Genomic DNA, 57,044 nt, shown 5'->3' on the forward strand with positions numbered 1-57,044 from the left:
TGAAGGAGCACGCCTGGAAAGTGTGTATACGGCAACGTATCGAGGGTTCGAATCCCTCCCTCACCGCCAAATTGCAAAGCCCTGATGGAAACATCAGGGCTTTTTGCTTTCTGGCTAAATCCCGAGCGGTTGTCAGCATAGGACTGCAAATCCTCATTGTTGATAGCCCAGCATCTGGTTGAGCCGATTGGCCAATTGGAGTGAACAGCCGCAGTGATCTTGCTGCCGAACCCAAGCCTGATCCTGTCAAACTTTCCGTCAAATTCAGTACAAGGGCCTCTCACAAGAGAGGCCCTTTTCATTGCTCGCTGATTTGCCCTGCTCGGCACTTGAAAGGCATTCCGTGGTGATACCGATTAATGCTCCACAGTCCGCGGATCTGGGGGCAGGTTCAGATGCTTGGTGATGGCCTGATAGAGCTGGGGGTAGTTATCGTCAAAATGGTGTCCTCCCGGCAGGGTGACGGTGGTGACGTTGGGTTGGTTGAGACGGGGGCAGAGGCGGTCGCCGTCATCGTCATCGGCTCCTTGCAGGCAGAGCATCGGCAGATCCCGGATGGTCTTCACCTGCGGCTCGGTCGGGTAGCTGCGGGCCTTGTGGGTCAGCATGTCGCTGACATGGATCTCGAAGTCCGAGCTGGTGGAGGGGGAGAGCATCACGGCACCGATCAGCCCCTGACGATAGTGCTCCGGCAACCGGTTGATGACGAAGGGGACAATCTCGGCACCAAACGAGAAGCCGACCAGCAGCCAGCGGGGGCGCGGCCAGCGAGTCTGGTAATCATCGAGGATCCGCTCCAGATCGGCGGTCACCTGCTCCGGGGTTTTCTTCTTCCAGTAGTAGGTGAGGGAGCTCCAGCCCACGACCGGCAAGCCGTGCAGCTGAAACTGGGCGCTCAACCCCTTGTCAAGGGCCGCCCAGCCGCCATCGCCGCTGAGAAACACCACCATGGGGGCGTCGGAAGGCTGCTTGACCGGCAGCTCAATCAGGCTCAGGTCATCCTTGACCGGGGCGGCGTGCGCCGCAAACGATGAAACGGGCAGTACGAGACTGAGTAACAGCAATATCAAGGCTCTCATTGGCCATGCTCCTATTTCTTGATCAGCCCCAGCGGGCCGCGGCTAATCAGGGTGATCAGGTGAGTCAGGGTTCTGGGCAGTACCAGCTTGCTGCTGCAGAGCAGGTAGCGGGGTTCCCAGCGGGGCGAAAATTTTTCCTTGTAGCGTCTGAGCCCCTGAAAGTTGTAAAAACGGCTGCCACGGACGAACAGGGTATTGCCAAGGCGGGCCCAGTAGCTGTTGAGCGGGTGATCGTTGAAGCCGGACATGGGGGCCATCCCCAGATTGAAGCTGGCGTACCCTTGCGCCTTGCCCCACAGCAGCAGCTCGACAAAGAGAAAATCCATGATGGGGGCAGTACCGGTATCCAGGCTGTAGCGCATCAGATCGATGGAGAGCATCTCCTTGTTGTCGCTCACCCAGAGGTTGGCAAAGCCGACGATCTGCCCCTCGTGCCACACCAGTGCAGCAGGGCTCAAGGTCAGGTAGTCAGGCTCGAAGCGGCCGACCGAGAAGCCCTTCTCCTTGCCCATCTTGCTCTGCAGCCAAGTATCGGAGACGGTCTGCAATCTGGGCAGCAGGGGGGCCACGGCGCTTGCCTCGACCACCTCGAAGGTCAACCCTTCCCGTTTGCCCTTGGCGTGGCTCTGGCGCAGGTTGCGCAGGCGGCTGCCCGCCAGATCGAAGGTAGCCAGATCGACCATCGCCTCTTCACCGAGCTTGAAGGGGATCAGCCCCAGCTCCAGATAGAGCGGCAGATAGCGGGCCGACACCTGATAAAAGACCGGGTTGGCGTCGTGCTCGTCGCAGCGCTCGCGAAATTGCCAGAGCAGCTCTTCGATCTGCTCGGGGCGACCGACGGGATCCCCCATCACAATCCAGCTGTTGCCCTCGATTCCATGCATCAGGAAGGCGTCGCCGGCGGGGTGGAACAGCAGGGACTTGTCCTGAAGCTGGGCCAGATAACCGTGGATCCCCCCTTCGCGCACCACCAGCTCGTGAGCGCGCGCCAGCGTCTCCTTGTCCGGCTTTTCACCGACTACCCGCAGCGGTGCAAGCAGCTGGGCAACCCCGGCAACGGCCAGCACGGCCACCACGCTCCCCATGGCGCGCAGGCCGCGGGCAGCCCCGCCGTGGGGCGAGAAGTGGAACCAGAGGGCGTGGTCATACTCCACCTGACGGTAGGAGAAGAGCAGCAGCCACAGGGCTCCCAGCAGCACGGCGCCGACCGAGATGAGCCAGCCCGGGGTGTACTGGGGATAGAGCAGCGACCCCTTGCGATAGAAGAGAGAGCGGCAGGGAGTCATGATCAGCAGGAAGCTGCCGAGCAGCAGGGCTGACTCCCAGTCTCCCCCCTTGAGCAGGGAGAAGGCGATACCCAGAGCCAGCAGCAGCTGGGTGATGCGAAACGCGGCGTCGTGACGGCGATAGAGGCTGCGAGCCAGCAGGATCAGGAGGATACCGCTCACGCTGCCGAGCACGTGGGAGAGCTCGAGCAGATGGAGCGGTAACACCTGCAGCCACACCTTGATGTGGCTGCGCATGGTCGGGATCATCCCCGAGCAGAGCAGCAGGCTACCGGCGGCGAAGGTGCCCATGCTGATAAGGGCGGGCAGAAATTCGCGCACTGCGCTCATCAGCCCCTGTAGCCGCTGCCAGCGTGCTTTTTGTTGCAGCATCTCCTGGCTGGTAAAGAGCAGCAGGGCACAGAGAAAGGGGAGCAGGTAGTAGATGCAGCGATAGAGCAGCAGCGAGGCGAGCAGCTTGTCGGTTGGCAGGTAGTGAGCCAACAGCAGGCTCATGCTTGCTTCGAACACGCCGATCCCACCCGGCACGTGGGCCAGTACCCCGAGGAAGCTGGCCAGCACGAAGGCACTGAGCAGCACGGGGTAGGGGATGCTATCTGCAGGCAACAACACAAACAACACGGCGGCGGCGGCAATCCAGTCGGCCAGCGCGACCAACAGCTGCAACAGACGAACCTTGAAGCCGGGCAGGATCAGGCTGTGTGTTCGCCAGGATAGACGGTGTGTGGGCCAGCAGAGGTAGCAGGCCACCAACAGCAGCGCCATCATGCCCGCCAGCTTGAGCAGGGTATCTGCCCATTGCGGCCAGTCAGGCAGCAGCTGTGATACATCGCAGGTCAGTAGGGCGCCACCTCCCCACGCCAACAGGCCGAGGAAGAAGGTGATGGAGCAGAACAGCACCACGCGGGCTACCTCACCGGTCGCCAGACCGAGGGCTGAGTAGAGGCGATAGCGTACCGAGGTGCCGGTCAGCAGGGCAAATCCCAGGGTATTGGAGAAGGTGTAGGCGATAAAGGAGGTGATGCTGACCTGTTGCCAGGGAAGGCGCTTGCCCAGCGCATGGAGTGCCAGCATGTCATAGCTGCAGAGGCAACCATAACTGAGCAGGGTCAGCAACAGGGCGCCCGCCAGTCGCGGCAGGGGTTGGGACCAGATGGCCACACGAATATCGTGCCAGTGCCATGCCTGAGTCAGGTGATACAGCACGGTCAGTGCGGTGCCGAGCAGCAGCAAGCTGCACAAGGGGCCTAGCCATTTAAGCAGATGACGCCACATGCCATGTTCCTGTGGTCATTGACCGTTTCCCGCAAAGGGGGAGCCGGGTCGTGGATCCGGTTTGGACGAGGGAGGCGCTCGTCAGGAAAATTTCGGGAAGAGATGGAAAGGGAGGCGTCAGCCTCCCTCTGTGTTATCCAGTGACCGGTTGGATCACTTGGTTTTCGGCGCGACTTTGACGGCAGGAGTCTTGGCGTGGGTGGTTTTATGGTGTTTTTTCACCACCTTGGTCTGGGTCGCCTGCGGTGTGGCTGTCTTGGTCGGGGTGGCCGCCATGGTGAAACCGGAAGTGAGGGCGAAGACGGCTGCCAGGGTCAGAGGAATGATCTTTTTCATGTTCAATTTCCTTATTCGGGTTGATGTTATGGAGCGTTCTCCATGACAGTCATCCTATGACGGTTGCGGCGGCCCTTCAGTGAGCGGTTGGTGACGGTTTGTATCCAAATGTACAGGCAGGGTCAGGCAGAAGTGGGCGCCGTGGTCACTGGCCAGCAACGCCACATCACCCCCGTGATGACGGGCAATGCTGCGTACGATGGCCAGACCTAGGCCGGTGCCACCAGTGCGGCGATCCCGACTCTGATCAAGGCGCACGAATGGCTCGAAGATCTGGGGGGCCAGTGCCGGATCGATCCCCGGCCCGTCGTCACTCACCTCCAGCAGATAGTGATCCTGCAACCGGGAGAGAGAGAGGGTGACCCGACTCTCGGCGTAGCGCAGGGCGTTGCCGATCAGGTTTTCCACGGCGCGCGTCAACAGCCGTTGATCGCCGCACCAGGGCATCTGGATGAGTGGCAGTTGCAAAGCCAGGGCTTTCTCTGGGCGCAGTGCCTGCCAGTCACCGAGATGTTGTCTGGCCCACTCCGCCAGCTCCAGCGCATCGAGCTTGAGTGGCAGCTCGGGCCGGTCCAGCCTGGCGTAGGTGAGCATCTCTTCGATCAGGGCGTCCAGCGCCCCCAGATCCCGCTCCAACGCTTGCTGTTCTGACTCCGAGGGTTGGGGATCGAGCATGGCGAGTCGATAGCGCAACCGGACCAGTGGTGAGCGCAACTCGTGGGCGATGGCATCGGTGAGCTGCTTGCGGCTGGCGAGCATTGCTTGCAACTGGGCGGTCATCTGATCGAAGGTGCGCCCGACCCGGGCCAGGCTGCTGCCTTGCGGCAGATCAGTGCGGCAGGAGAGATCCCCATCTCCCACGCGGCGCGCGGTTTGCTCGAGCTGGAGCAAGCCGCGCCAGTGGGGACGCAGCCAAAGCAGGAGCGGAAGCCCGAGGGATAGGCCGATCACCAGCAGCAGCCCCACATCGACCCAGTGCAATTCGTGCAGGTAGGAGAGATAGGGCACCGGGCCCACAATTAGCACCCGGTCGGTATCGGGGATACGCTGCAGGAAGGTGTCGTCCTCTTCGACGATGACGATGTTCCCTGCGGCCAGAAAGGCCTGATCCTCGCTGGCCAGGGGTTGGCGTGCCAGCTCGCCGACCTTGAGAGGGAGGGTAAACTGGCTGCTCTGCTCGGCCAGCCGCTCTGGCCAGCGCTCTGGCGGGGTTCTTGCCAACTCGCCGGTCAACAGGCCAAGGGAGCCCTGCATCATCCGCTCGAGATAGCGGTCACCCGCTCGTTCGGCGGTGACCTGATAGACCACGCCAACCAGCAGGATGGCCAGGGTAAAGCAGCCGATCAGCAACAGATAGAACTGGATAAAGAGACGGCGCATGGTTGTGCTCCCGAAAGAGGGTTATTCCCAGGCGTGGGGAACGAAGAGATAGCCCTTCTGGCGGACCGTCTTGATCCGGGTCGGGTTGTCAGGGTTATCACCCAGTTTTCGGCGCAGGCGGGAGATGGCCACATCCATGCTGCGATCCTGACCGTCATACTCCCGCCCGCGTAGACTGCGAAAGAGGGTGTCCCGTCCCAAGATCTGGCCAGCGTGACAGGCAAGCTCCCACAACAGATCAAAATCGGCGGTCGAGAGGGCAATGCTCTCGCCATCGAGCCGCACATCACGACCCGGACCATCGACGTGCAACCGGCCAAATTGCAGTTGCTGGGGAACGCTGCTGGTGGCGACGGGTTGGGTTGACGTTTGCGGGTGCTGGCGAAACTGCACCCGCAACCGGGCCAGCAGCACCGGCGGTGGCGTCGTTTTGAGGATGTAGTCGTTGGCGCCAAGCTCCAGACTCAGGATCTGGTTCATGTCGCTGTCCAGCGAGGTGAGCATCACGATGGGGCCGTCGAAGCGTGGCCGCAGATCCCGGCAGAGGGACATGCCATCCTGCCCCGGCAGCATGATATCGAGCAGCACCAGATCGGGCTGTTCGGCTTCGACCCGGGCCAGCGCCATGTCCCCTCTGGGTTCGAGGATCACCTCCATATCGTGGCGACCAAGCCAACTGCTGATGAGCTGGCTAATCTCGGGATCATCTTCGACAAAAAGAATGCGTTGCATAGAAAAGCTCCAACGGGAAGCAGGAGAGAAGAAGAGCGATCAGCATATCAATGGTGCTTGGGAAATACAGAAAAAGAACCGGGCAGGCTGATGTGCGGTGGCGTGTGGCAGTGTGCATCGATGGGGCGCGGTGCATCGTGACGGAGCAGCAGCACCGCGTTTATGGATAAGGGATAAAGGGGGAATGGCCTGCGCAGATAAGGCATGGCACAGTCGAGCGCAAAACAAAAAACCGGCCAAGGCCGGTTTTTCGCGGAGCATACCAGAAGGTCACTGCACCAAGTCGATGGACATCACCTTACGGCGATTATCGACAGAATAATGGGGTGGCTGATGGGGCTCGAACCCACGACAACCGGAATCACAATCCGGGACTCTACCAACTGAGCTACAGCCACCACTGAAATTTTCATCAACGCTCGCCAATCCAGAAGAATTGGGGAATATCAATGGCGCGCCCTGCAGGATTCGAACCTGCGACCCACGGCTTAGAAGGCCGTTGCTCTATCCAACTGAGCTAAGGGCGCTTTGTATCAACACGTCTTAAGGACGAGTCGATGAACATGGTCGGTGATAAAGGATTCGAACCTTTGACCCTCTGGTCCCAAACCAGATGCGCTACCGGACTGCGCTAATCACCGAAAATCCCTGACCAGCATATCGACATGAGTCGTACTGGGCAACGGGCGGGCATCATAGCCAAGCGTAAGGGCCAGCGTCAACGACTTTTTCCCCCAGTAAATTCAAGTGCCTACTTATTGCCCGCTACAGGTATGGCGTGCGTCTGCCGCTAACATCCCGGCTAAAAAAATGCGACAATGCGCGGCAGTTGAACACATGGTGAGTGGAGAACGATGTCTGCCAAAATCATAGATGGAAAACAGGTTGCGCAAACGATTCGCAGCCAGGTCGCGGCGCAAGTCCAACAGCGGTTGGCGGCAGGGAAACGGGCTCCTGGGCTGGCAGTCATTCTGGTGGGGGCGGATCCAGCCTCTCAGGTCTATGTCGGCAGCAAACGCCGGGCATGTGAGGAGGTGGGGTTTCTCTCCCGATCCTATGACCTGAGTGCCACTGCCAGTCAGGAAGAGCTGCTGGCGCTGATCGACCAGTTGAATGCGGATAGCCACGTAGATGGCATTCTGGTTCAGTTGCCCTTGCCGGATCACTTCGATACCACTCAGGTGCTGGAGCGGATCCAGCCTGACAAGGATGTAGATGGATTCCACCCGTATAACGTCGGCCGTCTGGCCCAACGTATTCCGGCGCTGCGCCCCTGCACTCCGAAAGGGATCATGACGCTGATCGAGACCACCGGCGTGAAGACGCACGGTCTGCATGCTGTCGTGGTGGGAGCGTCCAACATAGTGGGGCGTCCCATGACTCTCGAATTGCTGCTGGCGGGCTGCACAACCACGACCTGTCACCGCTTTACCCGGGATCTGGAAGAGCAGGTACGCCGTGCCGATCTGCTGGTTGTCGCAGTCGGCAAGCCCAACTTCATCCCTGGCGAGTGGATCAAACCGGGGGCACTGGTAATCGATGTGGGCATCAATCGCCTGGCTGATGGCTCGCTGGTCGGGGATGTGGAGTTTGAGACGGCGCGCAGCCATGCCTCCTTCATTACCCCGGTACCCGGTGGCGTGGGCCCGATGACGGTCGCCAGCCTGATGGAAAATACCCTGATCGCCTGTAGTGAATATCACGACTGATCATGGCTGGTGATAACCTGTGATCCCGTGAGGAGGCAGGATTCGCTAGAAATCTGACAATAAAAAACCGGTTGCTCAGAGAGGAACCGGTTTTTTATTTATCCAACGGGTGTTATTTACATATTTTGTGCTTCGTTTGGCACAATCACAGAGGCGTGATTTCCTTTCGGCCCCTGTTGCAGTTCAAAATTGACAGCTTGACCCGCTTTCAGGGTCTTGTAGCCCTCCATTTGAATCGTGGAGTAGTGAGCGAAGATATCCTCACCGCCCCCTTCCGGACAGATAAACCCAAATCCTTTTGCGTTGTTAAACCACTTAACTGTGCCGGTTGCCATACTTCTACATCCTTTTATTGATTACCCAGAAGTCGTTGAGTAACCTGCGCCAGCCCTTTATAACTAGGGACATGGGCCCATAGCAGACGGGCACAGATTAGCAAGTAACCAATCTAGTCTAACTTTTGAGCGAGTCAAGAAGTTGTTAACAGCTGATGTGATCTGGTTAACAAGTCTATTGACAACCTTGTGTTAGACGGTAGTAATCTAGAGGTACCAAAGCGCGATTATGAGCAAGCAGAAAGAACTCTTTGCTAATGAAGAGATTGCAGAAGCAGAGAAAACAAAGCTGCAGCCGCCACCCATGTATAAGGTTGTGTTGAACAACGATGACTACACCCCGATGGAGTTCGTGGTGGAGGTGCTGCAAAAGTTCTTTGGTATGGATTTGGACAAGGCGACTCAGGTCATGCTGAGTGTGCATTATAGTGGTAAGGGTGTCTGCGGCATGTTTACCGCAGAGATCGCCGAAACCAAGGTTGTCCAAGTCAACACCTATGCACGTAACAACGAACATCCACTGCTCTGTACTATGGAAAAGGCTTGAATCTGATGACTTGATGGCGAGTGTGACACCACATTGTAGCTGTACTAGGGGAGGTGCCTATGTTGAATAAAGATCTAGAAAAGACGCTGAACGAGGCTTTCAAACTGGCCCGTGACGAGCGCCACGAATTCATGACCGTCGAGCACCTGTTGTTAGCCCTTCTGGATAACAGTTCAGCCCATGAGGCGCTGAGCTCCTGTGGTGCCGATGTCGAGCAGATGCGCAAGGAGATCCGCGCATTCATCACCCAAACTACTCCGCTCATACCGCGCGACGATGAAGATCGTGAAACCCAGCCGACACTGGGCTTCCAGCGCGTGTTGCAGCGTGCCGTCTTCCATGTGCAATCCTCCGGCAATACCGAAGTCAGCGGCGCCAACGTGCTGGTCGCTATCTTCAGTGAGCAGGAGTCACAAGCTGCCTATTTCCTGAAAAAAGCCGAGATCAGCCGTCTCGACGTCGTCAATTTCCTCTCCCACGGGGTGCGCAAGGACAGCAAGCCTGATCTCGGTAGCAATAACAATCCCGAGTCTGATGATGATGTCTCGGCCGCACAGATCGAGAGCTTTGCCACCAACCTGAACCAGCTGGTGCTGGAAGGGCGCATCGATCCGCTGATTGGCCGTGATCAGGAGCTCAATCGTACCATTCAGGTGCTCTGCCGTCGTCGCAAGAACAACCCGCTGCTGGTGGGTGAAGCGGGCGTGGGTAAAACCGCCATTGCCGAAGGGTTGGCTTACCGTATCGTTAAAGGCGATGTGCCCGAGGTGATCGCCGGTAGTACCATCTACTCGCTGGATATGGGTTCTCTGCTGGCGGGCACCAAATACCGTGGTGATTTCGAGAAGCGCCTCAAGGTTCTGCTCAAGCAGATTGAGCGTCAGGAAGGGGCCATCCTCTTTATCGACGAGATCCATACCATCATTGGTGCCGGTGCTGCTTCCGGTGGTCAGCTGGATGCGGCCAACCTGATCAAGCCGCTGCTCTCCAATGGTTTGCTCCGCTGTGTGGGATCCACCACTTATCAGGAGTACGCCCAGATCTTCGAGAAAGACCGTGCGCTGGCCCGTCGCTTCCAGAAGATCGATATTGTCGAGCCGACTATCGATGACACCACTCGCATCCTGATGGGGCTCAAGAGTCGCTACGAAGCCCACCACGGCGTACGCTATACCGCCAAGGCGATCCGTGCAGCTGCCGAGCTCTCCGCCAAGTACATCAATGATCGTCACCTACCCGACAAGGCGATCGATGTGATCGACGAGGCGGGTGCCGGTCAACGGTTACTGCCGGCGAGCAAGCGCAAGAAAGTGATCAATGTGCAGGAAATTGAGTCCATCGTAGCCAAGATCGCCCGCATTCCGGAGAAATCAGTTTCTTCCTCGGATAAAGAGGTGCTGAAGAACCTGGAGCGCAATCTCAAGATGGTGGTTTTTGGTCAGGATAAAGCCATCGAGGTGCTGACCGATGCGATTCGCCTCTCTCGTTCAGGTTTGGGTAACGAGCGTCGCCCGGTTGGTTGCTTCCTCTTTGCCGGTCCTACCGGTGTTGGTAAAACAGAGGTGACCCAGCAGTTGGGCAAGGCATTGGGTGTCGAGATGCTGCGCTTTGATATGTCCGAGTACATGGAGCGTCACACCGTCTCACGTCTGATTGGTGCGCCTCCCGGCTATGTTGGTTTTGAGCAGGGTGGTCTGCTGACTGATGCGGTGATCAAGCATCCTCATTCCGTTGTGTTGCTTGACGAAATTGAGAAAGCTCACCCGGACGTATTCAATCTGCTGTTGCAGGTGATGGACAACGGCACCCTGACCGACAACAACGGGCGCAAGGCGGATTTCCGCAACGTGATTTTGGTCATGACTACCAACGCCGGTGTGCAGGAGACCCAGCGTAAATCGATTGGCTTCCAGCAACAGGATTTGAGCCACGATGCCATGGCGGTGATCAACAAGACCTTCAGTCCGGAGTTTCGTAACCGGCTTGATCACACCATCTGGTTCAACCATCTCGATATGACGGTGATTTATCAGGTGGTCGACAAGTTTATTGTCGAATTGCAGGTTCAACTGGATGCGAAGGGAGTTTCTCTCGAGGTGTCCGAGCGTGCCCGCCACTGGTTGGCAGAGAAGGGATATGACAGAGCCATGGGCGCCAGACCGATGGGGCGGGTAATCCAGGAGCACCTCAAGAAACCCCTGGCCAACGAGATCCTGTTCGGTTCACTGGTTGACGGGGGAATTGTGAAGGTTGAGTTGGTAAATGACAGCCTCAGCTTTGATTTTCAGGTCAATGTTGAAGCTGTTTCCCACTAAGCGTCAGTGATCAGAAAACGACAAAAAACCCCAACCGAAAGGTTGGGGTTTTTTGCTGAATTCCTGGCTTAGCGAGAGCGGAAAACAATACGTCCCTTGGAGAGATCGTAGGGAGTCAGTGCTACCGTTACTTTGTCTCCAGTCAGGATACGAATGTAGTTTTTGCGCATCTTGCCTGAAATATGAGCGATAACCACGTGACCATTCTCCAGTTCCACACGGAACATGGTATTGGGCAGGGTTTCGAGAATAGTGCCCTGCATCTCAATACTGTCTTCTTTAGCCATTGAATCCTCTTGATAAGCCACAACAAAAAACCGCTGGATCATGCCGGATTTAAGGCTATGTGTAAAGTTTACTCGGGCTTGGTGTCGATATTTTTCCATTCCCCCTGAATTAACAGCTCGTGAGGGAGATAATTGCGCTTGTAATTCATCTTGCGGCACGCCTCTACCAGATAGCCAAGATAGAGCCAGCTTCGCCCGGTTCGCTTGGCCAGATCGAGCTGGCAGAGGATGGCAAAGGTGCCCAGGGAGCGATCGGCATAGTCAGGATCGAAGAAGGTATACATGGCGCTCAAGGAGTGGGGCAGCAGGTCTGTGGTAGCGACACCGATCAGGCGTCCCTCTTTGCGCATCTCCAGATAGAGCGGCGGCATCCAGTCACAATGGAGAAACCCGCGATACTGGCTGCGGTTGGGGGGATACATGCTGCCATCGTGATGGCGTTCGCGGATATAACGTTCGTAGAGCAGGTAATACTCGGGCTTGTCATCGTAGCTCAGGACGATCTCGATATCCCTGTTGAGCTGGCGGATCCGCTTCTGGCCCCGGCTGGGACGAAAGCGTTCGCTGTGAATACGAAGGGACTGGCAGGCATGGCACGCCGGGCAGTGGGGGCGATAGATGTCGTTGCCACTGCGGCGAAAACCGGCAGTCAACAATCGCTCGTAACCGTTGGCGTTGAGCAGATTGTGATCCATCAGCACCAGCAACTGCTCCTGTTCATGGTCCAGATAACTGCAGGGATGCTTGGGAGTCAGCCCTACTTTTAGGATCACTTCTTCAGTCATAGGCTGATTTCCCCCTCTTGCCAGCAGGAAGCCAATAGTGGTTGATGGCCAAGGCGTGCCAGCTCGGCCAGAAAACGGGCCCTTGGCCACTCCTCGATACCCAGGGTCGCCAGAAACGGGTTTTGCATCTGGCAATCGATGAGGGCGCCGTGATGGCGGGCGAAGTGGCGACAGAGTGCCACCATGGCAAGTTTGGCGCCGTTATCAATCCGGCTGAACATGGATTCACCGCAAAACAGTCGGCCGATAGATAGGCCATACAGTCCCGCTTGCAGCTCTCCCTCCTGCCAGATCTCGATAGAGTGGGCATGACCCAGCCGATGCAACTGCTGGTAGGCTTCGATCATGGGCTGGCTGATCCAGGTGCCATCGGCAGTGCGACGAGGGGCGGCACAGGCAGTAATTACTTCATTAAAGGCGCGATTGACAGAAATATCGAATGGGGTACGGCGGATAATCTTCTGCAGTGTCCGCCCCACATGGAGTTGGTCGGGACGGATCACCCCGCGGGGATCCGGTGACCACCACAGGGTCGGCTGGTGGGGTTCATTCCACGGGAAGATCCCCTTGTGGTAAGCTGCCAGCAATCTGGCAGGGGAGAGATCCCCGCCGATCGCCAGCAAGCCGTTGGGCTCTTCCAGCGCATGGCTGGGGTCGGGAAACCAGCAAAGCTCATCATCCAGTTGGGTAAGATAGCGAGACATAAGGCAACGAGGTTCATAGATGAAGGCCATTATCCTGATAGTATCCAGCTTGCTCTGCTTTGTCACGACGCCCGCCGGGGCGGAGGTCTACCAGCGCAATACCGCGCGGCCGGTCAATCAGGTGGTGTTTGGTCAGGTCGAAACGGTGCGCAATATTACCCAGCGTCAGATCCTGGAGTCCGAGCACTCTGGCTGGAAGACGCTGGGTGGTGCCGTGTTGGGCGGTCTGCTGGGCAACCAGTTTGGCGGCGGTCATGGCCGTGAAATCGCCACCGCCGTCGGCGCGCTCGCGGGGGCTGCGGCTGCGCAGCAATACCAGTCCGGGGGAACCGTGGTGGAAAACAAGTTGGTGGAGCTGCTGATCCGCAACGAGCAAAATGCTCTTATCAACGTGATCCAGGATTATGATCCCGCCATGGTCTTTGCCAATGGGGACAAGGTGCGCATTCTCTACTTCGATGATGGGGTGCGGGTCGACAAGACTTACTGACTTTCGATAGTCATGGTGATGGGGAGACTGTGGCAGGAAAGGAACCCGCAGACTCTCCTGCTGGAAAGTCTGTCGGGCGGTAATACACGGGACTGATGCCCTGAGGATTCAGATAGCTGTCTCTTGAGAGACTATCTTGTCGCGACCGGTGTTCTTTGCCTGATAGAGCAGCCGATCCGCTACGCTCAGCGCCTCGTCCATGGATATCCGCCCGACGCTGATCACGCCGTAACTGGCGCGAACAAAGAGCGGGGTTTCCGGTGACAAAGGTTGCTGGCGCAGCTGCTGACGCAGCCCTTCAAGACGCTTGATCAACACGGGGACGGTACAGTGAGGCACCATCATGGCAAACTCCTCTCCGCCAAAGCGGGCAATCATGGCATCGGGGAAGAACTGGGTCAGTAGCCGGGTCAGATGGCAGAGCAGTTGATCGCCGATGGCATGGCCCCAGTGATCGTTGACCTGCTTGAAGTGATCCACATCGAGCACACAGAGTGCGAGAGGCGTCTGCTGGCGCTGATGTTCTTCAAACCATTTTTGCCCTTCGTTGAACCAGTAGCGCCGGTTGTAGAGACCGGTCAGGTAATCACGATTGGCTGACTCCTGAATGCTGTTGAACTGCTCGAGGGCTTCCAGATTGTGGCTGACCCGACACTGCAGTTCTTCCGGCTCGAACGGCTGGTTGAGAAAGTCGTTGGCGCCTTGCTTGAGGTAGCGAGCAGAGAGACCGCGCTTGTCCGAGACCGAGATCCCGATAATCGCGAGCTGCTGCTTGCTGTAACGCTCTCTCAGCATCCGCACCAGACTGATGCCATCGATATCCGGCATATAGTAGTCGACCAGTGCCAGCCGGATGTCTGGGTGTTGCTCCAGCATCGCCATCGCTTCACGGGCATGACTGGCCTCATGCACCTGCAACAACTGCTTGCGCAACTGGGCCATGGTGCGGTGACGGGAGGTGCGTGAGTCGTCGACTACCAGCACTTCGATGGACTGGTTGAGATAGAGGCGGTGCACCAGACTGACGGCATATTGCAGCGAGTGGCGCGAGTCCTTCATCACATAGTCCAGCACGCCGGTTTCCAGCCAGGCGGCACGTTTATCCTCGCTGATGTCGGCAGTGAGGATCACCACCGGCAAACCTCGAGCTAGCAGCTCGTTGACCGCTTCGCCACGGGGCGCATCCGGCAAGGTTAGGTCCACCAGCGCGACCACATACTCCTCGCCCCGGCAGTGACGGGCACCTTCGAGGGTATCGAAGGCGTCAATCTCGAGGCCAGTTTGCTGGGCAATGGCCTGAGTCAGCATACGGCGGATGGTCAGGCTATCTTCGACAATCAATATCTTCTGTTTCATTAGACTCCTTTAAATAAAAAAGGCATACCGACTGGTATGCCTTATATCACAACTGCGCTTGTTTATTGCGCGTCAAGGTAGCGTTCGGCATCGAGGGCTGCCATGCAGCCGGTACCGGCAGAGGTGATCGCCTGACGGTAGTTGTGGTCGGCCACATCGCCGGCAGCGAAGACACCTTCAATGCTGGTCTGGGTGGCAAAACCGTCGAGGCCGCCGCGTACCTTCAGATAGCCGTTTTGCATCTCCAGCTGGCCATCGAAGATCTGGGTATTGGGCTGGTGGCCGATGGCGATGAAGACGCCCATCAGCGGCAGCTCGCTGGTGCTGTTGTCCTGAGTGTTGCGCAGGCGCACACCGGTGACCCCCATCTGATCCCCCAGCACTTCGTCCAGGGTCTGGTGGGTGTGCAGCACGATATTGCCGCTCGCGACTTTGTCGTGCAGACGCTTGATCAGGATCTTCTCGGCCCGGAACTCGTCGCGGCGGTGGATCAGGTGCACCTTCTTGGCGATGTTGGCCAGATACAAGGCTTCTTCAACAGCGGTGTTGCCGCCGCCGATCACCGCCACTTCCTGATTGCGGTAGAAGAAACCGTCACAGGTGGCACAGGCGGAGACGCCGCGCCCCTTGAAGGCCTCTTCGGAGGGCAGGCCCAGATACTTTGCGGAGGCGCCGGTCGCGATGATCAGGGCATCGCAGGTGTACTCGCCGTTGTCGCCCTTGAGACGGAACGGGCGCTGAGTCAGTTCGACACTGTTGATGTGATCAAACAGGATGCGGGTATCGAACTTCTCTGCATGCTCTTTCATGCGCTCCATCAGGGCAGGGCCGGTCAGCCCTTCCGGATCACCTGGCCAGTTCTCCACTTCGGTGGTGGTGGTCAGCTGACCCCCTTGCTGCATGCCGGTGATGAGCAGGGGATTGAGGTTGGCGCGGGCGGCGTAGACGGCCGCGGTGTAACCGGCCGGGCCTGACCCTAAGATCAGCAATTTGCTGTGAGTGACTTGGCTCATGATGTCATTTCCGGGATGTGATGAGTTTGCGCGATTGTAGGTAATTCGTGATCCGGGGTCAAAGGCTGGTGAGTCGATTGCACTAATCGTGTTCACAAGGGGTGACATGCAAAATAAAGGAATAAAAAAACCGCCCATCGCGGGCGGATTTTCACTCATCTCCAACTGGCGCAGGCCAGCGCAGATCAGTTCAGCAGGGTCAGGGGATCCGTGTAGGCAAGGCCATGTGCCACGGCCACTTCCTTGCAGGTGAGCTTGCCCTCCATCACGTTGAGCCCGTGCAACAGGTTCGGATCGCTCAGCAGTGCCTGACGATACCCTTGCTGGGCCAGCTTGATGATAAAGGGGAGGGTGGCATTGTTGAGCGCCACGGTCGAGGTGCGGGCCACCGCCCCCGGCATGTTGGCGACACAGTAGTGCACCACCTCATCGACAATATAGGTCGGATCCTGGTGGGTGGTGGCGTGGGAGGTTTCCACACAGCCGCCCTGATCGATGGCCACATCGACGATGGCAGAACCCGGCTTCATGCGCGCAATGTGGTCACGGCGGACAAGTTTTGGCGCAGTGGCACCCGGTACCAGCACGCCGCCGATGACCAGATCGGCCGCCAGCAGATGGCGCTCCAGCGTCTCGCTGTTGGAGTAGACCACCTTGGCTGCTCCCTGGAACTCGTTATCAAGACGACGCAAGGTATCGACGTTGTTGTCGAGGATGGTCACATCTGCGCGCAGGCCAATGGCCATGCGGGCTGCATTGGAGCCAACCACGCCGCCACCGATGATAACCACCTTGGCTGGTTCGACACCGGGTACGCCGCCGAGCAGCACACCGCTACCACCGCGCGATTTTTCCAGCGCCTGGGCACCCGCCTGAATAGACATGCGTCCGGCCACTTCCGACATGGGGGCCAGCAGGGGCAGGCCGCCACGGCCGTCGGTGACGGTTTCATAGGCGATACAGATGGCGCCGCTTTTCAGCAGGGCTTCGGTCTGGGGCAAGTCTGGCGCCAGATGCAGATAGGTGAACAGGGTTTGACCCGGGCGCAGCATGGCACATTCGACAGGCTGAGGTTCCTTGACCTTGACGATCATCTCGGCTTTGGCGAAAACCTCTGCTGCAGAGGCCAAAATTTCGGCTCCAACAGCGATATAATCTGCATCGCTGAAGCCAATGCCGTTTCCGGCACCGCTTTGGACGAAAACAGTATGGTTTCGTGCTGTCAGTTCACGTACACTGGCCGGAACCATGCCTACGCGGTATTCATGGTTTTTTATCTCTTTAGGTACACCGATAATCATGCTATCCCTCGTCTATAGATTGGTGTTTCATGTTGCCAAAATGTTAACCAACATTTGCGCCTAGTATATTCAGGTATTGACAGGATTTGTGACCATAATTATAAAATGACTGGTGATTTTTACCAAAAAATAGCCAAAGGATGGAATAAAATGATGGAAGCTAAGAGTCGGCTAAAGGATTTGGACAGGATTGACCGCAACATTCTTAATGAACTGCAAAAGGATGGCAGGATTTCGAATGTTGAGTTGTCCAAGCGAGTTGGCCTGAGTCCTACACCGTGTCTGGAACGGGTTCGTCGCCTCGAGCGACAAGGTTATATCGAAGGATATGCCGCTATTCTGAACCCTCATTATCTGGACGCATCTCTGCTGGTGTTTGTAGAGATAACCCTCAATCGCGGGGCGCCTGATGTGTTTGAACAGTTCAACAAGGCTGTTCAGGTGCTCGAAGAGATCCAGGAGTGTCATCTGGTTTCCGGTGACTTCGACTACCTGCTCAAGACCCGAGTCAGCGACATGTCGGCTTACCGCCGTCTGTTGGGGGAAACCCTGCTGCGTCTGCCCGGTGTCAATGACACCCGCACCTATGTGGTGATGGAAGAGGTCAAGCAGAGCAGTCGTCTGGTGATCAGCACCCGATAAAGCAGGTTATGCCGTGGTATCTTTTCCATATGAGACACCATGACAGTCAGAAACGAGCGGCCGGTCCGCTCGTTTCTTCTTGTAAAGATAATTGCAAATATGGCCCCGTCCCATCAGGCTCTGGCTGACAATCGATGGGCTTTTCGGGGATACTAGGCCCCCTTATTTCCTGCATTACATGTTTTCAGAAAGGAGCCGGAGTTTGGCCGATAAAAAGCTGTTTACTCCTTTATCAGGTACACAACGGATCTTCGAAGCCGTCTTGATCGCCATCACCCTGATGGCTGCTTATCTTCTGCTTGCCCTGTTGTCCTATCATCCCGCTGATCCCGGCTGGTCCCAGACCTCCTGGCAAGGGGAGGTGAAGAACCTCGCCGGTAGTGCCGGTGCCTGGCTCGCCGACATCACCATGTTTACCTTTGGTGCCTTCTCCTATCTGGTGCCGCCGCTGGTGGTACTGCTGGGCTGGAGTCTGTTCTGGCGTCCGAGCCGTCTGCTTGATGTGGATTACCTCACCCTGGGGGTGCGGATCATCGGCTTTATCCTGACCGTGCTCGGCATGTCGGCCATTGCCAGCATGAACTTCAACGATATGCAAAACTTCTCCGCCGGTGGTCTGGTGGGGGATGTGATCGCTTCTGCAGTGGTACCGCTGTTTGGCGGCGTCGGGGCCAACCTGATGCTGCTCTGCTTCGTGGCAACCGGCATCACCCTGTTTACCGGCTGGTCCTGGCTCACTATTGTCGAGCAGATCGGTGCGGCCTGTACCGGCTCGGTCAGCGCGGTTTACCACTTCCCTACCACCCTTGGCCGCTGGTTGACCGGTGGCTGGCGTCAACCCCGCAACGAGGGGCCGGATCCCTTGCTGGAAGGCGGGGTAGGGGCCATCGCGTTTGATGATGAGGAAGATGAGCCGCATACCAGCTGGACTCGCAAGCCCAAGGCCAATAACCAGAAGGCTGCCGCCGAAGAGTGGCTGCCGGAACTCGACGACGATACCTTCGAGTTCGACCCACAGTTTGATGATGAAGATGATGAGCCGACTCCGGCTGCCAAGCCGAAACGTGCGGTGGCGGCCGCCAATGGTCGCCGCCAGCCGGTACTGGCTGTGGCCGAGGACGATGATGAGGACGATCTGGATCTGCCCTGGGCCGAAGGGGACGACGAGGTCGCCGCGCCGGTAGCCGTCGCACCGACCAAGCCCAAGCGTCGTCCGCAATCTACGCTGCCGCCGTTGCCGAGTATCGAACTGCTCGACCGTCCACCCGCCAAGACCCAGATGATGAGCAAGGATGAGCTGGATCGCATGGGTCGTCTGGTGGAGGCCAAGCTTGCCGACTACAACGTGCAGGCCAAGGTGGTGGGTGTCTATCCGGGTCCGGTTATTACCCGTTTCGAGCTGGATCTGGCGCCGGGCATGAAGGCGAGCAAGATCACCAACCTCTCACGCGATCTGGCCCGCTCCTTGTCTGCCAGCAGCGTGCGGGTGGTTGAGGTGATCCCGGGTAAAACCTATGTCGGTATCGAGCTGCCCAACCGGGTGCGTCAGACCGTTTACCTGCGCGAAACCCTCGACTGCGATGCTTTCCGCGATAGCCGCAACCCGCTCACCATGGGCCTGGGTCAGGACATCGCCGGCGAGCCGGTAGTCGTTAACCTCGCCAAGATGCCGCACCTGCTGGTGGCCGGTACCACAGGTTCCGGTAAGTCGGTGGGGGTGAACACCATGATCATCTCGATGCTCTACAAGTCATCCCCCGATGATCTGCGCTTCATCATGATCGACCCCAAGATGCTGGAACTCTCGGTCTACGAAGGGATCCCGCATCTGCTGACCGAGGTGGTGACCGACATGAAGGACGCCGCCAACGCCCTGCGCTGGTGTGTGGGCGAGATGGAGCGCCGTTACAAGCTGATGTCGGCGGTCGGGGTGCGTAACCTCAAGGGCTACAACGACAAGGTGCTGGCCGCCATCGAGGAGGGGGAACCCCTGCTGGATCCGTTGTGGCGCCCGGGTGACTCCATGGATCAGATGCCGCCGGAGCTGGAGAAACTGCCCCACATCGTGGTGGTGGTGGACGAGTTTGCCGACATGATGATGATCGTCGGCAAGAAGGTGGAAGAGCTGATTGCCCGTATCGCCCAGAAGGCGCGGGCCGCAGGTATTCACCTTATTCTGGCGACCCAGCGTCCGTCGGTGGATGTCATTACCGGTCTTATCAAGGCCAACATCCCGACCCGTATCTCGTTCCAGGTGTCGAGCAAGATCGACTCGCGCACCATCATCGATCAGGGCGGCGCCGAATCTCTGCTCGGTATGGGCGACATGCTCTACATGCCAGCCGGGACCTCCAACCCGACCCGGGTACACGGTGCATTCGTCGATGACCACGAAGTGCACAAGGTGGTGGCGGACTGGAAACTGCGCGGCGAGCCGAACTACATCGAGGAGATCCTCTCCGGTGAGTCGGGTGGCGAAGGTGGCAGCGGCGAATATGGCGGTGGTGGCGATGAAGAGCTCGACCCCCTGTTCGATGAGGCTGTCGCTTTTGTGGTGGAGTCCCGCCGTGGCTCGACCTCCAGCGTCCAGCGCAAGTTCAAGATTGGTTACAACCGGGCAGCCCGTCTCATCGAGCAGATGGAGAATCAGGGCATCGTCAGCTCACCGGGTGGCAATGGTCAGCGCGACGTGCTGGCACCGCCGCCGGTGCGGGACTAAGCCTCACCGTTTCATACTATCCCTGGCCATGCCCTCCGCGGGTGTGGCCTTTTATCGAGAGCGTCTTTATGAAGAGCGTGATGAAAAAACAACTGTTGATGGGGACCGTGCTGCTGATGGCCAGTAGTCAGGTGTGGGCCGATGCGGCCAGCGATCTCAAACAGAAGCTGGCGGGGGTGAGCCTCTTCTCCGCCAAATTTGCCCAGACCGTCTATGACAGCAAGGGCAAGGAGCTGCAAAAGGCCAGCGGCGATCTGCTAGTGCAGCGGCCAAACCGTTTCAACTGGCACACCACCTCGCCGGACGAGAGCCTGATCGTGGCTGATGGTCAGGATGTCTGGGTCTATGATCCCTTCGTCGAGCAGGTGACCGCCCTCAAGCTGAAAGATGCGGTGCTCAACACCCCCTTTATTCTGATCGCTGGCAATGACGACAAGTTCTGGAAGAACTATGACGTGACCCAGCAGGGGGATGTCTATACCGTCACCAGCCGCAACAAGGATGAGCTGATCGCCTCCTTCCGTGTCACCTTCGACAGACAAGACAACATCAGTCGTTTCGATGTGAAAGAGGCGCAGGGGCAGTGGAGTGAATTCACCCTGAGCAGCTTCAACCGCAAGCCGGTGCTCAAGGGCAACGAATTTGTTTTCAAGATCCCGAAGGGGGTCGAGCTGGACGACCAGCGCTAATGAGCAAGCGGTCGTTGGATTGCTCGCCACTGCGCCAGTCAAAGGCGAGTGGCGTGACGTTGGGTGGTCAATACAGATGAGCAACTTGTCGCTGGATTTCTCATCGGACTTTCGTCCGCTGGCGGCCCGGATGCGGCCGCAAAACCTCGACCAGTATATCGGTCAGCAACATATCCTGGGGGCTGACAAGCCCCTGCGCAAAGCCATTCTGGCGGGTCACTGCCACTCGATGATCCTGTGGGGGCCGCCCGGTACCGGCAAGACTACGCTGGCGGAGTTGATGGCTCACTACTGTCAGGCGGAAGTGGAGCGACTCTCTGCGGTCACCTCCGGTATCAAGGAGATCCGCGCCGCCATCGACAAGGCCAAGGAGAATAGCTGGCGCGGGGTTCGCACCATTCTGTTTGTGGATGAGGTGCACCGCTTCAACAAGAGCCAGCAGGATGTGTTCCTGCCTCATATCGAAGATGGCACCATCACCTTTATCGGTGCCACCACCGAAAACCCCTCGTTCGAACTCAACAACGCACTGCTCTCACGAGCTCGGGTCTATCTGCTCAAGCGACTGGAGGAGAGCGATATTCTCGCCATGCTCGATCAGGCGATGACCGATCCCCGTGGTCTTAATGATCCGGCACTCACCTTTGCCCCCGGCGTCAAAGAGGCGTTGGCTAAGGCAGTTGATGGGGACGGGCGAAAATCCCTCAACTATCTGGAGCTGTTGGCCGACATGGCCGAAACCGACAGCACAGGGGCGCGGGTGATCGACAGTGCCCTGCTCGTCGCCGTGGCGGGGGAACATGTGGCCCGCTTCGACAAGGGGGGGGATCACTTCTACGACCTCATCTCGGCGGTACACAAATCCATTCGCGGCTCGGCGCCGGATGCGGCGCTCTACTGGTATGCCCGTATGGTGAGTGCCGGCTGCGATCCGCTCTATATTGCCCGCCGCTTGCTGGCGATTGCCTCGGAAGATGTGGGCAATGCCGATCCCCGAGCCATGCAGGTGGCGCTATCTGCTTGGGATTGTTTCCACCGCATCGGACCGGCGGAAGGGGAGCGGGCCATCGCCCAGGCGATCGTCTACCTTGCCTGTGCGCCCAAGAGCAATGCGGTTTACACCGCCTGGAAGGCAGCGCTCAATGATGCCAAGAACCTGCCTGACTTCGAGGTGCCGGTGCATCTGCGCAATGCGCCAACCCGGCTGATGAGCGATCTGGGCTATGGCGCCGAGTATCGTTACGCCCACGACGAACCGGGTGCTTATGCCGCAGGTGAGGAGTATTTCCCGCCCGAGCTTGCCGGCAAGCAGTACTATCAGCCGACCGAGCGTGGCCTTGAAAAGCAGATCGGCCAGAAGCTCGATTATCTCCACGAGCTCGATCGACAGAGCCCGCAAAAACGGGGCCGATAGTCCCCTATTTGGGCCAGCAGAATGAAAATTGGTCAGACACCGGAATAATTGGGGTGTTTGACCCCACAAGTTGGCAAAAACGACCCAAATAGTCCCTGTTCGGGCAGGGGGGCGGTCTGCTACACTGCCCCTCTGACCCCGTTGGTTTCGGCCTGATACCATCTTCTTGATTTCGAAGGCCTGACTCTCAAAACGACGGGGGCGCCAACCGATGTTAACTTCCGGATCTGTTTTCCCGCCCGTCATGATGACTCAGGCCCAGATCCCTTTTACAAAAAGTAGGTAACCCATGCTGGATCCCAAATATCTGCGCAGCGACATCGACGAAGCTGCCGCTCGTCTGGCGACACGTGGCTACGCTCTTGACGTAGCGGCTGTCAATGCTCTGGAAGAGAAGCGCAAGGATCTGCAGTCCCGTACTCAGGAGCTGCAGGCCGAGCGCAACGCCCGCTCCAAGTCCATCGGTGAGGCTGCCCGTCGCGGTGAAGATGTTGCTCCGCTCAAGGCTGAAGTGACCAAGATCAACGACGAGCTGGAGACCAGCAAGGTTGAGCTGGATGCTTTGCTGGCCGAGCTGAAAACCATTGCCGACGCCATCCCCAACCTGCCGAGCGAAACCACCCCGGTTGGTCGTGACGAAAACGACAACGTGGAAGTGCGTCGCTGGGGTACCCCGCGTCACTTCGACTTCCCAGTACGCGATCACATCGATCTGGGTGAAGCGGCCAAGGGTGTAGATTTCAAAAACGGCGTCAAGCTCTCCGGTTCCCGTTTCGTGGTGATGAAGGGCCAGATTGCCCGTCTGCACCGCGCCCTGGCCCAGTTCATGCTGGATCTGCACACCCTGCAGCACGGTTACACCGAGTGCTACGTGCCTTATCTGGTCAACCCGGACAGCCTGTACGGTACCGGCCAGCTGCCGAAGTTCTCCCAGGATCTGTTCAATACCGGTATTGACGGCGAAGGGGAAGAAGAGGGCAAGGTGCGCAAGTTCTCCCTGATCCCGACTTCCGAAGTGCCGCTCACCAACATGGCGCGCGATGAGATCTTTGAAGAGCAGGAACTGCCGATCAAGATGACCGCTCACAGCCCGTGCTTCCGTTCCGAAGCAGGCTCTTACGGTCGTGATACCCGTGGCCTCATCCGTATGCACCAGTTCGACAAGGTCGAAATGGTACAGCTGGTTCACCCGGAGAAATCCTGGGAAGCGCTGGAAGAGATGGTGGGTCACGCCGAGAAGGTGCTGCAACTGCTGGAGCTGCCGTATCGCGTGATGGCGCTCTCTACCGGTGACATGGGCTTCTGCGCTGCCAAGACCTACGATCTGGAAGTGTGGCTGCCGGCCCAGAACACCTACCGCGAGATCTCCTCTGTCTCCAACTGCACCGACTTCCAGGCGCGCCGCATGCAGGCTCGCGTGCGTGTCGATGGCAAGCCGCAGCTCATTCACACCCTGAATGGCTCCGGTCTGGCTGTAGGCCGTACTCTGGTCGCCGTGATCGAGAACTACCAGCAGGCAGATGGCCGCATTGCCATCCCGGCTGCGCTGCAATCCTACATGGGCGGTCTGACCCACATCGGGTAAGCGCTCGTTGCAGACGACAACGCCATGGCCATGCCATGGCGTTGTGCATTCTGGCGCCGGTCAACCGTTTTTATCGTGAATAAATCTGCGTTTCCGGCGCCTCTTTGAACATGTAACACAATTTTATCAAGCATTGCGCAATCGTTTTTGTTAGACTGCGCCGCAATTTCGCAGGACATCTTTTTCTATGGTCTGGATTGATTACGCCATCATCGGCATCGTCGGTTTTTCTGCACTCATCAGCCTGGTGCGCGGCTTCGTCAAAGAGGCCATGTCTCTCGTCACCTGGTTCGTTGCCTTCTTTATTGCTAGCCATTTCTATCCTGATCTCGCCGCCTATTTTACCTCTTTCTCCGATGCGCTGGTGCGCAACGGTCTGGCCATCGCGGCCCTGTTCGTGGCAACCCTGATCCTGGGCAGCGTGGTGAACTACGTGGTGGGTCTGCTGGTGGACAAGACGGGGCTCTCCGGTACCGATCGGGTGCTGGGGGTCTGCTTCGGCGCAATTCGCGGGGTACTGATCGTCAGTGCCCTGCTTTTTTTCATGGATACCTTCACCAGCCTCTCCCAAAGCGACTGGTGGGCGGCATCCAAGCTGGTGCCGGAGTTCAAGCCGGTGATCCAGTGGTTTTTCGGGTTCATGCTGAACTCTTCGAGTTTTCTTAAACAGGTATAGCGACTTCGAGGTAGCAAATACATGTGTGGTATTGTCGGTATAGTTGGCACCACCCCCGTCAATCAGGCCCTCTACGACGCCTTGACGGTGTTGCAGCACAGGGGACAGGATGCCGCCGGGATTGTGACCATTGACAGTGGGAACTTCCGGCAACGCAAGGCCAATGGCCTGGTCAAGGACGTGTTTGAAGTGCGCCACATGCAGCGCCTGCAAGGGAACATCGGCATCGGTCATGTCAGATATCCCACCGCAGGCAGCTCCAGTGCCGCAGAAGCCCAACCTTTTTATGTCAACTCTCCTTACGGGATCGTGCTTGCCCACAACGGCAACCTGACCAACGCCAAGGAGCTCAAGGAGCAACAGTTCCGTGTCGCGCGCCGTCACATCAACACCACTTCGGACTCCGAAGTGCTGCTGAACGTGCTGGCTCACGAGCTGGACCGCTGTGACAAGATGGCGCTGGCGCCCGCGGATATCTTCGCTGCGGTGCGCAAGACCCATCAGCAGATCCGCGGTGCCTATGCCGTGGTGGCGCTGGTGATTGGCCACGGCCTCATCGGGTTCCGTGATCCCAACGGCATTCGCCCGCTGGTCCTCGGCCGTCGTCAGGATGAGCAGGGGCAGGTGGAGTACATGCTCGCCTCCGAGAGCGTGGCGCTCGATGCCATCGGTTTCGAGACGGTGCGTGACATCGCGCCGGGCGAGGCGATCTACATCACCGAGCAGGGCCAGCTCTTCTCCGAGCAGTGCGCGGAGAACCCGCAGATGAGCTCCTGCATCTTCGAATATGTTTACTTTGCCCGTCCCGATTCGTGCATCGACAAGGTGTCAGTCTACGCCGCCCGTCTCAATATGGGTCGCAAGCTGGGTCAGAAGATTGCCCGCGAGTGGGAAGATCTCGATGTGGACGTGGTCATCCCCATCCCCGAGACCTCCTGCGACGTGGCGCTGGAGATCGCCCACACCCTGGATCTGCCATACCGTCAGGGCTTCGTGAAGAACCGCTACATCGGCCGTACCTTCATCATGCCGGGCCAGACCCAGCGCAAGAAGTCAGTGCGCCGCAAACTCAACGCCATCAGCTCCGAATTCAAGGGCAAGAAGGTGTTGCTGGTGGACGATTCCATCGTGCGTGGCACCACGTCCGAGCAGATCATCCAGATGGCCCGTGAAGCGGGGGCAGCCAAGGTCTACTTCGCCTCGGCGGCGCCGGAAATTCGCTTCCCCAACGTCTATGGCATCGATATGCCCACCGCCAACGAGCTGATCGCCCACGGCCGTGAAGTGGAAGAGGTGTGCAAGCTGATTGGCGCTGACGGTCTGATTTTCCAGGATTTGGAAGATCTGGAAGCCGCCGTGCGGGAGATCAACCCGGATCTGCGTCACTTCGAGACCTCGGTCTTCAATGGCCACTACGTCACCTCCGACGTGGACCAGTCCTATCTGGATCACCTCAACGCCCTGCGCAACGATGACACCAAAGCGGTGCGTGAATGGCAGGAAGGCACCAGCAATCTGGAAATTTTTAACGAAGGAAGTTAAACGTTTGCGGTTTTGCCGGATGGGATAGCGAGATGGGGGCCTGTGGCCCCCATTGTCGTTTTTACCTAACACGGGCAGAAGGGGGAGGAGATATCTGTTTGAAAAACATCCGTTTATCTTGCCGTATATGGGCATGGCCAGCGGGATCCGCTAGCATAGGCGGCAACATATATGACCGATACGCTTTTAAGAGACGAGAGTTCAGATGGATGATCTGCTAGCCCCAGTGCGCCAGTTTTTGCAGTGCGAGACCCCGGATGAGTGGGTAGAGATGGCGCGGGATCCGGCCCGTTTACCGACCCTGCTCATCGATCACGCCAACTGCGAGACCAAGGCCGCACTCACTGCCCACAGTCTGGTGCGCCGCTATTGCCTGCCCAAGGGCAAGCGCCATCTGCTGCCCAAGCTGGAGTTCTATCGCGAGCTGGATGCCATTCCGGAGAAGGCCGAGATCCTGGGCAAACGCAGCATGGGGGAGTCTGATCGCACCGTCTTTGCCGAGCTGGAGCGCAATCCGCTGCTGTTTCCCATGGTGCGGCTCATTCAGGAGGAGCTGCATCACTTCGAGCAGGTGCTGGAGATCATGCAGGCCCGCGGCATCGAATACGGGCCGGTGACGGCCTCCCGCTATGCCCGCCAGTTGATGCAGCATGTGCGCACCCATGAGCCGGCCACCATAGTTGACAAGATGATCATCGGCGCCTATATCGAGGCCCGCTCCTGCGAGCGTTTTGCCAAGTTGGCGCCCCATCTGGACGAAGAGCTGAGCCGCTTCTACGTCTCTTTGCTGCGCTCTGAGGCGCGCCACTATCAGGATTACCTGAGCCTGGCCGAACAGTACGCAGGGGAGGATATCAGCGAGCGGGTGGCCTTCTTTGGCAAGCTGGAAGCCGAGCTAATCTGCTCGCCGGATCCGCAGTTCCGGTTTCATAGCGGCCTGCCTGTCACATCTGACAGTTGTTGACGCACAGGGGGCAAACTACTATTGCCCTGTTCCTACTACGAGCGACAAGTAGTTACTTTTGAGCGCAATTCCCGGCCCTGAGCCGGGATCTTTTTTTCTGTCGTACCTCCTTCCTGCTTTTGGCGCTCTATGCTGAATCCCTGGCTATTTTTGCGTCTTCCCCTTGCGATGAAATCCTGTTCGAACAGCCGGTTATTGTGGTGATAAAGTGCTCATTCAGGTGGCTCACCCTTGTAGAAACGGGCGAAACCGTGTACTTTTTTGCCTTCGCAAGATTTGAATAACCAATCAATAGGAGCGTGTATGCGCATTGTTCTGTTGGGGGCTCCGGGCGCCGGCAAAGGTACCCAGGCTCAGTTCATCATGGAAAAACACGGTATTCCCCAGATCTCCACCGGCGATATGCTGCGTGCGGCGATCAAAGCGGGCACCGAGCTCGGTCTGAAAGCCAAAGCTGTGATGGACGCAGGTCAGCTGGTCTCTGACGACATCATCATCGGTCTGGTCAAGGAGCGCATCGCTCAGCCGGACTGCGCCAAAGGCTTCCTGTTGGACGGTTTCCCGCGCACCATTCCCCAGGCGCAAGCCATGAAGGACGCCGGTGTCGTGGTTGATTTCGTGCTGGAGTTCGATGTGCCGGACGAAGAAATCGTCAAGCGCATGAGCGGCCGTCGCGTTCACTCCGGCTCCGGCCGTACCTACCACGTGGTGTTCAACCCGCCGAAAGTGGAAGGCAAGGATGACGTGACCGGTGAAGATCTGGTGATCCGCGCCGACGACGAAGAGACCACAGTACGCAAGCGTCTGGATGTATATCATCAGCAGACCGCGCCGCTGATCGGTTTCTACGGCAAAGAGGCGGAAGCGGGCCATACCCGTTACGTCAAGATCGACGGCACCCAGCCGGTTGATCTGGTCAGCAAGCAGCTTGCCACCATTCTGGGCTGATCTTTGCTGTCGGCACTGTTTCCCGTGCCATCAGATAAATAAAGAGAAGGGCCCTGTCGGGCCCTTTTTGCATAATGACAGATAGACAGGAAGCCAACGTGACCACGAAAACCGGAATATTGCTGGTCAATCTGGGTACCCCAGCCGCACCGACCACCGCTGCCGTCAAAGCGTTCCTCAGCCAGTTCCTGCACGATCCCCGTGTGGTGGACCTGCCCCGTTACCTCTGGTGCCCGCTGCTCCACTTCATCATCTTGCCGACGCGCTCGCCCAAAGTGGCCAAGCTCTATCAGCAGGTGTGGACCGAGCAGGGCTCGCCGCTGATGGTGATAAGCAAGCAGCAGCGCGCTGCGCTGGAGCAGGAGCTTAAGCGGGAGGGGGTCGAGGTGCCGGTGGAGCTGGCGATGACCTATGGTTCTCCGTCAGTGAATGATGGCTGGCAGGCGCTCAAGGCCAAAGGGGTCAACCGGGTGATCCTGTTGCCGCTCTATCCGCAATATTCGGTCAGTACCACCGCCTCGGTCTTTGATGCCTGGGGCAAGGCAATGAAGAGAGAACGCAATCTGCCGGTGGTACGGCTCATTCGTGATTATCACGCCCATCCCGAATACATACAGGCGCTGGCCATGAGTGTGCGTCGTCACTGGGAGCAGCACGGTCAGGGTGATCACCTGTTGATGTCGTTCCACGGTATTCCCGAGCGCTACGAGAACGAAGGGGACCCCTATGGTCACCAGTGTCGCCACACCGCCACTCTGCTGGCCGAGGCGCTCGGGCTGGAGGCCGGGCAGTGGACGGCCAGTTTCCAGTCCCGCTTTGGCAAGGAGGAGTGGCTCAAGCCCTACACAGACGTGACCATTGGCGGTATGCCTGCTGCGGGCATCAAGCGGCTCGATGTGATTTGCCCTGCCTTTGCCGCCGACTGCCTCGAAACCCTTGAGGAAATTCAGGTACAGAATCGGGAGATCTTCATGGAGGCCGGTGGCGAGCGGTTTGAATATATTCCGGCCCTCAACAGCGATCAGGCCCATATCAGGATGATGGTCTCGCTCATCTGCCGCGAATTGGCATGAGTGACCGGCATTCAGTCAAACAAGGAGTCGAGTCATGGTACATATCACGCTGATTTATGCAGGTCTGCTGGGGCTGCTGTTTCTGGGGCTCTCCTTCTGGGTGGTCAGACGCCGCGCCCAGTTCGGGGTGATGATAGGGCAGGGGGAAGCCCCCGAGCTGCTGGCGGCGATCCGGGCCCACGGTAATTTTGCCGAGTATGTGCCGCTGACCCTGCTGCTGATGGCGCTGTGCGAGTTCTCCGGTGCCGGTGTGCTCTGGCTGCATGCCGGTGGCGCCATGCTGCTGATCGGCCGCATCCTGCATGCCATCGGCATCCAGATCCCCAAAGCCCCCAATGTGCCCCGTTTTCTGGGCACCTTGCTGTTCTGGCTCGCCCTCGGCCTCTTTTCGGTACTGGCCCTGTTGCAGGGCATGGCGGCCGTCTGAAAACAGGCGCTTTTTTATGCTATGGAACCACCCCGGACGGGGTGGTTTTTTTATGGTGAAAAGGCAAACGTTTTTCCTTGCTGGCCTTGTCTATACTGACTCCATTATTTAAACAGGGCGACTTTTCGGGGCGGCGGATTGTGTTAAAATCCCGCCCCTCTTTCCCCCAGAGCACAGAACATTGCCATGAAATTTCCCGGTCAGCGCAAGTCCAAACACTACTTCCCTGTCGACAGACGCGATCCCCTGGTTCCGCAAAATCCCCTGTTAACCGAGCTGGGCAAAGCCTACGTTGTCGGGATTGATCAGACCCTGGTTGATATTGAAGCCCATGTGGATGAAGACTTTCTGACCCGTTATGGTCTGAGCAAGGGGCACTCCGTCGTCATCAATGACGACGTGGCCGAACGGATTTATGACGAGCTCAAGGCCAACAACATGGTGGTGAGCGAGTTTGCCGGTGGCACCATTGGCAACACGGTACACAACTACTCGGTACTGGCCGACTCCCATTCCATCCTGCTGGGTGTGATGAGTCAGGACATTCGCATCGGCTGCTACGCCTACCGTTATCTGTGCAACACCTCTTCCCGTGTCAATCTGGACTATCTGCAGCCGGTTGATGGCCCCATCGGCCGTTGCTTCACTTTCATCACCGAGTGCGGCGAGCGCAGCTTCGGCATCAACGCCGGCAAGATGAACCAGCTGGATGTGCAGCACATTCCGGAGGATGTGATCAAAGGGGCATCTGCCCTGGTGATCACCGCCTATCTGGTGCGTGGTGACGATGGTGATCCGATGAAAGAGGCGGCCATGACCGCGGTGCGTTATGCCCGCGAGGCCGGTATTCCCGTGGTGCTGACCCTGGGCACCCGTTTCGTCATCGACGAAAACCCCCAGTGGTGGCGCGACTTCATTGCCGAGAACGTGACTGTGCTGGCGATGAACGAAGACGAAGGTGAAGCCCTGACCGGTATCGCAGATCCGCTCGGTGCGGCCGACAAGGCGCTCGACTGGGCCGACATGGTGCTCTGTACTGCTGGCCCCATCGGCCTCTATATGGCGAGCTACACCGACGAGGACTACAAGCGCGAGACCACTCATACCCTGTTGCCGGGCGTTATCCCCGAGTTCAACATGTATGAGTTCAGCCGCCCGATGGCCCGTGCCAAGTGCCGCAAACCGGCCCGTATCTACTCCCACATCTCCCCGTATATGGGTGGCCCGGAGAAGATCAAGAACACCAACGGGGCAGGGGATGGCGCGCTTTCCGCCGTGCTGCACGACATGGTGGCCAACTCCTATCACCGGATGAATGTGCCCAACTCCGCCAAGCACATCTCCGAGTTCCTGACCTACTCCTCACTGGCCCAGGTGTGCAAATACGCCAACCGTGTCAGCTACGAGGTGTTGGCCCAGAGCAGCCCCCGTCTCTCCCGCGGTTTGCCGGAGAAAGAGGACAGTCTGGAAGAGGTTTACTGGGAGCGTTGATCTCCTGAATCTGCAAGACGCCTCCATCGGGAGGCGTTTTTGCAGGCAAATGGGAGTTATCCCGGCTTTTTTCCCGGAATAACCCCAATATGCTTGAGTCCATGTCACTTTTACGACACCATTTGGCCATCGTATTGTCGCCCGACAATGCCGCAGCACCCGAAAGAAAGAGAGAATCCCATGAGCATGCTTAACGACAACCTTGACGCCAATTTCCAACTGTTTATCGAACAAGTCCGCGAGTCGGGTCAGGTGTGGGGTCTGCGCTATGGGGAAGACTGGGTCGTCTGCCGCTCCGCCGAATTTGAAGATGCCGACGTGATGCCGCTCTGGTCTGCCGAAGAGGACGCCCGTCTGCACTGCGTCGACGAGTGGGCCGATTACGAGCCGGAAGTGATCGATCTGGAAGAGTTTCTCGATATCTGGATCAACGATCTGGATGAAGATGATGTGCTGGTCGGCCCGAACTGGAACGCCGATCTGGAAGGTCAGGAGCTCGAACCCATCGAGCTGGCCAAGGCACTGGTTGAACTGGACGCCTGAAAGCGCCTCCATTGATGGTCTGAACGCACAGGCCATCGGGACAAAGACCGGCATCCGTGAGGGTGCCGGTCTTTTTTATGGTCGAATGGCCTGATTGATGAGTTAAAAGCCGATTTGCCTTTGCACCTGTCAGGGGGATGGTCCATCATCAACCTTTTGCCAAGGGAGGAGCGCCATGTTTGTATTCGACGTAACGGGAGCTGCGGGTGAGAAGGCCAGCATTCGGGTGCAGGCGCTGGATTGGGCGCAAGTCGGACCTGTGACCTTCCAATGCGATGATGATCAGCTGGCTGTCGTGCTCCTGAGCGGTTGTCGTTGCGACGCGGTGGGCTTTTTCAATCTGTTGGCGGGGTGCAAACCCCTCTATATCGAGCAGTGGCTCAGCTATCTGCAAGAGAGCGGTCGCATTGGCAAGTGGAGTCACCAGACCGAGAGTCCCGCCGATGGGGACTATCTGGCCAGAGCAGGTCTGGAGCACGATGAACTCAATACCCTGCTTGGCCAGGTCTATCAGGTGGCGGGGTTCAATCGCCTGCAAATCAACCGTTACCTCAAGAACCGCCACAACCCCACCACACTGGCGACCCGGTACGATCAGAAAGAGCTGGAGCGCTATCGCCAGCTCAATGACATCATTCTGACCCTTTTGAAGCTGAAGCATCCTCAGTAAAGAGCCCCAGTTGGCTGATATCCGGTCGCAGCGGTTGCGGCCGGGCGATCAGATAGCCCTGCAAGCCATCGACGTACATCCCCTGCAGCAGCTGTTTCTGGCCAAGCTGTTCCACCCCCTCTGCAATCACCTGACACCCCATCCGATGTGATACATCGACGATCATCCGCACGAACTGCTGGTTGGTCTGATCCTGCTCCAGTCCGGTGAGAAGGGCAGGATCCAGCTTGATGTAGTCGGGCTTGAGCTCGCGAAACAGGGTAAAGGAGCCGATCCCCTTGCCGAAATTGGCGATGGCCGAGCGGCTGCCGTTGCGGCGCAGCAGTTCAAACACCCGCTTGGCGCCGGTCAGGTTGCGTTCCAGATGCTCTTCATCCAGTTCGAACACCAGATTGGCGCTGGTATTGGGATCTTTGAGCAGCTGGCGGTCAAGCCAGATCAGGAAGGCGCTGTTTTGCAGCAGGTTGGGGGAGAGGTTGATCCCCCAGCGACTCTGGTTGGCACCAAAGGCCCGGTACTGACGCATGATGTGGGTAATGACCAGCTGCTCCAGCCGCATCACCATATCGAGCCGCTGGGCCATGGCAAACAGGGTGTCGGTGGGCAGGGCGGTGCCGTCATTGCCGCTGAAGCGGGTGTAGATCTCGTTGTAGGCCAGCATGCTGCGATGCAGGGGCTGGATCGGCTGGTAGGTAAAGCTGAGGCGCTCCTGTGCCAGCACTTCGGTCAGCACGTCTCGCCAGTGGTGTTGCCCTTGCAGCTCGGAGGCGCTGTCATCCTGCTGGATGGCCCAGCCGTTGATGGTTTCGGTCTGGGCGCGAGCCAGCGCCAGATCCGCTCTGGCCAGCACGGCTTCGATCTTCTGGCCGCTGCTGAGCTTGGTCAGCCCGGAGTAACCGGTGCTCTCCAGCTCGTGCTGATCCTGATAGTGATCGAAGGCCACCTTCAAATCCTGCCCCAGCAGATGGGGAGGAATATTGGCCACCGGTTGCACCAGCACGGCGAAATCAGCCCCCGAAATGCGGTAGACCTGATTGCCCGGGAAGCGGCTTACCACCCGCTTGATAAGGGCCGCCATGTCCTTGATGTAGGCATCACCAGACTGGAAGCCGCGCTGGGCGTTGATCTTGCCAAGCTCGGTGGCACGGATCAGCACCAGGGTCGCGGTTTGGGTGTCCTGATCCCGCTGCAGCAACTCGGTCATGTCGCGGCGAAACGCGTGGCGGTTGAGTAGCTGGGTCAGCTCGTCGGTGGTGGCCAGGTTGCTGAGCTCGGTCAGCTGGCGATGAGCGCTCTGCTCGGCGCTTTCGAACTGTTCCAGCAGCTGTTGCAGTACCTCCTGGGAGGCGGGCTCATCGAGTTGTGAGGGATCCCGCCCTCTGATCGCCTTGACCCAGGTGAGCTCCTGATGCTGGAGCATGCCATCCATGGTGCGGATGGCCAGCATCAACAGCAGGATCATGCCAAGCAGTGTGGTGGCCAGAATAATGGCCAAAGTGAGCGGTGTGCTCTGAAGGGCCAACCAAACTGCTTGCAGGAGCAGCAGGGGTATGGTCACTATGGTGGCGATCAGAAAGAGGGTACGTCCGAGCTTGTGAACCATCTTGTCATCCTTGAAGTGGCTGCTTTGTGGGGGAATTTTAACCAAGCTGGCGGAGCAAAGCATGCTATTCCTCGCAACTCGGTGAAAAGGGTCAATTGAGATCGGTTAAATGTGAGTGAAACCACTTTCACAGGTGCCGAAACAGGCGAAGATGAGTTGAAAATAGATCAAACAAGGCAGAGGTAAATCATGTTGTTAGAGCCCGAAAATAGTGCCAAAGCACGACAATTATTGAACCAGAGTATGGCACTGGTGCTGGCGGGTGGACGTGGCAGTCGCCTGAAGCAGTTGACTGACAACCGCGCCAAGCCTGCCGTCCATTTCGGTGGCAAATTCCGGATCATTGATTTTGTGCTCTCCAACTGTATCAACTCGGGGATCCGCCGCGTTGGTGTAGTCACCCAATACAAATCTCACAGCCTGCTGCGTCACCTGCAATCGGGCTGGTCCTTCCTGCGTTACCAGATGAACGAATTCATCGACCTGCTCCCTGCCCAGCAACGGGTGGATGAGGTGCACTGGTATCGCGGCACCGCCGATGCCATCTATCAGAACGTCGATATCATCCGTGACTACGGCCCCAAATACCTGGTGGTGCTGGCGGGGGATCACATCTACAAGATGGATTACGCCGCCATGCTGCTCGACCATGTGCGCCTTGGTGCCAAGGTGACGGTCGCCTGTATCGAGGTGCCGCGGGCCGAGGCATCCGCCTTCGGGATCATGGATATCGACGAGCAGCGCAAGATCCGCGCCTTCGTCGAAAAACCGGCCAATCCGCCCGCCATGCCAGGTTGCGAAGATCGCTCGCTGGCCTCCATGGGGATCTATATCTTCGAGGCGGAGTACCTCTACCAACTGCTGGAGGAGGATATTCACAATCAGGACTCCAAGCACGACTTCGGGATGGATGTGATCCCCCGCATCGTGGAGGAGGGGCTGGCATTTGCTCACCCCTTCAACATGTCCTGTGTCGGGGCGCGCGAGGGGCAAAAGCCCTACTGGCGTGATGTGGGAACGCTGGACTCGTTCTGGGAAGCGAACATGGATCTCGCCTCCGTGCTGCCCGAGCTCGACATCTACGATCAGAACTGGCCCATCTGGACCAGCCAGACCCTGACGCCACCGGCCAAGTTCGTGCAGGATCGCAACGGTCAGCATGGCATGACCATCAACTCCATGTTCTCGGGCGGTACCATCGTCAGCGGGTCGTTCGTGCTCAACTCGGTGCTCTTTACCAATGTGCGGGTGCACTCCTTCTGCACCCTGGATCAGGCCATCATCTTCCCCGGGGTCGAGATTGGCGCCGGTTGCCGTCTGCGCCGGGTGGTGGTGGACAAGGGATGTGTGCTGCCCGATGGGCTGGTGGTGGGCGAGAATGCCGATGAGGATAGCCGCCGCTTCTACCGCTCCGAGCAGGGGATTGTGCTGGTGACCAAGGAGATGCTGGACAAGCTGGTTTGAGGAAAGTCCTTGAAACTGTGTCAGACGCTGTAATGCAAAGGGAGCCAAGTTGGCTCCCTTTTTCATGCTGGTGAATGGCGAGGATTATTCGCTAACCACCGCTTTGGCGGCCATCACCATAGCGGTGCCGTGCTTGCCACCGGCGGCGGTCACTTGCGGTACGCCATCTTCATCGGTGTCGCTGCCGGCACCTTCGATGATGTTCTCGCCGGAGTCACCGATCCACTCGGCCATCTGCATGCCACCGTTGACGGTGCCACGGAACCAGCTGACGTACTGACCGGTCAGCTTTGCCAGCTCCAGCTCGGGCGCCTTCTCGGCCCCTTCGTTGCGCAGGTTCAGCATGGCAGAGCGCAGGGCGCCGGAGATGGCAGCCTGGGTCCAGGGAGTGTATTCACCCTGCTTGCCAGCCAGCCAGGTTCCCGCCTTGGCATTGAAGTAGGCCTTGTCGGCGGCGATAAACAGTTCGCGCGCCGCGGTGCGGTACTTGGCATCGGAGGTGGCGAGGAACGCAGCCGTCAGACCACGGATGGCGGCGAACTGTGCATCGATGGAGTGGCTGGCATCGAGCTTGCCACCCAGGGTGATGCCATCATGCACCAGACCATTTTTGCCCTTGAGGTTGGCAAGGATGAAATCGGCCTGTTTGCGGATCAAGTCGAGCGCCTCTTGACCCTGCTGGGTCTTGAGGTTCAGCTCGCCATTGTCACCGGCGGCGTAACCGACCGGCAGCGCATCCTGAGCGCGCTGGAAGATCTGCAGGGCGACCAGTGCGTAAGCGGCGTCAAAGGTGGTGACGTGCTTGCCCTGTTTGCCTGCCTGCCAGCTGTCGACCAGGGTACCAGCCTTGGTATCAAAGTGCAGGGCTACCAGGTTCTTGAAGGTGTGGTTTGAGAGATTGATCGCCAGCGAGAAGGCATCGCTGCCCGCGACCGCTTTGCCCAGGTCATTGGTCTTGTTGGCAGCCGGTGCGGCGGCAAACGGCGTACCGTCAAACACGGCGTGGAAGGCCGGGTTCTGGTTGGTGTTGGCGCTGCGCTGATCGCTGAAGGCATAGAACTCGGAGAGCGGCCACAGCATCATCCAGGCATCGCGCAGCTGGGCGGAGCCATCCACCACCTCCAGCTTGCCGATGGCACCGGCATCGTTGTTGCTGGTTTCGGTCACTTTCACCTGATGGGGGAAGTAGACAACGCCCTTGGCCGGATCGTACTGCGGGGTGATCTTGGCGCCCAGTTGCTTGCCATCGAAGCCAAGCTGGTTCTGCATGATGGCCAGCTTGTCGATGGATTGCTCGGTCAGCATCATGCCGTTGAAGCCATCGGCGGCAGAGACGCCCAGCTTGTGCTTGCCATCCTGATCCATGGTGGCGGAGGCGGCTTCTACCTCTTCATCGGTCTCGGCTACGTGCATGCCGCCGAGGAAGTCCTGCGACCACATCACCTCTTTGAGCAGGATGCCGCCTACCGCTGCGGGCACCAGCAGGTTGTCACTGCCGCTCCAGCGCAGGGTGCTGTAGTCACGGAAGTAGGCGGGCACCTGGGTCTTGACGGTTTTCTCGGTCCCTTTGGCGGTCTTGATGGTGATCTGGTCGCCATTGACCGGGGTGGCGTTGACGGCCTGGGCAAACTCCGGATTGGCGGAGGCGTAGGGCAGGGAGAGGGGATACATGCCCTGCGGCACTTCATCAGCCGGGAAGCCAACGGCATCGGCCATGGCCAGCACCCGTTGCCCCAGAGAGGCCATGGTACCACCACGGGCCAGGTTTTGCGGCCCGTTCACCAGATGAGGGCCCATACCGGATTGGTAATTGAGGGCGTACATCGCCTCTTCGGAGTATTCGTAGGATTCGATGCCGGCAGCGAAGTCGAACGGGGTCGGCTCATCGGCACGGTTGGCATCCAGCACATCCAGATCCAGCCCCAGCGCTTCGGCCAGCGGCTCACCGGAGAGCTCGAATTCGGTATAGGCCAGCATGTTGGCGGCGGTATTGAATGTCTTGTCTTCGACTTTGACGGCAGCGTGTGCGGCGCCGCTAATCAGTGCGCAGGCGATCGCCTGAACCAGTACGGTTTTTCTCATGTCCCTTCTCACCATTGGTTTTATTATTGACGCTTCTCATGACGAATCTAAATGAGAATGGTCAGCATTATGCTGTGTTGACGGGGACTTGAGAAGTAAAAAACCGCCCCATTCGGCTGCACGTTGAACCGGATGTGCGCTGTCGAAGAGGACGGTTATCTGCTTATTGCGCTGAAAGTGCCAGCGCTGCGGGGATCAGAGCAGCTTGAACGGGATGACCAGACGGCCCGGCTCTACCTTGAGGGCTTCGACCTTCTCCTTGATCCTGGCTTCGTTCTTGCGGCTGCTGTCGAGGCGGTAGACCGGGGTCTGCGACAGGAACAGGGAGAGCGACTGATTGAAGGTGGGCAGCAGCGGGGTGAGGGCGGCCCCGATATCGGCCGGCTCGGTCTTGACCGAGACCAGTTCAAGGTCGCGCAGATAGATGGCGCCCTGATCGGCCACATAGTCCGGACGGGCACTCAGGGCAAAGCGGATCTTCATCTGCTGGCTGCCAAGGGGGCTGCTCACCTGCAGGTCGCCAGCGGCGTCCAGCTCGATGCGATCTGCTTGTTTGCGGCCGATACGGCTCTGCATCTCGTCCAGACGGATCTTGCTCGACATGATACCGGGGATCCCCAGCTGTTTTTCAAAAGAGACCTGATCCTTGAGGTACTGGTTGATTTCGGCCTCGCTGACGTTGTACTGGGTCAGGGAGCAGGCCCCCAGCAGCAGGGCGAGGGGGAGTAACAACAGCTGTTTCAACATGATGGATTCCGCTTGGGCAACTTTGATGGCGCTATCTTACGCGATAACGGGCGTGGAATGAGAGCCTCATACCGTGGGAAATCACGGAGTTGCTGCATTCCCGATTGTTTTTTGGCAACCGCCGGGTTCATCATCAACGGATGAATCGAGTAGTGCCGATCAGTTGGCTGCAGGCGTTGGGCCACGTCTGAGCCGAGTAGCCTGAGCGGAGCACAAGAAGAGAACAGAGAACGAGGAGAGCGCAATGGTTCGGATGGGCAAGATTGGCCGCAGGGCGCTGCTGTGGCTTGGCTGTATGATGGGACTGTGGAGCCCGTCGCTGTGGGCTGAGGTGAAAGTGATCCCGGTCTTCGAGGCTCAGGCGGCGGTGCAGACCCTCAAGGAGATCTATCCCCAGCTTGGGGTCAGCGCCATGGGTAACCAGTTGGTGCTGAGCGGGACGCCAGCCCAGCTGCAGGAGGCCGAAGCCACGCTGGCGCAGATCAACCAGCCACCGCAAAGCCTGCTTATCGAGTGGCGGGTCGATGGTGCCGCCAGCGGTCAGCAACTGGGGGGCTCAATCAGTCGCGACGAGGCCAAGCGGCAGTGGCTGGTCGATGGCAACGCCCAGCAGTACCAGCGCAGCCAGAACGACAGCTGGCAGGTGCGCGGGCTGTCTGGCCGTCCCGTGCTGCTGCAGATGGGCTCCTATCAGCCGGTGACTTTCTACCAATGGAACGGGGGGGCAGTGGTGGGGATGATGCCGCTGGTGAACGGCCTCTATGCCACGGCCACCTTGATTGGCGATCGGGTGCAGATTGCGCTGAGCAGCGAACAGGCGAGGCTGGATCAGGGCTCCATCAATCGTGGGCAGAGTGCCACCGAGGTGAGCGGGGCCCCGGGCCAGTGGCTGACGGTGGGGGAGCTTTCGACCAGCTCAGCGGATCAGGGGAGTAGCCTCGGCACCCAGCTACAGGGCGGGCGAGGCAGCCAGAGCGAGCGCCAGACCCTGCAGATCCGGGTCACTCGTCAATAGGTGTCAGCCCCGTCAGTGGGGCTGATCTGCGGCATATTCCCGCAGTTGGCGGCTGCGCAGCAGATACCAGAACGCCCAGAGGCTGGCGACCAGCACCAGTGCGGTGGGCCAGCTGAATGACCACTTCTGCAAATTGAGGCTGTGCAGTTGCATCAGCAGGCCGCTGACGGCAGAGCAGAGCAGCAGCAGCGGGCTGTGGCGCCGGAGTCTGGCGCGAATGCTCTGGGTCTGCTGATAGGTGCCCCCGCAGGCGAGCAACGCCAGCATGGCGGGTACGTCGGTCAGCAGGCTGATGTAGAGGGTGATCTTGTCCGGATAGAAGAGAGTAAGGATCTCGCTGCCGCTCTCGCGGGTCACTCCCGCCATCAGAAATAGCCAGACCGAGCGGGTCAGCAACAGGGCGATGGGCCAGAACCAGAGGGGCGGGCGCAACTGGCCGTGATCGTCATATCGGTGTTCGGGGTAGAGGGTCATGGTTGCCCGTTATCCACTTGAATTGAGTGATGAAGGGGATATGGGGCGACGAAGCATCCTTTGCAAGGCGTTGGGCGTGGCGCAAATTAATCGGGGGACCATGCCCCCCAATCCGTTTCTTCAGATATCGCGGTGCGCGTCGGCGGCGTTACAGCCAGCCTTTGCGCTTGAAGAAGAGGCCGGTGCCGAGCGATGACATCACCATCAGCACCAGTGACATGGGATAACCATACTCCCAGGCGAGCTCCGGCATGCGGCCAAAGTTCATGCCGTAGATACTGGCGATCAGAGTCGGCGGCAGGAAGATCACGGCGGCTACCGAGAAGATCTTGATCACCTTGTTCTGCTCCAGATTGGTCACCCCCATGGAGGCCTCCAGCTGGAAGTTGATCTTGTCGAACAGGAACTGGGTGTGGGGCAAGAGAGACTCCACGTCGTGCAGCATCTCGTCGATCCACTTGTTCTGCTCAAGGCTCATGCGCTGGCGCAGGCTGCGTTTGAGGAAACGCAGGGCGCGGCGGGTATCGTGCAGAGAGAGACGGATCTGGCCGTTTGCCTCTTCCTGTGCCATCAACTCTTTCAGCATGGGGTTGATCTGATCCGGCTCGAAGATCTGATCGGCGGTGTTTTCCAAGGTCTTGTAACCATCTTCGATAAGGTCGGAGAGGTACTCCACCTTGAGGTTCTGCACCTCCAGCAGGATGTCGAGGGCATCCTCCACCTCCAGCCGATCCTGGCGCATATAGTGGCGCAGCAGGCGCACCAGCCCGATGTCATCTTCGCGAATGCTGATCAGCAGGTTGTTGCGCAGGGTAAAGGAGACGTGGACACCCTTGGTGTCACGACCGATCCGCTGGGGAAACAGGGAGTGAATGTGCAGACCATCGGTATCCCAGTAAAAACGGGCGGATGCTTCGATGTCGTCGAGCTCTTCCTTGTCGGGGACCTCTTCCAGGAACAGGCCCGTCAACCATTCTCGCTCTGCCGTGTCCGGCTTGTAGGCATCCAGCCAGACCGTGTTGTCAGGTACTATGTCGTCAGGCCCGAGCGTGACTATGTCCAGCACCTTGTTATTGAGAATGTAGGCGGTGATCATCTGTCCCCCCTTAAAAAGTCATGGGTAATCAGGGATGGTTGCACAGGTCATGCGGCCTTAGATCGCTGCAGAAGGCGATCCCGTGGATAAGCAGATCGGGCCGATGGAAAACCTGAATGCGGCGAACTATACAGGGGCGGGCCGCGCTTGTCAGGGGCTATTCATCAGGGATTCAGCTTGTTTGTTCAAAAAAACAGCGAGGTCGGATCACCTGAGCGGCTATGCGGGGTAGAACCCGCCTTTGGCTGGGGGAGGGGCAGCTGGGGCTGCTTGTTGCCGCTGCCCCGCTTCATCACATATTCGGATAATTGGGCCCGGAGCCCCCCTGTGGCGGCGTCCAGATAATGTTTTGACTGGGGTCCTTGATATCGCAGGTTTTGCAGTGGATGCAGTTGGCGGCGTTGATCTGCAGTTTGGCCGCGCCTTCCATTTCAAGCACTTCAAACACCCCTGCCGGGCAGTAGCGTTGGGCGGGCTCGGCCCAGGTGGGCAGATTGACCTCGACCGGAATGCGCTCGTCCTGCAGCTTGAGGTGGCAAGGCTGATCCTCGTCGTGACTGGTGTTGGCCAGATACACAGACGAGAGCTTGTCAAAGCTCAGTCTGCCATCGGGTTTGGGGTAATGGATGGGCTCGCAGCGGCTGGCCACGCGCAGCTGACGGTAATCGTGAGCCTTATCGAGCAGTTTGAAGGGCGAGTTTGCGCCAAACAGCCGTTGCTCCAGCCAGTTGAAGACACCGCCCAACCAGGGACCATAGCGATGAAGAGCCGCGCCGAAGTTGCGCGCCGCCTTGAGTTCGCGGGCCAGCCAGCTCTGGTGCAGCTCGTCATCATACTGGGCCAGATCCCGGCCCCCTTCATCGCCCCCCCGCAGGGCCATCGCGACGGTTTTTGCCGCCAGCATGCCGGACTTCATGGCTGTGTGGATCCCCTTGATGCGGGAAAAGTCGAGGGTGCCCGCATTACAACCGATCAGCAGGCCGCCCGGGAAGTGCATGCGGGGCAGGGCGTGCCAGCCCCCCTTGGTGATGGCGCGTGCGCCATAGCTGATGCGCTCCCCATCTTGCAACACGCCAGCGATAAGCGGGTGATGTTTGAGGCGCTGGAATTCGTCGAACGGGCTGAGCCAGGGATTCTGGTAGTTGAGATCGACAATCAGCCCGACCGCCACCTGATCCCCCTCCATGTGATAGAGATAGAAGCCACCGTGGCTATTGCTGCCCCCCTGCTTGCCGAGGGGCCAGCCACTGCCGTGCAGCACCTGTCCTGCGTTGCCTTGGCCTGCTGGCAGTTGCCACAGCTCCTTGAAGCCGATGGCATAGTGCTGGGGCTGGGCAGGGCTTGCCAGGTTGAAGTCGGCGATCAGCTGCTTGCCGAGATGACCGCGGGCTCCTTCGGCAAAGAGGGTGTAGCGGCCGAGCAGCGCCATGCCGGGCACATGATCAGCTTTTGGATTGCCCGCCCGATCCAGCCCCAGATCGCCGGTGATCACCCCCTTGACCCGGCCCGCTTCCATGATAAGTTCGCTGGCGGTAAACCCCGGGTATATTTCGACTCCCTTTTTTTCCGCCTGCTGGCCGAGCCAGCGGCAGAGATTGCCAAGACTGACGATGTGACAGCCCTCATTGTGCATTCGGGGCGGCACGGCCCAGGCGGGCAGTTGCAGGGAGCGGTGCTCGCTTTGCAGCAGATGTACCTGATCGTCGCTGACTGGCACGCCGAGCGGTGCTTGCTGCCAGCAATCCGGCAGCAGCTCTTGCAAGGCGACGGGATCAAACAGGGCGCCGGAGAGCAGGTGGGCGCCAATTTCCGCCCCCTTCTCCAGCAGACAGACAGAGAGAGTGGCATCCTGCTGTTTCAGGGCGATGGCTGCACTGAGCCCCGCCGGACCGCCGCCGACGATGACGACATCAAATTCCATTGCTTCCCGTTCCATCTTGCCTCTGCGCTCTGGTTGGCCTAGGGTAATGCTGGTAGTTTACGTAAACGTAAAGCAGTTGTAAGCAAAACTGAGCAAGAAAAAGCAAAAAATCAGGGAAGAGCGTACTGCAACAAACGCAGAGGCACACTAATGAATTCAATCCAAAGAGACGAGGCATGACCCCATGAAGCTGCTGGTCGCAATCAAACGGGTAGTCGACTACAACGTCAAGATCCGGGTGAAGGGAGACGGCTCCGACGTGGAGCTCGCCAATGTGAAGATGGGGATCAACCCCTTTTGTGAAATTGCGGTGGAGGAGGGGGTCAGGCTGCGGGAAGCCGGGGTCGCCAGCGAGCTGGTGGTGGTGACCTTTGGCCCGGACGCGGCGGCCGAGCAACTGCGCCATGGGCTGGCGTTGGGGGCGGATCGGGCGCTGCATTATGTCACCGATGAGACGCTCACCCCGCTGACTGTCGCCCGCGCCTTGCACAAGGTGTGTGAGCAGGAGCAGCCGGATCTGGTGCTGCTCGGCAAGCAATCCATCGATTCAGACAACAATCAGGCGGCCCAGATGCTGGCTGCCCTCAATGATTGGCCGCTGGCGACCTGCGCGTCAGCCCTCAAGGTGGAAGCGGGAGAGCTGCTGGTGACCCGCGAAATCGACGGTGGCCTCGAGACCCTGGGCATGCCGTTGCCTGCGGTGGTGAGCGCCGATCTGCGTTTGAATGAACCGCGCTTTGCCTCGCTGCCCAACATCATGAAGGCCAAGCGCAAGCCGCTTGATAGCGCTCCGTTCTCGACACTCGCCGTTGAGATGGCCAATCAGACCCGCTTGCTAGGGGTGATGGCACCGCCAGCCCGCAGCGCCGGGATCAAGGTGGGCTCGGTGGACGAGCTGGTGGACAAACTCAAACACGAAGCGAAGGTGCTGCCATGAGCGTGCTGATCATTGCCGAACATCATCAGGGCCATCTGGCCGACAACGTGGCACAACTGGTCACCGCCGCCGGATCCATCGGCGGTCAAGTCGACCTGCTGTTACTGGGTCAGGGGCTGACCGAGGCGGGTGAACAGGCGGCAGCTCTCGGCGGCGTCGACAAGGTGTTGCTTGCCGAACATCCCCGCTTGGCCGACGGGCTGCTGGATGGAGTGGACAAGCTGCTGGCCACCTGGTGTCAGGGTTACAGCCACTGCCTGATGGCGGCGAGTGCCATGGGCAAGGCGCTGCTGCCACAAGTAGCGGCCCGGCTCGGGGTGGAGATGCTCTCCGAGGTGACGGCTATCGAGAGCAGCGACACCTTCCTGCGCCCCATCTATGCGGGCAATGCCATTGCCAGAGTGGCAAGCTCGGCGCCCATCAAAGTGATGACGGTGCGGGCCACCGCCTTTGCCAAGGCGGCGACGGGCGGGCAGGCTCTCATCGAACGCTTGGCCGTGCCCGAATTCGCTGGTCGTACCCGGTTGGTCGAGCGCCGCGCGGTGCGCTCCAGCAGGCCCGAACTGACCGCCGCCCGGGTGGTTGTCTCCGGTGGCCGGGCACTGGGGTCCAAGGCGCAGTTTGCCCTGATTGAGGCGCTGGCCGATAAGCTGGGTGGGGCGGTGGGGGCATCGCGGGCCGCCGTTGATGCGGGATATGTCGCCAACGATCTGCAAGTGGGGCAGACCGGCAAGGTGGTGGCGCCCGAGCTCTACATCGCGGTCGGCATTTCGGGCGCCATCCAGCATCTGGCGGGGATGAAGGAGTCGAAGGTGATCGTGGCCATCAACAAGGACAGCGACGCCCCCATCTTTCAGGTGGCGGACTACGGGCTGGTGGGGGATCTCTTCACTCTGCTGCCGGAGCTCACCGCCAAACTGTAAATTTGTCAGAAATGGCTGAGCTGTGGTCGTTTATGCGCTCTGTCCGCCATTTCTGTGCATGTTCCCTGCAAGCCCTGACCCGTTCAGGGCTTTTTCTACTGCAAGGGGGATGCAGAATGACAGTAAAAGGTTGAGCCAGCTCCCAAAAAGCCTTTGATCCGCTGGCTGCTCTTGTGTAAAACCTGACAAGTCATCGATTACTCTCATCCACTCACGGAAAGCGTCATGAGCAAACAGATTTACAACTTCTGCGCCGGCCCCGCCATGCTGCCGGTTGAAGTCATGGAGCGCGCCCAGCGCGAATTTTGTAATTTTCAGGGGCTGGGAGCCTCGGTCATGGAGCTTTCCCATCGCGGCAAGCCCTACATGGCTGTTGCCGAGAAGGCCGAAGCGGATCTGCGTGAGCTGCTGGCGGTGCCGGACAACTACAAGGTGCTCTTCATGCACGGCGGCGGCCGCGGTCAGTTCTCCGCTGTGCCCATGAACCTGCTGGGCGGGGCCAACAAGAAGGCGGACTTCCTGCTGACCGGCGTCTGGTCCCAGAGCGCGGTGGATGAAGCCAAAAAGTATGGCGATATCCAGACCTTTCAGGGGGTTGCCAAGAACGAGCAGGGGATCTCTCACCTGCTGCCGACCCCGGCGTTTCGCGCCGATGCGGCCTATGTTCACTACTGTCCGAACGAAACCATTGACGGCATCGAGATGTTCGACATCCCGGCCACCGGCGAGGTGCCGCTGGTAGCAGATCTCTCCTCCACCATTCTCTCCCGTCCTCTCGACGTGAGCCGCTTTGGCATCATCTATGCTGGTGCCCAAAAAAATATCGGGCCGTCCGGGCTTGCCATCGCCATCGTGCGCGATGATCTGCTGGATCAAGCGAGAGCCGATGTCCCCTCGATTTTCGACTACCAGCTCACTGCCAAGAACGACTCCATGTTCAACACGCCGCCCACCTACGCCTGGTATCTGGCCGGTCTGGTGTTCGAGTGGCTCAAGGAACAGGGTGGCCTCGAGGCGATGGAAGCGCGCAACAAGGAGAAGGCCGACTTCCTCTACGACTATCTCGATCAGTCGAGCTTCTACGGCAATCAGGTGGATGTCAGCTGCCGTTCGCGGATGAACATCCCGTTCCAGCTGAAAAATGCCGAGCTGGACAAGCAGTTCCTGGCAGAATCGGAAGCTGCCGGCCTGCTGGCCCTCAAAGGGCACCGCATCGTCGGTGGCATGCGCGCCAGCATCTACAACGCCATGCCGCTGGAGGGAGTGAAGGCCCTGGTGAGCTTTATGGATGGCTTTGCCAAGCGCCACGGCTGAAAAGAAAGTACATACGTGCTTGCTGGCGGCTTCTCGTGACAACCCGTGAGCCGCTTCCAGCTATTGCAGTGATTCAAGACGCCGGGGATACCCCGGCGTCTTTTTTTCAACAGAACCAGCGCGCTGGCGTTTGCCGTGCGATTTCCCCTGAAAGTGCCCTTGCCGAGCGGGACGCAGGCTGTTAACGTCCGGACAGGCGTTTATTTTTGAGATAGCACAGGAAGTCTATGAATTCGTTGCGTTTGGAACCCATTTCTCGTGTGGCCGGTGAGGTCAATCTGCCCGGCTCCAAGAGTGTCTCTAACCGTGCGCTGCTGTTGGCAGCGCTGGCTCGTGGCACCACCCGTTTGACCAACCTGCTCGACAGCGATGACATTCGTCATATGCTGGCTGCGCTGACCCAGCTCGGGGTCAAGTACAAGCTCTCCGCCGACAAGACCGAGTGTACCGTGCAGGGTCTGGGCCGCAGCTTTGCGGTAAAAGAGCCGGTCAATCTGTTCCTCGGCAATGCCGGTACTGCCATGCGACCGCTCTGCGCCGCGCTATGCCTCGGCTCAGGTGAATATACCCTGGGCGGTGAGCCGCGCATGGAAGAGCGTCCCATCGGCCATCTGGTGGATGCCCTGCGTGAAGCGGGTGCCCATATCCAGTACCTGAAACACGATGGTTATCCGCCGCTGGTGGTGGATGCCAAGGGGCTGTGGGGCGGCGATGTGCACGTCGACGGCTCCGTCTCCAGCCAGTTCCTGACCGCATTTTTGATGGCGGCGCCAATGGCGGCCGGTGATACCCGGATCCACATCAAGGGAGAGCTGGTCTCCAAGCCCTACATCGACATCACCCTGCACATCATGAAGCAGTTCGGGGTGGTCATCGAGCACGACAACTACAAGCTGTTCTACATCAAGGGCAACCAGACCTACATCAGCCCGGGTGATTTTCTGGTGGAAGGAGATGCCTCGAGCGCCTCCTACTTCCTCGCGGCGGGTGCCATCAAGGGCAAGGTGCGGGTCACCGGTATTGGCAAGCACAGCATTCAGGGTGATATCCACTTCGCCGACGTGCTGGAGAAGATGGGCGCGCGCATCACCTGGGGCGATGATTTTATCGAGGCGGAGCAGGCACCGCTGCACGGAGTGGATATGGACATGAACCATATTCCCGATGCGGCCATGACCATCGCGGTTGCCGCGCTGTTTGCCGAGGGGCCGACCTCCATTCGCAATATCTACAACTGGCGGGTGAAAGAGACCGATCGTCTGCACGCCATGGCGACCGAGCTGCGCAAGCTGGGCGTCGAAGTGGAGGAGGGGTATGACTTTATCACCGTGACCCCGCCGACCCAGCTCAAGCATGCCGAGATCGATACCTACAACGATCACCGTATCGCCATGTGCTTCTCGCTGGTGGCGTTGTCGGATACTCCGGTCACCATCAATGATCCCAAGTGCACCTCGAAGACCTTCCCGGATTACTTCGACAAGCTGGCCAGTATCAGCCAGCGTGGCTGATCACTGACAAACCCGTCATCCTCGACTCTTCTGGCCCGCGCTGAGCGGGCCTTTTTACCTTCCCCACCCGTATCGCCACCTCGCTTAGCATCATTTCAATAACTTGCAAGATTGCCACGCAAAATAGTTTTGCTATTGCTGTAATTTCCTATTTACACATGCCCTGTCGCGGGCTATGTTGAGATTTCTTAATCGCAGTCATCTAGCAGGAAGCCTTGTCATGCAGCATCAAACCGACGACGTTCGTATCAGTGAAATCAAAGAGTTATTACCCCCGGTTGCGGTGCTTGAGAAGTTTCCGGCTACCGAGACCGCATCAAATACGGTCTTTGAATCCCGTCAGGCCATTCATCGGATCCTGACCGGTGAAGATGAGCGTCTGCTGGTGGTGATTGGCCCTTGCTCCATCCACGATCCGGTGGCCGCACTGGAATATGGCAAGCGCCTCAAGGCGTTGCGCGACGAGCTGAAAGGTCAGCTGGAGATCGTGATGCGGGTCTACTTCGAAAAACCGCGCACCACTGTGGGCTGGAAGGGGCTGATCAACGACCCGTACCTCGACAACAGCTGCAAGATCAACGATGGTCTGCGCATTGGCCGCAAGCTGCTGCTGGATCTCAACGACATGGGGCTGCCGACCGCCTCCGAGTTCCTCGACATGATCACCCCGCAATATGTGGCGGACCTGATGAGCTGGGGTGCTATCGGTGCCCGTACCACCGAATCCCAGGTTCACCGTGAGCTGGCCTCCGGTCTCTCTTGTCCAGTGGGCTTCAAGAACGGCACTGACGGTACCATCAAGGTCGCCATCGATGCCATTGGTGCCGCCAGTGCGCCGCACCACTTCTTGTCGGTCACCAAATATGGTCACTCCGCCATTGTGGCGACCCGCGGCAACCCGGACTGTCACATCATTCTGCGTGGTGGTCGTGAGCCGAACTACAGCGCGGCCCATGTCAGCGAAGTTGTGAAGGGGCTGGAGAAGGCCGGTCTGCCGCAGAAGGTGATGATCGACTTCAGTCACGCCAACAGCAGCAAACAGTTCAAGAACCAGATGGTAGTGGCCGAAGACGTAGCAGGTCAGTTGCGTGCCGGCAGCAAGGCGGTGTTTGGTGTGATGGTGGAGAGCCATCTGGTAGAAGGCCGTCAGGATCTGGTGGAAGGGTGTGAACTCACCGTTGGTCAGAGCATCACAGATGCCTGCATCGGTTGGGCTGATACCGAAGTGTTGCTGCGCAACCTGGCTGATGCCGTTGCAACTCGCAACGCCCGCTAAAGTCATCCCGGCGGCGTAGTTAATAGTCAGTGCGCCGCTGGAACAGCAAGCGACCGTTTGGCCAAATCGAATGCATAAAGCAAAAGCGCGACCCTCGGGTCGCGCTTTTTCATATGTGGAGTGGATTACCAACGGTAGGTTTTCAGCAGAGCCTCCAGTTTCTGACACTGCTCCACCAGCTGGATGCTGGCGAGGTTGGCGGCGTGCGCCTGACCCAGGGTGTCGTTGGAGGTGTTGCGAATATCGCTTACCGAGCTGTCTACCTCATGGCAGACCCTGTCCTGTTCTTCGGCCGACTGGGCCATCTGGGCGTTGAGGTCGTTGATGCGGGCGATGCGCTCGATGATGTTCTGCATGGCTGCCAGGGTCGCTTCGGTCTTGCTGATGCTCTCATCGGCTTTGCTTTTTGCATCCCCGATCACCGTAACAGCGCTCTGGGCCTCATTTTGCAGGGCGGCGATCATCTGGGAGATCTCTTCGCTGGCGGCGCGGCTGCGGTTGGAGAGGGCCCGCACTTCATCGGCCACCACCGCAAAGCCACGGCCTTGTTCGCCTGCCCGGGCCGCTTCAATGGCAGCGTTGAGGGCCAGCAGGTTGGTCTGATCGGCAATCCCCTTGATCACCTCGAGCACACCGTCAACCGCAAGGCAGCGGCTGTCGAGTTGCTGGATCACCTGATCCACCCGATCGATCTCTGCCGACATCTCGCCCATATCAGTGATGGAGTGCTGGGCGAGGCGGCTGGTATCGGCGGCATCCTGATTGGTGAGGGCGGAGAGCTCGGCGCTGTGGCGGGCATGTTCGCGCACTTCATGAGAGCTGGCGGCCAGCTCGCTGACGGCGGCGGCAACCTGGGTGGTCATCCCCTCTTGCTGGCGGGCCGAGTTTTCGGTCTGGGTCGCCACCTGACGGATCTGGTTCGACTCCTGATAGAGCTGGTGGGTCGCCCCTTCCACCTCCTGCAGGCTGTGGCGGAAGCCCTGCACCATATCATTGACGGCACGGGTCATCTGGCCCAGTTCATCTCGGCTGTGATTGACCAGGGGGAGGGCGAGGTCGCGCTCTTTGGCCATCCGGATCATGGTGAGCTGCAACTGGCGCAGGGGGTGTTTCACGTAACGTTGCAATACCCACCAGAGCAAGCCGAAGCCGAGGCTGAAGACGGCGGCTAGGCTGCCGCTCAGGATCAGGTTGTTGTGGCGGATCTCGCCGAAGGTGTGGCTGAGGTCATAACTGATCCGCACTGCCCCCATCACGGTCCCCTCATTGACCTGGTGACAGGTGAGGCACTGGGTGCCGCGATACTCCTTGTAGGCTTTGAACGGTTTGATCAGGGTGAGCCGGTTGCCCTGCTGCTCCAGGATGGCTTCGCCCTGATTGATGGCACGCTCATCGAGGGGATCCTGCGCTTTCTGATCCGGATGACCCGGGCCAAACAGGTTGCTGACAGCCGGCGCGCGTACCAGACGGGCTTCAACGATGCCCGCTTCACTCTTGAGTTTGGTCTGCACTATCTGCCGGTTGGCCATGCCACCAGTCATCATCAGCACGTTCACCTGATCCATATAGGTGTTGGCCATGCTCTCAACTTTCTCCTCTGCCAGCCGGATGGCGAGATCCCGTTGCAGCCAGGCGGAGAGTTCGAAGCAGAGGCCAAAGGTGGTGCTGATGACCAGCGCAAGAGGGAGGAATATTTTCCAGTTCAAGGAGAGGTTATGCATTTTGGGCAAGTTCCATGCGCTTGGTGTTGTTATGTGATCCCGTATCATCTTGATCGTAGACGAAGAAACGGCGGGAGATGGTTCTCTATCGGCACACGATAACCACTCTTGAGTAAATAATCTGTTAAGCAGATCGGTAATGCAGGTTGCCAGAATGCCTTTCGGGAGGGGGCTGCTCCTCGGGTTGATCCAGAACAAATTGCCAGTAACGATAATCGTTATCATTGTCATTATTTGCTGATAATAGTGACCATCATGAATCTGACCCCTTCCATGACCGGTATTGCCACGCCGGATCCCCTCAAGTTTGCTTTTAGCGCCAAGACCTCGGCTCACGCCAGTCGGGGAGGGATGCGCCCCTTCCCGCTGGATGAGGCAGGCTGGCAGAGCTGGTGGCAGCGAGAGAGTGAAGCTGAGGAGCGTGCCCTCTACATCCATATTCCGTTTTGCCGAAAGCGCTGCAGCTTCTGCAATTTCTTTGAAAATGGTGCCAACCCGGCGCGGATCAACCGCTATGTCAACGCCTTGTGCGCCTCCCTTGCGCAGGCGGCTGACACCCCGCTGGCGCAGAGCATGCCGTTTTCAGCCGTCTATGTGGGGGGCGGTACGCCGACCGACATGAGCGCCGACGAGTTGGCCATGCTGGCTGCCGTGATCCGCTGTTTTCCGCTGGCGGCGGATGCCGAGGTGACACTGGAGGGGCGCCTCAACGGCTTTGATGATAAGAAATGGCAGGTGGCGCTGGCGGGGGGCTTCAACCGCTTCTCCTTCGGGGTGCAGAGCTTTGATACCCGGGTGCGTCAGCAGGCGGCCCGTTTCGATGACAGGGAGACGCTGCTGACCCGTCTGGGTGAGCTGACCCGGGATGATGCGGCTGTGATCGTGGCGGATCTCATCTTTGGTCTGCCCGGTCAGGATGATGTCGTATGGCAGCAGGATATCCGCGATGTGATGGCGAGCGGTGTACACGGGGTCGATCTCTACCAGCTCATCGCCATGCAGGGCACCAATCTGGAGCGGGCGCAGGAGAAGGGCACCTTGGATTGGCTCGCCGATGGCCAGCAGCGGGCGGCCATGTATGCCTATGGCGGGGAGCAACTGGAAGCTCACGGCTGGGAGCGTCTCTCTTGCAGCCACTGGCGGCGCAGTCCGGCCGAGCAGAGTCGTTATAACCAGATGGCCAAGCGCGGTGCGGAGATCCTCCCCTTTGGTGCCGGTGCGGGGGGCAACATTCTTGGTCACGGTTTGATGTATGGGCGGGATCTGGCACCCTGGCACGACGCGCTGGCCAGTGGCAAGCGGGCGCCCGGGATGGTGATGGGGCGCAATCCCAATGCAAGGATGGACGGTCTGCTGCGTGGCGCCCTCGACAGCGGTGTGCTGGCGCTGGATCGTCTGCCAGCGCCTTTACTGACCCATCTGATGCCGCTCTTTGCCGCCTGGCAGCAGCATGGGCTGGCCGAGATCGAGAACGCACGGTTGCAACTCACCCTCGCCGGCCGCTTCTGGAACGTCAATATGCAGGCTGGCTTGTTCGAGTTCTTGCAGCTCAATCCGCTCGATGGTTCTGCGCCGCCCAGCCACGGTACTGCCGCGGTACGCCATTCGCTGGTTTGAGCCCGAGCGGAGCATTTGCACGACTCCGAGCGATCCATAACGAAAGAGGGAGCCTTGCAGGCTCCCTCTTTTGGCTTGGCAGTTAGCGTCGCGCGAGCTTACTCGTCGCTGCTCTCCTGATAGCTGTCGCGCATTGCTTTGGGCAAGCGGCGCATTGGCGCAAAGCCGATATCCTCACCCACTACTTCCCGCTTGCGGGACTTGTTTTGAGGAGCCTGGGCAGGCTTTTTGCTGGCGTCGCCTTTGGCTTTGCCCTTGCCCGCGGCTGGCTTGCCCTTGGCATTGCTGCTCTTGGCGTTGGCATGGCCGCGAGCCCGAGGCGGGTTCTGCACCGGTTTGCTGCCTGGCAGAGTCTGGCGACTCGGCTTGCCGCTTGGCTCATACCCTTCCAGGATCTCCACGGACAGGGATTGGCCGATCAGGGCTTCGATCGCCTTGAGCTGACCCAGCTCGTCCTGACTGACCAGCGAGATGGCCTCGCCGCCACGACCGGCGCGGCCGGTACGGCCGATACGGTGGATGTAATCTTCCGCCATCTGGGGCAGTTCAAAGTTGATCACGTAGGGCAGTTGATCGATGTCCAGACCGCGGGCGGCGATATCGGTCGCTACCAGCACCCGCACCTCGCCACTGCGAAAATCGGCCAGCGCCCGGTTGCGGGCTCCCTGGCTCTTGTCACCGTGGATCGCCACGGTATTGAGGCCATCTTTTTGCATCTGCTGGGCGAGGCGGTCGGCGATCTGCTTGGTGCGGACAAACACCAGCACCCGCTGCCAGTTGCCACGGCCAATCATGTGGGAGAGCAGCTCGCGGCGGCGTTCCCGATCTACCTGAATGATGCGCTGGGTCACCTGCTCCGCGGCAGTATTGCTGGGGTCCACCTCGATCAGGGTGGGGTCGTTCAGCAGATCATCGGCCAGCGCCTTGATGTCGTTTGAGAAGGTGGCAGAGAAGAGCAGGGTTTGCCGCTCTGCAGGCAGCGCCTTCATGATGCGGCGGATGTCGACGATAAAGCCCATGTCGAGCATGCGATCCGCTTCATCCAGCACCAGCACTTCCAGCTGGCTCAGGGTCAGGGCGCCCTGGGTCAGCAGATCCAGCAGACGGCCCGGGGTGGCGACCAGAATGTCTACCCCCAGCTTGATGGCGTCCAGATTGGGCTTGATGCTGACACCGCCATAGGCGATCAGAGTCTTGAACGGCAGGTGGTGGGCATACTTGATGATGCTCTCGCCCACCTGTGCCGCCAGTTCGCGGGTCGGGGTCAGTACCAGTGCGCGCACCTGACGACGGCCACGACCATGGTTGGCCAGCAGACGCTGCAACATCGGCAGGGTGAAACCGGCCGTTTTGCCTGTGCCTGTCTGAGCGCCGCCGAGCACATCCTGACCGGCCAGAATGGCCGGAATCGCTTGCTGCTGGATGGGGGTTGGCTGTTCGTAACCCAGCTCCTTGACGGCCCGCAGAATATGCGGAGACAGACCCAGTTCGTTGAATGACATGTTCGAGAGAAACTCCTGAGATGAGCCTTTGGCTCAACGGGCAGCCAGCATGTTGGGGCCAGCCACGATATGGAAAAGATAGTGGGGCCGTAATATAGCAAAAGAGCGGCCGCTGCGCAGTAGCTGTCGCACCGGCCGCCATACAATCGTTCAACGCAGTGGCGTAAAACGGTGCGGGAGCATCAGAGCATCTCGCGGATCTGCTCGGCCAGACTCTCCGGTTTGGCCTGGGGGGCGAAACGCTCCACCACGTTGCCATCGCGGTCTATCAGGAACTTGGTGAAGTTCCATTTGACGTTTTCCAGCCCAAGAAAGCCCGGTTTTTGTTGCTTGAGCCACTGGTAGAAGGGGTGGGCATGCTCACCGTTGACATCGCACTTGGCCATGATGGGGAAGGTGACCGGATAGTCGAGGGAGCAGAAGCGGGCGATCTCGTCCGGATCCCCAGGCTCCTGATTGCCGAACTGGTTGCAGGGGAAGCCCAAAATCACCAGCCCCTTGGGGCCGAGTTCCCGATAGAGCGTTTCCAGCCCTTCATATTGGGGAGTAAAGCCGCAGCGACTGGCCACATTGACCACCAGCACCACCTTGCCCGCCAGTTGAGTCAGCGGGTAGGGGGTACCATCCAGTCGTTGCAAAGTGAGATCGGGCAGAGGCATGAGAAGATCCTTTCGTGGATGATGCGCGGGTTGTGCCGTGAGTAGTTCGGTCGGTGACAGAGACAAGCGCCGGATGAACAGCAACATGGCGATGCGGCTACGGTATCGGCTGGCTCTTGGCACCGCAAGGAGGCCGCGGCGCCTCCTCGTCCCGATTGCAAGGGCCATCACAGATTCGACAGCCAATACGCTCTTTGGCAGGGCGGGATCACAACTGTCGACAAAAACGCGGGGCGGCGGGCAGCAACTCGCGTATTGATGTTGGGACTTCTCAAGAGAAGCAAACCGGTTTGTGACTTTGCCGGTAAGTCGCTACAAAGCGCCCTCTTTCCACTCATTGTGAGCCAATCTTGGACTATCAAGCTGCCATGGATGCCATTTACACCCGGGGATGGGTGATAGTGGATGATTTTTTGACCGTCGCCGAGGTGGATGCCCTCAAAGCCTGTTTGCCAGGCGAATGGCAACCGGCCGGGATCGGCCGTGACGCCCTGCATCAGGGCAATCCCGACATTCGCCGTGACCAGATCCACTGGCTGGAGCCCTCCCTCGGTGCGCCGGTGGCTGACTACCTCGCCCGGATGGAGTCCCTGCGTCTTGCCGCCAACCGGATGCTGATGCTGGGATTGTTCGACTACGAGGCCCACTTCGCCCGCTATCGCAGCGGGGATTTTTATGCCACCCATCGGGATGCCTTTGCCGGTCGCTCCAACCGCCGTCTTACCACAGTGTTTTACCTAAACAACGACTGGCTGCCCGAAGCGGGTGGAGTGCTGCGCATGTATGACGACAAGGAGCAGTTTCTGATGGATGTCAGCCCCAAGGGGGGGAGGCTGGTCATGTTTCTCTCCGAGGAGTTTCCCCACGAGGTACTGCCTGCCAATCAGGAGCGCTACAGTATTGCCGGCTGGTTTCGGGTCAATGGCAACGGCATGGGAAGGGTCGATCCCCCGCGCTGAGGGGCAATGTGTCCCGATTTTGACACAGGGGAGACTTTTCACTGCAAGATGTGGGGTCATGGGTCTCCCATCAGCTGACAAGGGTTGATCTCCCTTGCTACACTGGCGCGCACTTATGTTCGTATCTGGCTTCGTCCGGTTTTTATGGTGGTTGGCTTATCAAATGGTCATGACGAGGCCGCTTCTCCCAAGGGATCACATCTAATGAAGAACATGCATGTCTTGCTGCTGTGCGGCGGCGGTGGCTCAGAGCACGAAGTTTCTCTGCGCAGCGCCAATTTCCTCGAGCAACAACTGGGCCTTCTGCCCGGTGTCGAAGTGACCCGCGTCGAGATGTTCGCCGATCGCTGGCTCAGTGCCGATGGCCGCGAGTGCAAGCTGGGGCTGGACAAGCTGCTTTCGTTTGACAGCGTGGCCCGTCCGGTGGATTACGTGGTGCCCTGCATCCACGGCTACCCGGGTGAGACCGGCGATCTGCAATCCTTCCTCGAGCTGGCCGGATTGCCTTATCTCGGTTGCGATGCCGAGGCGAGCAAGATCTGCTTCAACAAGATCAGCACCAAGCTGTGGCTCTCCGCCATCGGCATTCCCAACACCCCGTACCTGTTCCTGACCGAGCAAAATGACGCTGCGCTGGCCGAGGCCAAAGCCGCGCTGGCCAAGTGGGGCAAGGTCTTTATCAAGGCGGCCTCCCAAGGCTCTTCCGTTGGCTGCTATTCGGCCAGCAACGAAGTGGATCTGGTAAAGGGCATTGCCGATGCCTTCGGTTACTCCGAGCAGGTACTGATTGAGAAGGCGGTCAAGCCGCGCGAGCTGGAAGTGGCGGTTTACCAGTATGGTGACGAGCTGGTGGCGACTTATCCGGGCGAGATCTGCGTGCCGCAGGACAAGTTCTACACCTATGAAGAGAAGTACAGCAGCGCCAGCCATACCGAGACGGCACTGCGTGCCGAGGGGTTGACCCAGGCGCAGGCCGATGCGATCCACGAGTATGCCCTCAAGGCGTTCCGTCAGCTGAAACTGACTCATCTCTCGCGCATCGACTTCTTCCTGACTGAGGAGGGGGAGATCCTGCTGAATGAAATCAACACCTTCCCGGGCATGACCTCCATCTCCATGTTCCCGAAACTGCTGGAGCATCACGGTCACCGCTTCGCCGACTACCTTGAGCAGATCCTGCGCAAGGCCAGCTAACTGCGCTCTCCCGCTCGCGGGATGAAGCAGGGCCCAATAAAAATCCCCGCCAATTGGCGGGGATTTTTTTATGTCTTTATCAAGCTGGATAGGCCTGCCTGAGGGATAAACAGGCGGGGAGGGGATGACTCTTCCCCGCCTGTTGCTACCTTTGGGTGTTACCGGCGGTTAGCCGCGAGCCACCCGAAAGCGCACGCTGCGGGAGTGGCACGGCGCCAGCTCGCCAAACTCGCCAGCGGCCAGTTCAAGGGGCTGGGGCTGTTCGTCCATCCGCACCGTTTGCCAGTCGCTCAGGGCGTGTTCGCTGCTCATTTTGCCACCCTCCAGTACCGCCTGCTCGCTCGGGTTGTAGACCCGGATCACCAGCGCCTCTTCATCTTCGGCTTTCTTTAGGGCGCTCAGCACCGGACCGGAGGGATCCATGGTGAGCAGACTGAAGTGCAGCGGGGTAGTGAAGCTCGCCTTGTTGAGCTTCATGGCATCGAACGGGATCTTGTTGTAGCAGTGTACCGGAGTGAGGTAGCTGCGCGCCGCCTGCATCACGTTGGCGCTGATGTGATCGCCAGCAAACGCCAGCAGGCTGAAACGGCAGCTGAGCTTGCCGCGCACCTGAGAGTCCGGGGTGGGCAGCTTGATGCCGGAGGGGCGACCCGGGCGCAGCAGCAGCTCCTCTTTACCGAGTACGCCGACCCCGCGCAGCAGGGTGAGTGCCAGGG

50 protein-coding genes and 3 tRNA genes (1 of these 53 running past the window's edge) are annotated in these 57,044 nt (G+C 58.9%); 28 read left to right on the plus strand and 25 right to left on the minus strand.

Translation table 11 applies throughout. The features are described from left to right. Window positions 1–356 precede the first annotated feature (356 nt). The 8 genes from AB5Y99_RS14110 to AB5Y99_RS14145 all read right to left on the minus strand — a co-directional run bounded on the left by AB5Y99_RS14110 (window position 357) and on the right by AB5Y99_RS14145 (window position 6,729). Window positions 357–1,079, minus strand: a complete 723-nt coding sequence (locus tag AB5Y99_RS14110; protein ID WP_335873101.1) for an AcvB/VirJ family lysyl-phosphatidylglycerol hydrolase — start codon at window positions 1,077–1,079, stop codon at window positions 357–359. An 11-nt stretch (window positions 1,080–1,090) separates the two neighbouring features. After that, window positions 1,091–3,640, minus strand: a complete 2,550-nt coding sequence (gene mprF, locus AB5Y99_RS14115; RefSeq protein ID WP_368209962.1) for a bifunctional lysylphosphatidylglycerol flippase/synthetase MprF — start codon at window positions 3,638–3,640, stop codon at window positions 1,091–1,093. 153 nt (window positions 3,641–3,793) lie between these two features. Next, entirely contained in the window at window positions 3,794–3,976 is a 183-nt protein-coding gene (locus AB5Y99_RS14120; protein ID WP_076494658.1) for a hypothetical protein, read from the minus strand. Between the two features lie 54 nt (window positions 3,977–4,030). After that, window positions 4,031–5,356 carry a two-component system sensor histidine kinase RstB gene (gene rstB, locus AB5Y99_RS14125; protein WP_368209964.1) on the minus strand — a complete coding sequence of 442 codons (1,326 nt, stop codon included), beginning with the start codon at window positions 5,354–5,356 and terminating at the stop codon, window positions 4,031–4,033. A gap of 21 nt (window positions 5,357–5,377) precedes the next feature. Further along, a complete protein-coding gene (gene rstA, locus AB5Y99_RS14130) occupies window positions 5,378–6,088 on the minus strand; it encodes a two-component system response regulator RstA (protein WP_368209965.1) in 711 nt (236 codons plus the stop codon). Between the two features lie 322 nt (window positions 6,089–6,410). Next, window positions 6,411–6,486: transfer RNA gene (locus AB5Y99_RS14135), tRNA-His, on the minus strand. A 52-nt stretch (window positions 6,487–6,538) separates the two neighbouring features. Next, window positions 6,539–6,615 (minus strand) — tRNA-Arg (locus AB5Y99_RS14140). Between the two features lie 37 nt (window positions 6,616–6,652). Then, a tRNA-Pro gene (locus tag AB5Y99_RS14145) sits at window positions 6,653–6,729 on the minus strand. Between the two features lie 213 nt (window positions 6,730–6,942). Here AB5Y99_RS14145 and folD point away from each other — a divergent pair. Continuing rightward, window positions 6,943–7,797 (plus strand): bifunctional methylenetetrahydrofolate dehydrogenase/methenyltetrahydrofolate cyclohydrolase FolD, encoded by an 855-nt coding sequence (gene folD / locus AB5Y99_RS14150; protein WP_005337113.1) that lies wholly within the window; start codon window positions 6,943–6,945, stop codon window positions 7,795–7,797. 116 nt (window positions 7,798–7,913) lie between these two features. On the opposite strand, the gene cspD is transcribed toward folD, so the two are convergent. Next, on the minus strand, window positions 7,914–8,132 hold the full coding sequence (gene cspD / locus AB5Y99_RS14155; protein WP_005300025.1) for a cold shock-like protein CspD: 219 nt from the start codon (window positions 8,130–8,132) through the stop codon (window positions 7,914–7,916). A 229-nt stretch (window positions 8,133–8,361) separates the two neighbouring features. Here cspD and clpS point away from each other — a divergent pair, with 229 nt between their 5' ends. After that, window positions 8,362–8,679, plus strand: coding sequence for an ATP-dependent Clp protease adapter ClpS (gene clpS, locus AB5Y99_RS14160; RefSeq protein WP_005337111.1), 318 nt, complete (start codon window positions 8,362–8,364; stop codon window positions 8,677–8,679). A gap of 59 nt (window positions 8,680–8,738) precedes the next feature. Continuing rightward, on the plus strand, window positions 8,739–10,994 hold the full coding sequence (gene clpA, locus AB5Y99_RS14165; RefSeq protein WP_159143588.1) for an ATP-dependent Clp protease ATP-binding subunit ClpA: 2,256 nt from the start codon (window positions 8,739–8,741) through the stop codon (window positions 10,992–10,994). 68 nt (window positions 10,995–11,062) lie between these two features. Here the strand turns inward: clpA and infA are convergent, their stop codons facing one another. From infA to aat, 3 genes are all read right to left on the minus strand, one after another. Continuing rightward, window positions 11,063–11,281 (minus strand): translation initiation factor IF-1, encoded by a 219-nt coding sequence (infA, locus tag AB5Y99_RS14170; protein WP_005300033.1) that lies wholly within the window; start codon window positions 11,279–11,281, stop codon window positions 11,063–11,065. A 68-nt stretch (window positions 11,282–11,349) separates the two neighbouring features. Then, entirely contained in the window at window positions 11,350–12,066 is a 717-nt protein-coding gene (locus tag AB5Y99_RS14175) for an arginyltransferase (protein WP_005337108.1), read from the minus strand. Next, a complete protein-coding gene (gene aat, locus AB5Y99_RS14180) occupies window positions 12,063–12,770 on the minus strand; it encodes a leucyl/phenylalanyl-tRNA--protein transferase (protein ID WP_042080501.1) in 708 nt (235 codons plus the stop codon). Before aat ends, AB5Y99_RS14175 begins: the two co-directional genes overlap by 4 nt. Before the next feature lie 19 nt (window positions 12,771–12,789). Between aat and AB5Y99_RS14185 the strand changes: the two genes are divergently transcribed. Continuing rightward, entirely contained in the window at window positions 12,790–13,260 is a 471-nt protein-coding gene (locus AB5Y99_RS14185) for a glycine zipper 2TM domain-containing protein (protein WP_323892447.1), read from the plus strand. 108 nt (window positions 13,261–13,368) lie between these two features. On the opposite strand, the gene AB5Y99_RS14190 is transcribed toward AB5Y99_RS14185, so the two are convergent. The 3 genes from AB5Y99_RS14190 to ald form a co-directional block, all read right to left on the minus strand. Further along, window positions 13,369–14,616: a diguanylate cyclase gene (locus tag AB5Y99_RS14190; RefSeq protein WP_005351207.1), complete on the minus strand. Its 1,248-nt coding sequence runs from the start codon at window positions 14,614–14,616 to the stop codon at window positions 13,369–13,371. A gap of 62 nt (window positions 14,617–14,678) precedes the next feature. Continuing rightward, window positions 14,679–15,629, minus strand: coding sequence for a thioredoxin-disulfide reductase (gene trxB / locus AB5Y99_RS14195; protein ID WP_019445530.1), 951 nt, complete (start codon window positions 15,627–15,629; stop codon window positions 14,679–14,681). Between the two features lie 185 nt (window positions 15,630–15,814). Next, window positions 15,815–16,930 (minus strand): alanine dehydrogenase, encoded by a 1,116-nt coding sequence (gene ald, locus AB5Y99_RS14200; protein WP_005337098.1) that lies wholly within the window; start codon window positions 16,928–16,930, stop codon window positions 15,815–15,817. A gap of 150 nt (window positions 16,931–17,080) precedes the next feature. Between ald and lrp the strand changes: the two genes are divergently transcribed. From lrp to AB5Y99_RS14270, 14 genes are all read left to right on the plus strand, one after another. After that, entirely contained in the window at window positions 17,081–17,572 is a 492-nt protein-coding gene (lrp, locus tag AB5Y99_RS14205) for a leucine-responsive transcriptional regulator Lrp (RefSeq protein ID WP_005300047.1), read from the plus strand. A gap of 202 nt (window positions 17,573–17,774) precedes the next feature. Continuing rightward, on the plus strand, window positions 17,775–20,291 hold the full coding sequence (locus tag AB5Y99_RS14210) for a DNA translocase FtsK 4TM domain-containing protein (RefSeq protein WP_368209967.1): 2,517 nt from the start codon (window positions 17,775–17,777) through the stop codon (window positions 20,289–20,291). A gap of 80 nt (window positions 20,292–20,371) precedes the next feature. Next, window positions 20,372–20,980, plus strand: coding sequence for an outer membrane lipoprotein chaperone LolA (lolA, locus tag AB5Y99_RS14215; RefSeq protein WP_041202312.1), 609 nt, complete (start codon window positions 20,372–20,374; stop codon window positions 20,978–20,980). A gap of 76 nt (window positions 20,981–21,056) precedes the next feature. Next, on the plus strand, window positions 21,057–22,394 hold the full coding sequence (locus AB5Y99_RS14220; protein ID WP_368209968.1) for a replication-associated recombination protein A: 1,338 nt from the start codon (window positions 21,057–21,059) through the stop codon (window positions 22,392–22,394). Window positions 22,395–22,683: 289 nt separating this feature from the next. After that, on the plus strand, window positions 22,684–23,979 hold the full coding sequence (serS, locus tag AB5Y99_RS14225; protein ID WP_017785405.1) for a serine--tRNA ligase: 1,296 nt from the start codon (window positions 22,684–22,686) through the stop codon (window positions 23,977–23,979). Window positions 23,980–24,166: 187 nt separating this feature from the next. Beyond that, the gene (locus tag AB5Y99_RS14230) at window positions 24,167–24,655 is read left to right on the plus strand and encodes a CvpA family protein (protein ID WP_033115174.1); all 489 of its coding nucleotides are present in this window, start codon (window positions 24,167–24,169) and stop codon (window positions 24,653–24,655) included. A 21-nt stretch (window positions 24,656–24,676) separates the two neighbouring features. Beyond that, complete coding sequence (purF, locus tag AB5Y99_RS14235) at window positions 24,677–26,197, plus strand: amidophosphoribosyltransferase (protein ID WP_368209970.1); 1,521 nt, start codon at window positions 24,677–24,679, stop codon at window positions 26,195–26,197. A gap of 205 nt (window positions 26,198–26,402) precedes the next feature. After that, window positions 26,403–27,161, plus strand: coding sequence for a tRNA-(ms[2]io[6]A)-hydroxylase (miaE, locus tag AB5Y99_RS14240; protein ID WP_005346385.1), 759 nt, complete (start codon window positions 26,403–26,405; stop codon window positions 27,159–27,161). Window positions 27,162–27,464: 303 nt separating this feature from the next. Next, window positions 27,465–28,109 carry an adenylate kinase gene (adk, locus tag AB5Y99_RS14245; protein ID WP_005337083.1) on the plus strand — a complete coding sequence of 215 codons (645 nt, stop codon included), beginning with the start codon at window positions 27,465–27,467 and terminating at the stop codon, window positions 28,107–28,109. Between the two features lie 98 nt (window positions 28,110–28,207). Then, window positions 28,208–29,182 (plus strand): ferrochelatase, encoded by a 975-nt coding sequence (hemH, locus tag AB5Y99_RS14250; RefSeq protein WP_368209971.1) that lies wholly within the window; start codon window positions 28,208–28,210, stop codon window positions 29,180–29,182. A 34-nt stretch (window positions 29,183–29,216) separates the two neighbouring features. Then, window positions 29,217–29,609, plus strand: a complete 393-nt coding sequence (locus AB5Y99_RS14255; protein WP_368209972.1) for an MAPEG family protein — start codon at window positions 29,217–29,219, stop codon at window positions 29,607–29,609. 186 nt (window positions 29,610–29,795) lie between these two features. Further along, complete coding sequence (locus AB5Y99_RS14260) at window positions 29,796–31,100, plus strand: inosine/guanosine kinase (protein WP_005337079.1); 1,305 nt, start codon at window positions 29,796–29,798, stop codon at window positions 31,098–31,100. Window positions 31,101–31,280: 180 nt separating this feature from the next. Continuing rightward, window positions 31,281–31,643 (plus strand): DUF2750 domain-containing protein, encoded by a 363-nt coding sequence (locus AB5Y99_RS14265; RefSeq protein ID WP_005337077.1) that lies wholly within the window; start codon window positions 31,281–31,283, stop codon window positions 31,641–31,643. Between the two features lie 175 nt (window positions 31,644–31,818). Then, window positions 31,819–32,313, plus strand: coding sequence for a hypothetical protein (locus AB5Y99_RS14270; RefSeq protein WP_043825189.1), 495 nt, complete (start codon window positions 31,819–31,821; stop codon window positions 32,311–32,313). On the opposite strand, the gene AB5Y99_RS14275 is transcribed toward AB5Y99_RS14270, so the two are convergent. Then, complete coding sequence (locus AB5Y99_RS14275) at window positions 32,276–33,916, minus strand: EAL domain-containing protein (protein WP_368209974.1); 1,641 nt, start codon at window positions 33,914–33,916, stop codon at window positions 32,276–32,278. The two genes, AB5Y99_RS14270 and AB5Y99_RS14275, sit on opposite strands and share 38 nt — an antisense overlap. A gap of 189 nt (window positions 33,917–34,105) precedes the next feature. Here AB5Y99_RS14275 and glgC point away from each other — a divergent pair, with 189 nt between their 5' ends. Then, the gene (glgC, locus tag AB5Y99_RS14280) at window positions 34,106–35,380 is read left to right on the plus strand and encodes a glucose-1-phosphate adenylyltransferase (RefSeq protein WP_139429679.1); all 1,275 of its coding nucleotides are present in this window, start codon (window positions 34,106–34,108) and stop codon (window positions 35,378–35,380) included. A gap of 84 nt (window positions 35,381–35,464) precedes the next feature. Here the strand turns inward: glgC and AB5Y99_RS14285 are convergent, their stop codons facing one another. Both AB5Y99_RS14285 and AB5Y99_RS14290 read right to left on the minus strand, forming a co-directional pair. Further along, the gene (locus tag AB5Y99_RS14285; RefSeq protein WP_236317282.1) at window positions 35,465–37,462 is read right to left on the minus strand and encodes a hypothetical protein; all 1,998 of its coding nucleotides are present in this window, start codon (window positions 37,460–37,462) and stop codon (window positions 35,465–35,467) included. A gap of 195 nt (window positions 37,463–37,657) precedes the next feature. Continuing rightward, window positions 37,658–38,209: a lipoprotein gene (locus AB5Y99_RS14290; RefSeq protein ID WP_005337065.1), complete on the minus strand. Its 552-nt coding sequence runs from the start codon at window positions 38,207–38,209 to the stop codon at window positions 37,658–37,660. A 244-nt stretch (window positions 38,210–38,453) separates the two neighbouring features. Here AB5Y99_RS14290 and AB5Y99_RS14295 point away from each other — a divergent pair, with 244 nt between their 5' ends. After that, window positions 38,454–39,224 (plus strand): hypothetical protein, encoded by a 771-nt coding sequence (locus AB5Y99_RS14295; protein WP_368209975.1) that lies wholly within the window; start codon window positions 38,454–38,456, stop codon window positions 39,222–39,224. Window positions 39,225–39,236: 12 nt separating this feature from the next. Here the strand turns inward: AB5Y99_RS14295 and AB5Y99_RS14300 are convergent, their stop codons facing one another. From AB5Y99_RS14300 to AB5Y99_RS14310, 3 genes are all read right to left on the minus strand, one after another. Next, window positions 39,237–39,698, minus strand: a complete 462-nt coding sequence (locus tag AB5Y99_RS14300) for a DUF2919 domain-containing protein (RefSeq protein WP_368209976.1) — start codon at window positions 39,696–39,698, stop codon at window positions 39,237–39,239. Between the two features lie 148 nt (window positions 39,699–39,846). After that, complete coding sequence (corA, locus tag AB5Y99_RS14305) at window positions 39,847–40,794, minus strand: magnesium/cobalt transporter CorA (protein ID WP_005337059.1); 948 nt, start codon at window positions 40,792–40,794, stop codon at window positions 39,847–39,849. Between the two features lie 292 nt (window positions 40,795–41,086). Continuing rightward, window positions 41,087–42,730: an electron transfer flavoprotein-ubiquinone oxidoreductase gene (locus AB5Y99_RS14310; protein ID WP_323892451.1), complete on the minus strand. Its 1,644-nt coding sequence runs from the start codon at window positions 42,728–42,730 to the stop codon at window positions 41,087–41,089. A gap of 169 nt (window positions 42,731–42,899) precedes the next feature. Here AB5Y99_RS14310 and AB5Y99_RS14315 point away from each other — a divergent pair, with 169 nt between their 5' ends. The 5 genes from AB5Y99_RS14315 (at window position 42,900) to aroG (ending at window position 48,676) form a co-directional block, all read left to right on the plus strand. Beyond that, entirely contained in the window at window positions 42,900–43,652 is a 753-nt protein-coding gene (locus AB5Y99_RS14315; RefSeq protein WP_204379684.1) for an electron transfer flavoprotein subunit beta/FixA family protein, read from the plus strand. Then, window positions 43,649–44,575 carry an electron transfer flavoprotein subunit alpha/FixB family protein gene (locus AB5Y99_RS14320; RefSeq protein ID WP_204379685.1) on the plus strand — a complete coding sequence of 309 codons (927 nt, stop codon included), beginning with the start codon at window positions 43,649–43,651 and terminating at the stop codon, window positions 44,573–44,575. Before AB5Y99_RS14315 ends, AB5Y99_RS14320 begins: the two co-directional genes overlap by 4 nt. A 225-nt stretch (window positions 44,576–44,800) precedes the next feature. Continuing rightward, window positions 44,801–45,889: a 3-phosphoserine/phosphohydroxythreonine transaminase gene (serC, locus tag AB5Y99_RS14325; protein ID WP_042080392.1), complete on the plus strand. Its 1,089-nt coding sequence runs from the start codon at window positions 44,801–44,803 to the stop codon at window positions 45,887–45,889. Between the two features lie 227 nt (window positions 45,890–46,116). Then, entirely contained in the window at window positions 46,117–47,400 is a 1,284-nt protein-coding gene (gene aroA / locus AB5Y99_RS14330; protein ID WP_323892452.1) for a 3-phosphoshikimate 1-carboxyvinyltransferase, read from the plus strand. 220 nt (window positions 47,401–47,620) lie between these two features. Further along, window positions 47,621–48,676, plus strand: a complete 1,056-nt coding sequence (gene aroG / locus AB5Y99_RS14335) for a 3-deoxy-7-phosphoheptulonate synthase AroG (RefSeq protein ID WP_323892453.1) — start codon at window positions 47,621–47,623, stop codon at window positions 48,674–48,676. A gap of 125 nt (window positions 48,677–48,801) precedes the next feature. On the opposite strand, the gene AB5Y99_RS14340 is transcribed toward aroG, so the two are convergent. Next, window positions 48,802–50,397 (minus strand): methyl-accepting chemotaxis protein, encoded by a 1,596-nt coding sequence (locus AB5Y99_RS14340; protein ID WP_005360022.1) that lies wholly within the window; start codon window positions 50,395–50,397, stop codon window positions 48,802–48,804. Between the two features lie 255 nt (window positions 50,398–50,652). Between AB5Y99_RS14340 and hutW the strand changes: the two genes are divergently transcribed. Next, window positions 50,653–52,014 (plus strand): heme anaerobic degradation radical SAM methyltransferase ChuW/HutW, encoded by a 1,362-nt coding sequence (gene hutW, locus AB5Y99_RS14345; protein WP_368209979.1) that lies wholly within the window; start codon window positions 50,653–50,655, stop codon window positions 52,012–52,014. A gap of 98 nt (window positions 52,015–52,112) precedes the next feature. On the opposite strand, the gene AB5Y99_RS14350 is transcribed toward hutW, so the two are convergent. Beyond that, window positions 52,113–53,516, minus strand: coding sequence for a DEAD/DEAH box helicase (locus AB5Y99_RS14350; RefSeq protein WP_368209980.1), 1,404 nt, complete (start codon window positions 53,514–53,516; stop codon window positions 52,113–52,115). Between the two features lie 182 nt (window positions 53,517–53,698). Further along, window positions 53,699–54,175, minus strand: a complete 477-nt coding sequence (locus AB5Y99_RS14355; protein ID WP_368209982.1) for a glutathione peroxidase — start codon at window positions 54,173–54,175, stop codon at window positions 53,699–53,701. A gap of 350 nt (window positions 54,176–54,525) precedes the next feature. On the opposite strand from AB5Y99_RS14355, the gene AB5Y99_RS14360 reads away from it, so the two are divergent. Both AB5Y99_RS14360 and AB5Y99_RS14365 read left to right on the plus strand, forming a co-directional pair. Then, a complete protein-coding gene (locus AB5Y99_RS14360; protein WP_123173223.1) occupies window positions 54,526–55,134 on the plus strand; it encodes a 2OG-Fe(II) oxygenase in 609 nt (202 codons plus the stop codon). Window positions 55,135–55,338: 204 nt separating this feature from the next. Then, window positions 55,339–56,328: a D-alanine--D-alanine ligase gene (locus AB5Y99_RS14365; RefSeq protein WP_123173222.1), complete on the plus strand. Its 990-nt coding sequence runs from the start codon at window positions 55,339–55,341 to the stop codon at window positions 56,326–56,328. Window positions 56,329–56,496: 168 nt separating this feature from the next. On the opposite strand, the gene mngB is transcribed toward AB5Y99_RS14365, so the two are convergent. Then, window positions 56,497–57,044, minus strand: partial view of a mannosylglycerate hydrolase gene (mngB, locus tag AB5Y99_RS14370; RefSeq protein ID WP_368209984.1) — the 3' end only. It continues 2,107 nt past the right edge of the window; the window shows 548 of its 2,655 coding nt (coding positions 2,108–2,655); its start codon lies beyond the right edge, outside the window; the stop codon is at window positions 56,497–56,499.

Origin of the sequence: Aeromonas sp. R4-2 (assembly GCF_040908295.1) — a bacterium.
GTDB lineage: Bacteria > Pseudomonadota > Gammaproteobacteria > Enterobacterales > Aeromonadaceae > Aeromonas > Aeromonas veronii.

Excerpts from the sequence above, each read along its gene's own strand:
- AB5Y99_RS14350 (WP_368209980.1), bottom strand. The coding sequence starts at position 53,516 with ATGTCATTCAACGAACTGGGTCTGTCTCCGCATATTCTGCGGGCCGTC.
- aat (WP_042080501.1), bottom strand. The coding sequence starts at position 12,770 with ATGTCTCGCTATCTTACCCAACTGGATGATGAGCTTTGCTGGTTTCCC.
- AB5Y99_RS14255 (WP_368209972.1), top strand. The coding sequence starts at position 29,217 with ATGGTACATATCACGCTGATTTATGCAGGTCTGCTGGGGCTGCTGTTT.
- aroA (WP_323892452.1), top strand. The coding sequence starts at position 46,117 with ATGAATTCGTTGCGTTTGGAACCCATTTCTCGTGTGGCCGGTGAGGTC.
- AB5Y99_RS14285 (WP_236317282.1), bottom strand. The coding sequence starts at position 37,462 with ATGAGAAAAACCGTACTGGTTCAGGCGATCGCCTGCGCACTGATTAGC.
- AB5Y99_RS14120 (WP_076494658.1), bottom strand. The coding sequence starts at position 3,976 with ATGAAAAAGATCATTCCTCTGACCCTGGCAGCCGTCTTCGCCCTCACT.
- rstA (WP_368209965.1), bottom strand. The coding sequence starts at position 6,088 with ATGCAACGCATTCTTTTTGTCGAAGATGATCCCGAGATTAGCCAGCTC.
- AB5Y99_RS14300 (WP_368209976.1), bottom strand. The coding sequence starts at position 39,698 with ATGACCCTCTACCCCGAACACCGATATGACGATCACGGCCAGTTGCGC.
- AB5Y99_RS14340 (WP_005360022.1), bottom strand. The coding sequence starts at position 50,397 with ATGCATAACCTCTCCTTGAACTGGAAAATATTCCTCCCTCTTGCGCTG.
- AB5Y99_RS14320 (WP_204379685.1), top strand. The coding sequence starts at position 43,649 with ATGAGCGTGCTGATCATTGCCGAACATCATCAGGGCCATCTGGCCGAC.
- miaE (WP_005346385.1), top strand. The coding sequence starts at position 26,403 with ATGGATGATCTGCTAGCCCCAGTGCGCCAGTTTTTGCAGTGCGAGACC.
- hutW (WP_368209979.1), top strand. The coding sequence starts at position 50,653 with ATGAATCTGACCCCTTCCATGACCGGTATTGCCACGCCGGATCCCCTC.
- AB5Y99_RS14220 (WP_368209968.1), top strand. The coding sequence starts at position 21,057 with ATGAGCAACTTGTCGCTGGATTTCTCATCGGACTTTCGTCCGCTGGCG.
- infA (WP_005300033.1), bottom strand. The coding sequence starts at position 11,281 with ATGGCTAAAGAAGACAGTATTGAGATGCAGGGCACTATTCTCGAAACC.
- mprF (WP_368209962.1), bottom strand. The coding sequence starts at position 3,640 with ATGTGGCGTCATCTGCTTAAATGGCTAGGCCCCTTGTGCAGCTTGCTG.
- AB5Y99_RS14290 (WP_005337065.1), bottom strand. The coding sequence starts at position 38,209 with ATGTTGAAACAGCTGTTGTTACTCCCCCTCGCCCTGCTGCTGGGGGCC.
- rstB (WP_368209964.1), bottom strand. The coding sequence starts at position 5,356 with ATGCGCCGTCTCTTTATCCAGTTCTATCTGTTGCTGATCGGCTGCTTT.
- trxB (WP_019445530.1), bottom strand. The coding sequence starts at position 15,629 with ATGAGCCAAGTCACTCACAGCAAATTGCTGATCTTAGGGTCAGGCCCG.
- purF (WP_368209970.1), top strand. The coding sequence starts at position 24,677 with ATGTGTGGTATTGTCGGTATAGTTGGCACCACCCCCGTCAATCAGGCC.
- lolA (WP_041202312.1), top strand. The coding sequence starts at position 20,372 with ATGAAAAAACAACTGTTGATGGGGACCGTGCTGCTGATGGCCAGTAGT.
- AB5Y99_RS14270 (WP_043825189.1), top strand. The coding sequence starts at position 31,819 with ATGTTTGTATTCGACGTAACGGGAGCTGCGGGTGAGAAGGCCAGCATT.
- lrp (WP_005300047.1), top strand. The coding sequence starts at position 17,081 with ATGATGGAAGCTAAGAGTCGGCTAAAGGATTTGGACAGGATTGACCGC.
- folD (WP_005337113.1), top strand. The coding sequence starts at position 6,943 with ATGTCTGCCAAAATCATAGATGGAAAACAGGTTGCGCAAACGATTCGC.
- adk (WP_005337083.1), top strand. The coding sequence starts at position 27,465 with ATGCGCATTGTTCTGTTGGGGGCTCCGGGCGCCGGCAAAGGTACCCAG.
- corA (WP_005337059.1), bottom strand. The coding sequence starts at position 40,794 with ATGATCACCGCCTACATTCTCAATAACAAGGTGCTGGACATAGTCACG.
- AB5Y99_RS14310 (WP_323892451.1), bottom strand. The coding sequence starts at position 42,730 with ATGGAACGGGAAGCAATGGAATTTGATGTCGTCATCGTCGGCGGCGGT.
- serS (WP_017785405.1), top strand. The coding sequence starts at position 22,684 with ATGCTGGATCCCAAATATCTGCGCAGCGACATCGACGAAGCTGCCGCT.
- AB5Y99_RS14190 (WP_005351207.1), bottom strand. The coding sequence starts at position 14,616 with ATGAAACAGAAGATATTGATTGTCGAAGATAGCCTGACCATCCGCCGT.
- ald (WP_005337098.1), bottom strand. The coding sequence starts at position 16,930 with ATGATTATCGGTGTACCTAAAGAGATAAAAAACCATGAATACCGCGTA.
- AB5Y99_RS14260 (WP_005337079.1), top strand. The coding sequence starts at position 29,796 with ATGAAATTTCCCGGTCAGCGCAAGTCCAAACACTACTTCCCTGTCGAC.
- AB5Y99_RS14230 (WP_033115174.1), top strand. The coding sequence starts at position 24,167 with ATGGTCTGGATTGATTACGCCATCATCGGCATCGTCGGTTTTTCTGCA.
- AB5Y99_RS14365 (WP_123173222.1), top strand. The coding sequence starts at position 55,339 with ATGAAGAACATGCATGTCTTGCTGCTGTGCGGCGGCGGTGGCTCAGAG.
- AB5Y99_RS14355 (WP_368209982.1), bottom strand. The coding sequence starts at position 54,175 with ATGCCTCTGCCCGATCTCACTTTGCAACGACTGGATGGTACCCCCTAC.
- clpA (WP_159143588.1), top strand. The coding sequence starts at position 8,739 with ATGTTGAATAAAGATCTAGAAAAGACGCTGAACGAGGCTTTCAAACTG.
- AB5Y99_RS14315 (WP_204379684.1), top strand. The coding sequence starts at position 42,900 with ATGAAGCTGCTGGTCGCAATCAAACGGGTAGTCGACTACAACGTCAAG.
- cspD (WP_005300025.1), bottom strand. The coding sequence starts at position 8,132 with ATGGCAACCGGCACAGTTAAGTGGTTTAACAACGCAAAAGGATTTGGG.
- AB5Y99_RS14110 (WP_335873101.1), bottom strand. The coding sequence starts at position 1,079 with ATGAGAGCCTTGATATTGCTGTTACTCAGTCTCGTACTGCCCGTTTCA.
- AB5Y99_RS14175 (WP_005337108.1), bottom strand. The coding sequence starts at position 12,066 with ATGACTGAAGAAGTGATCCTAAAAGTAGGGCTGACTCCCAAGCATCCC.
- AB5Y99_RS14185 (WP_323892447.1), top strand. The coding sequence starts at position 12,790 with ATGAAGGCCATTATCCTGATAGTATCCAGCTTGCTCTGCTTTGTCACG.
- serC (WP_042080392.1), top strand. The coding sequence starts at position 44,801 with ATGAGCAAACAGATTTACAACTTCTGCGCCGGCCCCGCCATGCTGCCG.
- AB5Y99_RS14265 (WP_005337077.1), top strand. The coding sequence starts at position 31,281 with ATGAGCATGCTTAACGACAACCTTGACGCCAATTTCCAACTGTTTATC.
- glgC (WP_139429679.1), top strand. The coding sequence starts at position 34,106 with ATGTTGTTAGAGCCCGAAAATAGTGCCAAAGCACGACAATTATTGAAC.
- AB5Y99_RS14275 (WP_368209974.1), bottom strand. The coding sequence starts at position 33,916 with ATGGTTCACAAGCTCGGACGTACCCTCTTTCTGATCGCCACCATAGTG.
- AB5Y99_RS14295 (WP_368209975.1), top strand. The coding sequence starts at position 38,454 with ATGGTTCGGATGGGCAAGATTGGCCGCAGGGCGCTGCTGTGGCTTGGC.
- clpS (WP_005337111.1), top strand. The coding sequence starts at position 8,362 with ATGAGCAAGCAGAAAGAACTCTTTGCTAATGAAGAGATTGCAGAAGCA.
- aroG (WP_323892453.1), top strand. The coding sequence starts at position 47,621 with ATGCAGCATCAAACCGACGACGTTCGTATCAGTGAAATCAAAGAGTTA.